The organism is Clostridium psychrophilum, assembly GCF_018861705.1.
GTDB classification, from domain to species: Bacteria; Bacillota; Clostridia; order Clostridiales; family Clostridiaceae; genus Clostridium_AD; species Clostridium_AD psychrophilum.
This window is the reverse complement of record NZ_JAHLEC010000005.1, coordinates 1-57,671: the sequence shown is the minus strand read 5'-3', so window position 1 is coordinate 57,671 and position 57,671 is coordinate 1. Positions and strand designations below refer to the sequence as shown.

The 57,671-nt window shown below is 28.9% G+C and carries 53 protein-coding genes and 3 pseudogenes (1 of these 56 running past the window's edge); 7 read left to right on the top strand and 49 right to left on the bottom strand.

The window, feature by feature from the left end; all coding sequences use genetic code 11:
* Positions 1 to 332, bottom strand: partial view of a hypothetical protein gene (locus KPL38_RS02625; RefSeq protein ID WP_216286563.1) — the 5' portion only. It extends 94 nt beyond the left edge of the window; 332 of the gene's 426 nt are visible here — the first part of the coding sequence; it begins with the start codon at positions 330 to 332; its stop codon lies off the left edge, out of view.
* A gap of 512 nt (positions 333 to 844) precedes the next feature.
* On the opposite strand from KPL38_RS02625, the gene KPL38_RS02620 reads away from it, so the two are divergent.
* Positions 845 to 997 (top strand): hypothetical protein, encoded by a 153-nt coding sequence (locus KPL38_RS02620; protein ID WP_216286561.1) that lies wholly within the window; start codon positions 845 to 847, stop codon positions 995 to 997.
* A 155-nt stretch (positions 998 to 1,152) separates the two neighbouring features.
* Here KPL38_RS02620 and KPL38_RS02615 read toward each other — a convergent pair whose 3' ends face one another.
* Positions 1,153 to 1,536 (bottom strand): NusG domain II-containing protein, encoded by a 384-nt coding sequence (locus KPL38_RS02615; RefSeq protein WP_216286559.1) that lies wholly within the window; start codon positions 1,534 to 1,536, stop codon positions 1,153 to 1,155.
* 549 nt (positions 1,537 to 2,085) lie between these two features.
* On the opposite strand from KPL38_RS02615, the gene KPL38_RS02610 reads away from it, so the two are divergent.
* Complete coding sequence (locus tag KPL38_RS02610; RefSeq protein WP_216286557.1) at positions 2,086 to 3,282, top strand: DUF445 domain-containing protein; 1,197 nt, start codon at positions 2,086 to 2,088, stop codon at positions 3,280 to 3,282.
* Positions 3,283 to 3,284: 2 nt separating this feature from the next.
* Positions 3,285 to 4,664 (top strand): DUF445 domain-containing protein, encoded by a 1,380-nt coding sequence (locus KPL38_RS02605; protein WP_216286555.1) that lies wholly within the window; start codon positions 3,285 to 3,287, stop codon positions 4,662 to 4,664.
* 206 nt (positions 4,665 to 4,870) lie between these two features.
* Here KPL38_RS02605 and KPL38_RS02600 read toward each other — a convergent pair whose 3' ends face one another.
* Positions 4,871 to 5,929 (bottom strand): FAD:protein FMN transferase, encoded by a 1,059-nt coding sequence (locus KPL38_RS02600; protein WP_216286553.1) that lies wholly within the window; start codon positions 5,927 to 5,929, stop codon positions 4,871 to 4,873.
* Between the two features lie 466 nt (positions 5,930 to 6,395).
* Here KPL38_RS02600 and KPL38_RS02595 point away from each other — a divergent pair, with 466 nt between their 5' ends.
* Positions 6,396 to 8,234, top strand: coding sequence for an APC family permease (locus KPL38_RS02595; RefSeq protein WP_216286550.1), 1,839 nt, complete (start codon positions 6,396 to 6,398; stop codon positions 8,232 to 8,234).
* Positions 8,235 to 8,352: 118 nt separating this feature from the next.
* Here KPL38_RS02595 and KPL38_RS02590 read toward each other — a convergent pair whose 3' ends face one another.
* The 13 genes from KPL38_RS02590 to hflX all read right to left on the bottom strand — a co-directional run bounded on the left by KPL38_RS02590 (position 8,353) and on the right by hflX (position 22,579).
* Positions 8,353 to 8,769: a hypothetical protein gene (locus KPL38_RS02590; protein WP_216286548.1), complete on the bottom strand. Its 417-nt coding sequence runs from the start codon at positions 8,767 to 8,769 to the stop codon at positions 8,353 to 8,355.
* 390 nt (positions 8,770 to 9,159) lie between these two features.
* Positions 9,160 to 9,321 carry a hypothetical protein gene (locus KPL38_RS02585; RefSeq protein ID WP_216286546.1) on the bottom strand — a complete coding sequence of 54 codons (162 nt, stop codon included), beginning with the start codon at positions 9,319 to 9,321 and terminating at the stop codon, positions 9,160 to 9,162.
* 272 nt (positions 9,322 to 9,593) lie between these two features.
* Positions 9,594 to 9,854 carry a hypothetical protein gene (locus KPL38_RS02580; RefSeq protein WP_216286544.1) on the bottom strand — a complete coding sequence of 87 codons (261 nt, stop codon included), beginning with the start codon at positions 9,852 to 9,854 and terminating at the stop codon, positions 9,594 to 9,596.
* 401 nt (positions 9,855 to 10,255) lie between these two features.
* Positions 10,256 to 10,759 carry a hypothetical protein gene (locus KPL38_RS02575; RefSeq protein ID WP_216286537.1) on the bottom strand — a complete coding sequence of 168 codons (504 nt, stop codon included), beginning with the start codon at positions 10,757 to 10,759 and terminating at the stop codon, positions 10,256 to 10,258.
* A gap of 372 nt (positions 10,760 to 11,131) precedes the next feature.
* Positions 11,132 to 12,247: a hypothetical protein gene (locus KPL38_RS02570; RefSeq protein WP_216286535.1), complete on the bottom strand. Its 1,116-nt coding sequence runs from the start codon at positions 12,245 to 12,247 to the stop codon at positions 11,132 to 11,134.
* A 304-nt stretch (positions 12,248 to 12,551) separates the two neighbouring features.
* Positions 12,552 to 13,793, bottom strand: coding sequence for a cell wall hydrolase (locus KPL38_RS02565; protein WP_246577783.1), 1,242 nt, complete (start codon positions 13,791 to 13,793; stop codon positions 12,552 to 12,554).
* Positions 13,794 to 15,010: 1,217 nt separating this feature from the next.
* Positions 15,011 to 15,751 carry a YebC/PmpR family DNA-binding transcriptional regulator gene (locus KPL38_RS02560; protein ID WP_216286533.1) on the bottom strand — a complete coding sequence of 247 codons (741 nt, stop codon included), beginning with the start codon at positions 15,749 to 15,751 and terminating at the stop codon, positions 15,011 to 15,013.
* 167 nt (positions 15,752 to 15,918) lie between these two features.
* Positions 15,919 to 16,581: a YigZ family protein gene (locus KPL38_RS02555; RefSeq protein WP_216286531.1), complete on the bottom strand. Its 663-nt coding sequence runs from the start codon at positions 16,579 to 16,581 to the stop codon at positions 15,919 to 15,921.
* Between the two features lie 54 nt (positions 16,582 to 16,635).
* Positions 16,636 to 17,295: a HEAT repeat domain-containing protein gene (locus KPL38_RS02550; RefSeq protein WP_216286523.1), complete on the bottom strand. Its 660-nt coding sequence runs from the start codon at positions 17,293 to 17,295 to the stop codon at positions 16,636 to 16,638.
* Between the two features lie 12 nt (positions 17,296 to 17,307).
* The gene (gene pdxR / locus KPL38_RS02545; RefSeq protein ID WP_216286521.1) at positions 17,308 to 18,732 is read right to left on the bottom strand and encodes a MocR-like pyridoxine biosynthesis transcription factor PdxR; all 1,425 of its coding nucleotides are present in this window, start codon (positions 18,730 to 18,732) and stop codon (positions 17,308 to 17,310) included.
* Between the two features lie 26 nt (positions 18,733 to 18,758).
* Complete coding sequence (locus KPL38_RS02540; protein ID WP_216286519.1) at positions 18,759 to 19,655, bottom strand: nucleotidyltransferase domain-containing protein; 897 nt, start codon at positions 19,653 to 19,655, stop codon at positions 18,759 to 18,761.
* 448 nt (positions 19,656 to 20,103) lie between these two features.
* Positions 20,104 to 20,631, bottom strand: a complete 528-nt coding sequence (locus tag KPL38_RS02535) for a hypothetical protein (protein ID WP_216286517.1) — start codon at positions 20,629 to 20,631, stop codon at positions 20,104 to 20,106.
* A 160-nt stretch (positions 20,632 to 20,791) separates the two neighbouring features.
* Entirely contained in the window at positions 20,792 to 22,579 is a 1,788-nt protein-coding gene (gene hflX, locus KPL38_RS02530) for a GTPase HflX (protein ID WP_216286515.1), read from the bottom strand.
* A gap of 122 nt (positions 22,580 to 22,701) precedes the next feature.
* On the opposite strand from hflX, the gene hpt reads away from it, so the two are divergent.
* A complete protein-coding gene (hpt, locus tag KPL38_RS02525) occupies positions 22,702 to 23,226 on the top strand; it encodes a hypoxanthine phosphoribosyltransferase (protein ID WP_216286513.1) in 525 nt (174 codons plus the stop codon).
* 68 nt (positions 23,227 to 23,294) lie between these two features.
* On the opposite strand, the gene yunB is transcribed toward hpt, so the two are convergent.
* Positions 23,295 to 23,957 carry a sporulation protein YunB gene (yunB, locus tag KPL38_RS02520; protein WP_216286625.1) on the bottom strand — a complete coding sequence of 221 codons (663 nt, stop codon included), beginning with the start codon at positions 23,955 to 23,957 and terminating at the stop codon, positions 23,295 to 23,297.
* Positions 23,958 to 24,189: 232 nt separating this feature from the next.
* Between yunB and KPL38_RS02515 the strand changes: the two genes are divergently transcribed.
* Positions 24,190 to 26,676: a transglycosylase domain-containing protein gene (locus KPL38_RS02515; protein WP_216286511.1), complete on the top strand. Its 2,487-nt coding sequence runs from the start codon at positions 24,190 to 24,192 to the stop codon at positions 26,674 to 26,676.
* A gap of 44 nt (positions 26,677 to 26,720) precedes the next feature.
* Here KPL38_RS02515 and spoVAE read toward each other — a convergent pair whose 3' ends face one another.
* The 27 genes and pseudogenes from spoVAE to hutH all read right to left on the bottom strand — a co-directional run bounded on the left by spoVAE (position 26,721) and on the right by hutH (position 52,722).
* Positions 26,721 to 27,080 carry a stage V sporulation protein AE gene (spoVAE, locus tag KPL38_RS02510; protein ID WP_216286503.1) on the bottom strand — a complete coding sequence of 120 codons (360 nt, stop codon included), beginning with the start codon at positions 27,078 to 27,080 and terminating at the stop codon, positions 26,721 to 26,723.
* Positions 27,077 to 28,096 (bottom strand): stage V sporulation protein AD, encoded by a 1,020-nt coding sequence (gene spoVAD / locus KPL38_RS02505; protein ID WP_216286501.1) that lies wholly within the window; start codon positions 28,094 to 28,096, stop codon positions 27,077 to 27,079. Before spoVAD ends, spoVAE begins: the two co-directional genes overlap by 4 nt.
* 6 nt (positions 28,097 to 28,102) lie before the next feature.
* Entirely contained in the window at positions 28,103 to 28,555 is a 453-nt protein-coding gene (gene spoVAC / locus KPL38_RS02500; RefSeq protein WP_216286499.1) for a stage V sporulation protein AC, read from the bottom strand.
* Positions 28,556 to 28,753: 198 nt separating this feature from the next.
* Positions 28,754 to 29,506 (bottom strand): RNA polymerase sporulation sigma factor SigF, encoded by a 753-nt coding sequence (sigF, locus tag KPL38_RS02495; protein WP_216286491.1) that lies wholly within the window; start codon positions 29,504 to 29,506, stop codon positions 28,754 to 28,756.
* 10 nt (positions 29,507 to 29,516) lie between these two features.
* Positions 29,517 to 29,945 (bottom strand): anti-sigma F factor, encoded by a 429-nt coding sequence (spoIIAB, locus tag KPL38_RS02490; RefSeq protein WP_216286484.1) that lies wholly within the window; start codon positions 29,943 to 29,945, stop codon positions 29,517 to 29,519.
* 13 nt (positions 29,946 to 29,958) lie between these two features.
* A complete protein-coding gene (gene spoIIAA / locus KPL38_RS02485; protein ID WP_216286482.1) occupies positions 29,959 to 30,294 on the bottom strand; it encodes an anti-sigma F factor antagonist in 336 nt (111 codons plus the stop codon).
* Between the two features lie 261 nt (positions 30,295 to 30,555).
* On the bottom strand, positions 30,556 to 31,857 hold the full coding sequence (locus KPL38_RS02480; RefSeq protein WP_216286480.1) for an acetyl-CoA hydrolase/transferase family protein: 1,302 nt from the start codon (positions 31,855 to 31,857) through the stop codon (positions 30,556 to 30,558).
* Between the two features lie 726 nt (positions 31,858 to 32,583).
* Positions 32,584 to 33,954 (bottom strand): aldehyde dehydrogenase family protein, encoded by a 1,371-nt coding sequence (locus KPL38_RS02475; RefSeq protein ID WP_216286478.1) that lies wholly within the window; start codon positions 33,952 to 33,954, stop codon positions 32,584 to 32,586.
* Positions 33,955 to 34,393: 439 nt separating this feature from the next.
* Entirely contained in the window at positions 34,394 to 34,522 is a 129-nt protein-coding gene (locus KPL38_RS19940; RefSeq protein ID WP_281419316.1) for a hypothetical protein, read from the bottom strand.
* A gap of 65 nt (positions 34,523 to 34,587) precedes the next feature.
* Positions 34,588 to 34,917 (bottom strand): hypothetical protein, encoded by a 330-nt coding sequence (locus KPL38_RS19530; RefSeq protein WP_246577781.1) that lies wholly within the window; start codon positions 34,915 to 34,917, stop codon positions 34,588 to 34,590.
* The gene (locus tag KPL38_RS19525; RefSeq protein WP_246577780.1) at positions 34,914 to 35,432 is read right to left on the bottom strand and encodes a hypothetical protein; all 519 of its coding nucleotides are present in this window, start codon (positions 35,430 to 35,432) and stop codon (positions 34,914 to 34,916) included. Before KPL38_RS19525 ends, KPL38_RS19530 begins: the two co-directional genes overlap by 4 nt.
* Before the next feature lie 159 nt (positions 35,433 to 35,591).
* A pseudogene (locus KPL38_RS02465) lies at positions 35,592 to 36,890 on the bottom strand (acetyl-CoA hydrolase/transferase family protein).
* Positions 36,891 to 36,980: 90 nt separating this feature from the next.
* A pseudogene (locus KPL38_RS20495) lies at positions 36,981 to 37,181 on the bottom strand (hypothetical protein); the annotation flags it as partial.
* Complete coding sequence (locus KPL38_RS02460; RefSeq protein WP_216286476.1) at positions 37,165 to 37,503, bottom strand: NifU family protein; 339 nt, start codon at positions 37,501 to 37,503, stop codon at positions 37,165 to 37,167. The gene KPL38_RS02460 and the pseudogene KPL38_RS20495, both read right to left, overlap by 17 nt.
* 91 nt (positions 37,504 to 37,594) lie before the next feature.
* The gene (locus KPL38_RS02455; protein WP_216286474.1) at positions 37,595 to 39,049 is read right to left on the bottom strand and encodes a 4-hydroxyphenylacetate 3-hydroxylase family protein; all 1,455 of its coding nucleotides are present in this window, start codon (positions 39,047 to 39,049) and stop codon (positions 37,595 to 37,597) included.
* 315 nt (positions 39,050 to 39,364) lie between these two features.
* Positions 39,365 to 41,164, bottom strand: coding sequence for a sigma 54-interacting transcriptional regulator (locus KPL38_RS02450; RefSeq protein WP_246577779.1), 1,800 nt, complete (start codon positions 41,162 to 41,164; stop codon positions 39,365 to 39,367).
* Positions 41,165 to 41,286: 122 nt separating this feature from the next.
* Positions 41,287 to 41,697 (bottom strand): MaoC family dehydratase, encoded by a 411-nt coding sequence (locus KPL38_RS02445; RefSeq protein WP_216286472.1) that lies wholly within the window; start codon positions 41,695 to 41,697, stop codon positions 41,287 to 41,289.
* Between the two features lie 141 nt (positions 41,698 to 41,838).
* On the bottom strand, positions 41,839 to 43,143 hold the full coding sequence (locus tag KPL38_RS02440) for an acyl-CoA reductase (RefSeq protein ID WP_216286470.1): 1,305 nt from the start codon (positions 43,141 to 43,143) through the stop codon (positions 41,839 to 41,841).
* Positions 43,140 to 44,261 carry a LuxE/PaaK family acyltransferase gene (locus KPL38_RS02435; protein ID WP_312884137.1) on the bottom strand — a complete coding sequence of 374 codons (1,122 nt, stop codon included), beginning with the start codon at positions 44,259 to 44,261 and terminating at the stop codon, positions 43,140 to 43,142. Before KPL38_RS02435 ends, KPL38_RS02440 begins: the two co-directional genes overlap by 4 nt.
* A gap of 7 nt (positions 44,262 to 44,268) precedes the next feature.
* Complete coding sequence (locus KPL38_RS02430; protein ID WP_312884138.1) at positions 44,269 to 45,618, bottom strand: AMP-binding protein; 1,350 nt, start codon at positions 45,616 to 45,618, stop codon at positions 44,269 to 44,271.
* Positions 45,619 to 45,736: 118 nt separating this feature from the next.
* Complete coding sequence (locus KPL38_RS02425) at positions 45,737 to 45,979, bottom strand: acyl carrier protein (protein ID WP_216286460.1); 243 nt, start codon at positions 45,977 to 45,979, stop codon at positions 45,737 to 45,739.
* Between the two features lie 75 nt (positions 45,980 to 46,054).
* Positions 46,055 to 46,183, bottom strand: a complete 129-nt coding sequence (locus KPL38_RS19935) for a hypothetical protein (RefSeq protein WP_281419315.1) — start codon at positions 46,181 to 46,183, stop codon at positions 46,055 to 46,057.
* A 52-nt stretch (positions 46,184 to 46,235) separates the two neighbouring features.
* Positions 46,236 to 47,990, bottom strand: a complete 1,755-nt coding sequence (locus KPL38_RS02420) for an Eco57I restriction-modification methylase domain-containing protein (protein ID WP_216286451.1) — start codon at positions 47,988 to 47,990, stop codon at positions 46,236 to 46,238.
* A 176-nt stretch (positions 47,991 to 48,166) separates the two neighbouring features.
* The gene (locus KPL38_RS02415; protein WP_216286449.1) at positions 48,167 to 48,802 is read right to left on the bottom strand and encodes a cyclodeaminase/cyclohydrolase family protein; all 636 of its coding nucleotides are present in this window, start codon (positions 48,800 to 48,802) and stop codon (positions 48,167 to 48,169) included.
* Between the two features lie 147 nt (positions 48,803 to 48,949).
* On the bottom strand, positions 48,950 to 50,194 hold the full coding sequence (gene hutI, locus KPL38_RS02410; protein ID WP_246577778.1) for an imidazolonepropionase: 1,245 nt from the start codon (positions 50,192 to 50,194) through the stop codon (positions 48,950 to 48,952).
* A 27-nt stretch (positions 50,195 to 50,221) separates the two neighbouring features.
* The gene (gene ftcD, locus KPL38_RS02405) at positions 50,222 to 51,118 is read right to left on the bottom strand and encodes a glutamate formimidoyltransferase (RefSeq protein WP_216286447.1); all 897 of its coding nucleotides are present in this window, start codon (positions 51,116 to 51,118) and stop codon (positions 50,222 to 50,224) included.
* 80 nt (positions 51,119 to 51,198) lie between these two features.
* Entirely contained in the window at positions 51,199 to 52,722 is a 1,524-nt protein-coding gene (hutH, locus tag KPL38_RS02400) for a histidine ammonia-lyase (protein ID WP_216286438.1), read from the bottom strand.
* 222 nt (positions 52,723 to 52,944) lie between these two features.
* Between hutH and KPL38_RS02390 the strand changes: the two genes are divergently transcribed.
* Entirely contained in the window at positions 52,945 to 53,313 is a 369-nt protein-coding gene (locus KPL38_RS02390) for a catalase-related domain-containing protein (RefSeq protein WP_246577777.1), read from the top strand.
* Positions 53,314 to 53,532: 219 nt separating this feature from the next.
* Here the strand turns inward: KPL38_RS02390 and KPL38_RS02385 are convergent, their stop codons facing one another.
* The 5 genes and pseudogenes from KPL38_RS02385 to KPL38_RS02365 all read right to left on the bottom strand — a co-directional run.
* On the bottom strand, positions 53,533 to 54,393 hold the full coding sequence (locus tag KPL38_RS02385; RefSeq protein ID WP_216286426.1) for a DMT family transporter: 861 nt from the start codon (positions 54,391 to 54,393) through the stop codon (positions 53,533 to 53,535).
* A 181-nt stretch (positions 54,394 to 54,574) separates the two neighbouring features.
* Positions 54,575 to 55,126 (bottom strand): nitroreductase family protein, encoded by a 552-nt coding sequence (locus KPL38_RS02380; RefSeq protein ID WP_216286424.1) that lies wholly within the window; start codon positions 55,124 to 55,126, stop codon positions 54,575 to 54,577.
* A 124-nt stretch (positions 55,127 to 55,250) separates the two neighbouring features.
* Complete coding sequence (locus KPL38_RS02375) at positions 55,251 to 56,225, bottom strand: glycosyltransferase family 4 protein (protein ID WP_216286422.1); 975 nt, start codon at positions 56,223 to 56,225, stop codon at positions 55,251 to 55,253.
* 181 nt (positions 56,226 to 56,406) lie between these two features.
* Complete coding sequence (locus tag KPL38_RS02370; protein WP_216286420.1) at positions 56,407 to 57,126, bottom strand: WecB/TagA/CpsF family glycosyltransferase; 720 nt, start codon at positions 57,124 to 57,126, stop codon at positions 56,407 to 56,409.
* A gap of 355 nt (positions 57,127 to 57,481) precedes the next feature.
* A pseudogene (locus KPL38_RS02365) lies at positions 57,482 to 57,671 on the bottom strand (IS30 family transposase); the annotation flags it as partial.

Below are 57,671 nucleotides of genomic sequence, written 5' to 3'. Positions count from 1 at the left end.
TTTGGATTACGTTCTTCTGTATTAATATACTGAAGAAAGTATCCCCCCACTTTTTTAGCAATACTTAACTTAATCGATATATTTTGTTTAACCCCCTCTTTATTATATAAAATAAAAGTAACATTACTGTCTGAATATTTAATTTCTACTTTTTTATAATTCTTTATGTCTATATATTCATTTGAATCAGTTGATGCTCTAATATTTTTTATATTATATTTATCTAGATTATTATTAAATACATCAACAAAATTTTGAATTGAATTGCTAATAATATTTCTATCAATAGTCATATTCCTGAATTGTAGCACCAATTCTTCTTTCCAATTCATCACATTCACCCCCCATATAAACCTTTGTTCTATTCAATAAAAACAATTGCTTGTACATTATTAATGCTTTTGTTATATCTATGCCTTAAATATATATACAACGCTTGCATTATATATTCTTCTATTAGACTATTCATACAAAATAAAAAAGACACCTTTTTCTACTCTCGATATTATTATATGTAAATATTCTTTAACTTTTTACATATAATAACATAAAAACATGATAGTATTTATACTATAAAGATACAATTCGGTAATGAAAACATATATATATAAATAAAAGATTGCACATTTATAATATAATTGCATATACTATAAATGTAGCACTGTACTATAACCGGACGGTAGCTAAAATATATTAAAGAAGTTCAATCTTTTGATTGGACTTCTTTTTATGCAAAAGCCTTTATTATGGATTATCCTTAATAAAGGCTATAAATCATGTTTTGTAAAGGTTATCTTCTTTATAAATTACAGATTTTGTGTTATAATAAATATATTGAGTTGAGGTGATTAATATTATAACAGGAGCACTGAAAGATATATCCACTAAAAAATTAGCTGATGGAATTATACCTTATGCTAAGAAAGAATCAAAACCAACAAACACATTAATATATGATTCGTTTGAAGAGTATCTTAATAACTATAAATCCAATTAAAAACAGAGTATTAGATTTATCTAATACTCTGTTTTTAATTGGATTTTATTATGTTCTAGATATTCAGTGTGCTTTTTTATTTTACGACATTTCACAAGGAAAGTCTCCCACTTCTATAAGTGAGAGGATAACTACCCTAGTTTAGCCCATAGTTTCTAACGAACCACACTATCAACTGTATTGTTTTTCCCTTGAATATTAATTATTAATTTATGTGGGAGGCATACTAACATCTGTCCAGACTGCGAGACCCAACCCTCTTTTACACATATTTTACCCGTACAATCAGCATCTTTAACTCGTATTTTACCTGGAAGTATTTCAATTAAATTATAATTTCCTGTTTTATCGTAAACCTTCCATTCCTTTTGCGTTTTAACAGCATTAAGATCTATAGTTTGAATTATTTTTCCATCAAGTTTAATAATAGCAAAATTATGATTACTTTTAACATATTGTTTGAAAAAAAATGTACCAATGCTACTTATTAAAACTAAACTAATTACCAATATTGCTACAATTTTATCTCCTTTTTTCATATATACACTCCTTTGATAATTATATATGTTTAACCAGTTATGACATAACTTATTTATTATAACTTATAAATATATAAATTAATATCTTTTGTTATTTTCAGTAAAAATCTCTTCTAAACTACTATAACACCATATTAGTTATATAAGTACATAATCAGATTAGCTACCAATACTATAAACGAACACAATAATATTAACACTGCAAAATAAACATGTATTAATTAAACTTAATTTGGGATAATAAGTCTGTTTAATATTATTTTGAATGATATAATAATTCATTAGTTTATATAAACTAAATATAATAAATAAACTTTTACTGCTTTTTATAACTAACGTATCAATTCTATATTGTATTAATTCTTATTTGATTGTTATAATATTATAAATATTATTATTACTTTGCGATTTGATTAAAAATTTGCTTTGACATTTGAAACCAAATGTTGCTATTCTTAAATTTAACAAAATGATATAATATAAATTGAAGATAAAAATACAATAAATCATGTTTAATATAAATCATGTAAAGAAAGTGGGTTTAATAAAGTGAATCATTATAAAGCAACATTAATATTAATATTAGCCTCAGTTATTTATGTCATTAGTTACCCGTTTCACAATACTTTCATAGGAGGTCTTATTTATAGTGGAAGTTGTGCATCTATGATTGGTGGCTTTGCGGATTGGTGGGGCATTAACAAATTACTAAAAAGAACAATTCCTAAAAATAAGCAAAAGATTTTTGACGGATTATCTAACATGGTAAGTGAAGAATTATTAACTAAAGAAACTTTAAAAAAATTACTTAATAGGTATAATACTTCAAAACTAGTTGTTGAAGTATTAAATAATAATACTGAATTAGAAAAGATAAAATCATCACTTAAATTAATGATTGAAAATAATTTAGATAAAATAAGTAGCAAAGATATAAAAGCAGATTTTTCTGCTTTTATTATAAGTATTCTAAAAAAGTTAGATATACATAAATATATTGTTTCTATTATAGATATTTCTTTAAAAACTGAATATGAAGATAAAGTTTTTAATTTTATCTTAGATGAATTAATATTGTATTCTCAAACAAATGATTTTAAAAATATACTTATTAACTTTATAGATAAAACACGCTCCTCTTATGAGCACGGAAACTTAAGGAAAAAAATTATTGATAGATTTAAAGGCAATAATAAAGATTTAGCAATTGATGCAAATGATAATATTGGAAAATATTTAATTAATATGAAAAATAATGATGATGAAAACCGATTAATACTAAAAAAGTGGATAAATGCTAATCTAAATGATTATAAAAATAATTCCAATTTTAAAATTAAAATTGAAAAGTGGAAAATGGAATTGTTACAAAATGTTAAAGTTGAAGAATTTATAAATAAAATGTTAAAAAATTCAATTATAGGTCTAATGAAAGATAATAATTTATATGATACAATTTTTCTTATTATTAAAAATAAACTTATTAATTTAGATGAAAATTCAAATATTTTAAAAAAATTAGATGTTTTTCTTAAAGATATAATAAATAAAATAATAGATAAAGAACATCAAAATATAAGTAAAACGGTTAAACAAAATCTCGTTAATTATACCGATGGTATGCTAATTGAATTAATTGAATCAAACGTAGGAAATGATTTACAGCTAATTAGAATTAATGGTTCTCTTGTTGGCGGCATAGTAGGTATTTTAATGTTCATTATTAAATTTAGTATAGGAGTATAGATATGAGAAATAAAAAAATAGCAGATTTATCGGTTGTTGTTTTAATATTATTAGTCATTATGACTGTTCTTATTAAAATAAATCTTAGAAACAATGAGCTTCTAGAAATGCTAAGTTTTGTTATTGAAGCAGCGTTAGTAGGTTCTATAGCAGATTGGTTTGCTATAACTGCATTGTTTGAAAAACCATTTTTAGTTGGAAAACTTCCCATTATAGCATCACATACTGCTATAATATCTAAGAATAGAGATAGCATAGTAAATGCAGTAAGCAATATGGTTGAAAATAAGTTGCTAAGCAAAAAAGCATTAAAAAACAAAATTGAAGAAATCAATATAATAGATAGCTTAATTAACTTTATCAATAGAAACATAGATACAAAAAGTGAATTATATCAAGTTTTAATAGATTACTTTAAAGAAAAGATAAATAATATCGATACTTTAAAACTTGCTAAATTTTTAGAAACACATTTGAAAGAAAAAATAGAGGTATTCGATTTTTCAGTATATTTAGATAAATATACTGAATATGGGATAAATAATAGTGAATTCAAAGAAATGTTTAATAAACTCATAGATAGTCTAATAATTTATGTTAATGACGATGCTAGAAAAAACATATTAAAAAAATTTGCAAATGATTTTTTAAAAAAAGAATCTAACAGTCTTGTTATGGAAAAATTTATTAATATTTTAAAATCTGTAAATGCAATAAATACTTTAGATGTTGTAAACGCAATTTTAAATCAAATTAATAAAATTCTCTTAAATTTAAAAGATGAAAATGATTTATTGCGTTGTCAATTGATTAAAAATATAGAAAAATCATTTGATAAAATGCTTACAGATAATAAAATAAGAAATAATATTGAAAAATGGAAGACAACAACTTTAAAAGAAATCTCATTGCAGGATGATTTAAATACAATAATTAAAAATGTCATAAAAGTAATTACTTCAAAAGAAATGTTTTTATACAATTATGCTTTACCAAAAACAAATAATTTAAAAAACGATTTATCTGGGAATGAAAATATTGTATCTTTTATTGCAGTGGCAAAAACTAATTTAGGAAAATATTGGAATGTTTTTAAAAATAGTTATATTAATAAGAAAATTATAGATCAATATATTAAACAGTATTTATTTGAATTTATGGGATCAAAATATAAAAATGTAGGTAAGATAGTAAAACAAGTGTTAAATAACATGGATGATAAATCCTTAAATAATTTTGTAAAACAAAAAGCAGGAAATGAACTTCATGGGATTCGTCTTAATGGTTGTATAATAGGTGCATTATTTGGTGGAGTTGTTTTTGTTGTAACTCATTTAATATACGATTTAATATTACCAAACATATTCAATTTTAAGTTTTAACGACATTTCACAAGGAAAGTCTCCCACTTCTATAAGTGGGAGGAAAACTACCTTAGCAGAAATAAAACTTAAGTGAGGGGTAAATCTCCTTCTTAAGTCGCTGCAACGACCTAAAGGAGATGATTTATCTCTTTCAGAGATGATGCATCTTCTTCGAAGCTGCTATAGCTCCACAAGAGATGATTTAATACTAATTTTTGTTACTTCTAATTTGCAAATTTAAAATTACTATTTAAATCTAATATCTTATCTTTAAAACCTGATGATGCATAAATTTTAAAATTTGTTGTAGTAACTATACATGAAGCTTTTGGAATACTATTAATAAACTTAATTCCCTTTTCTGGTCCTAAACCAAAAACTGTTAATGATAAAATGTCTGCTATCATTCCATTATTAGGAACACTCTCATCAACAACTACAGTAACACTCATAACACCATTATCCACTGGGTAACCTGTGGCTCCATTAAGTATGTGATGATATCTTTTACCATCTTGAATAAAAAATCTCTGATAATCACCAGATGTAGATATTCCTTGATTAGAAATTTTAATAATACCAAGGTAATTAGAACTATCATAACTTCTAGGGTGTTTGATACCAACCGACCACGAATTGCCTTTTCCATTTTTACCAATACCATAAATAGAACTTGAGCCCAAATTTATTAGACCATTTTTAATATTATAGGTTTGGTATATCTTATCTACTTCATCAATAGCAAACCCCTTTGCAATACCTCCTAAATCTATAGCCATTCCTGTTTGTGTAAGCATCACACTATTACTTTTCTCATTTATTTTAATTTTATTATAACCAATAAGTGGTAACCTCTCCTTAATCTTAGCATCCGAAGGTTTTTTAGAAGTTCCCGTACCTATACCCCATAACTTTACAAGAGGACCAATACTGATATCCCATACTCCATTACTTTTTTTTGAGTACTTCTGTGATGCCACTAACATTTTAATTATCTCTGGATGAACTTTCACATATTTTTTCCCTGCAGCATTATTAATTTTGCTAACATCACTGGTAGCTATTGTAGAACTTGCCATATCATTAAGTTCTTTTACCTTTTTTTCACTTTCACCAACTGCTTTTTTTGCGTTGGATCCATCGGCACTTAATTGCATAGATGTATCCATTGATATAAAGCTCTTCTCATATATCTGTTTATTTACTCTGCTATTAACCCACCAAAATCCAATAGGTAAAATAAATAATACACAGACTGCTATTATATAAACATTTTTTTTCATTAGTAATCCTCCATTTTTCATTCAATATATATCTCTACGTATTTTAACATAACCATTTTAATATAAACATTACTTTTTTATAATATTGTATATAATTGATATCATATCAAATTATAATATGCCTTAATTTGAGTAAATCTAAAAATACAAATAAGTGCTGGAACTTTAATTACTCCATCACCTACATCAAATAATCCACTTAATATTTATGCTATTATTTAAAATAAAAATATCATGCTATTATAGTACAAAATAATTATACTCTTATTATCATACATTTGATATTTAAATAGTATATTTCATCAAGAATTGTATATTAAGCATAAAAAAATTTTATTTTAATCATAAAATGACGAATTTGCTCATACTGTAGTTTAAATTGTTTTAGACAAGATTGAATTTTTTAAATAGTTGCTTTATAATAGAAAAATATTGTAATAATAGATTTTATTATGGAGGCGGATTTATGTTATCAAAATTAAGAGAACTACTAATAGGTAAAACTCTAAAAACAGAAGAGTTAGCAGGAGAAAAATTAAATGTTTTTTGGGGGTTACCTATATTAGCTAGTGATGCTGTTTCTTCAGTTGCATATGCAGGAGAAGAAATTTTATATGTATTAATAGGTGTTTTAGGTCTTATGTCATATAAATATATGTTTTATGCTGCATTATGCATTGTTATATTATTATTTATACTTGTATTCTCTTATAGGCAGACTATTGATAGTTACCCAAATGGTGGTGGTTCATACATAGTTGCAAAAGATAACCTTGGTACAATACCTGGGCTTACTGCCGGTGCATCTCTTACTATAGATTATATACTGACAGTTGCTGTTAGTATATGTGCTGGAACTGCAGCAATTACGTCAGCAATGCCATCTTTGCTTCAACATAAAGTAGCCGTAGCTATTACAATGTTAGTAATCTTAACAATAGGTAATTTGCGAGGGACAAAGGAATCCTCTAAACTTTTTGGTGTTCCAACATATTTATTTATTTTTTCTTGCGGAGTACTTATTGTCACTGGTATTGTAAGACATTTTATTTTCGGATACTCGCCAGCACCTTTATATCCAATTCCTAAAGCAATAGGTGATATTACATTATTTCTATTCCTTAGGGCGTTTGCTTCAGGTTGCACTGCATTATCAGGGGTTGAAGCAGTAAGTAATGGAATACCTAATTTTAAAGAACCATCACAAAAAACTGCAAAATCTGTTTTGGGTTTACTAGCTTGTTTAGTTCTTTTTATTTTTGGTGGACTTTCTTTCCTAGCAACAATTTATCATCCAGTACCTGTTACAAATGTGACAGTATTTGCTCAAATTGCTCAGCAAGTTTTCGGAAAAAATATTATGTATTATATTATGCAAATTACTACTGCGGTAATTTTAGTAATGGCTGCAAATACAGCCTATGCCGGTCTACCGTTGTTGCTTTCTTTAATGGCACAAGATGGATTTGCCCCAAGGCAGTTTTCACAAAGAGGAAAGAGACTAAGTTTTTCAAATGGAATAATAGTACTCGCAGTAGCAGCTGGTGTGTTAATTATTCTGTTTAAAGGGGATACTCATTTGCTTTTGCCTTTATATGCAGTAGGTGTATTTTTATCTTTCACACTTTCACAGTTTGGAATGTTCTTAAAATGGCACAGAAGTAAAGCACTTGGATGGAAACATAAGTCATTTATCAATGGGCTAGGTGCTACTGTAACCTTGATTACAGTAACACTAATAGGTATAACAAAATTTCTACATGGAGCTTGGATAGTTTTTATTGTAATACCTTTACTTGTCTATTTTATGTTGAAGATTAAAAATCATTATAATAAGGTTGTAGAACAGATTAAATTGTCTAACAATCAAAGACCTAATATTGGCATGAAAACAAATAATGATCAACATGTAATAATCCTTTTGGGCACATTAAATAAATCATTCTTAAAATCATTAAATTGTGCTAATAGTTTATCACAGAATGTGGTAGCATTTCATGTATCTACTGATACAGAAACTACAGAGAAATTAAAAAAGAAATGGAAAGAATATAATGCTGGGATTCCATTAATAATAGAACATTCTGCGTATAGAGATGTGGTTGGACCTCTAATGAATTTTATAGAATCTGAAGATCGAGCTTCAAAACATGGAGAAACTGTAACGGTTGTCTTATCACAGTTTGTTATAACTAAGTGGTGGCACAACTTACTTCATAATCAAACCGGATATTTTATAAAAAGTATGCTATATAAAAACAGAAATGTTGCAGTACTTACAATTCCATACATAATAAAAGAATAACAAATCAAAAATCCTTGGCTTAAGCTAAGGATTTTTAATTATAGACAAGTAATAAATTCTTCTATTTTAAAATTTAATATATATTCCTTTTTAAGTACAGGTTCTTATTATATATTAATTATTTTTTGTATTTTTGTATATATTCTAAAAGTGCCATACTAACTAAATCCATGCTTTTGTGCTCCTCGTATGCTTCAGTGAACTCCTTAAATTGTTCCCAAACATATGTATATAATCTAATAGTATTAGTCGTCTTAAACTCATCATTAAGCATATCTTCATCAATTGTTAACTCTTGTAATTGTGACACATCAATTACAAGTTTGCAATCTTCTTTTTGATTTTCTAACATACACTTATCTGCTAATTTCTTTTGTTTTATTACAAAGTCATAAGCCGAATCAATTGCTTCCTCTATGCTATCCTCATTAAAGTTCATGCAAGAAATTAAGTCATCTAAAATCAAACAAAATTTAGAACTTGATTGGATTCTAACCTTAAATCCTTCATCTATTAATTTTTCTAGTTTATTCATTTTTCACACACCTTACTTTTATATATATTTTAAAATATCACTTTACTCTAATGAATGGTAATGTTTTTATATTTATCTATATATATCATGCCTTGATTTAATGTATATTATGCCTTACTTTAATAATATTTGTTTAATGATTCCATTAATATCAAGTTTTTATTTAAAATCAAATATAGATTTTTTTATTATATCTAGTATAAACAAAAAAACTTATGTAATTAACAAATCACATAAGTTTTTTTGTTTACATCACCAACTAAAATTCATTTCAATATATGCCCTAAACAACCACCAAAACAATTTAAAAATTAATGCTTTAAACTATTATATTAATATAAAGTAACCTTTTCAACAAAAAAATTGATATTGTTTTTGGCTTTTTTAACTTTATGGTTTTAAAAACCTTGTGATTAAGTTATCACCAATGTACAATATTATGAAAGCTCCCACTAAAAATCCCCATCCGTAAGTTCGCCAATATGTTAATGCTATAAAACTAATTAATACATACCAAATAAGCTGTATACCATAGTAATAAATTTTTTTCATGTTTTATTCCTCCAAATTTAGTTATTTGATACAATTTTCCTAAAGTTACACAATATATGAACGAATATATTTTGTAGCTTATTAGTACAAGTTTTCTCTAAGTCTTTAGCAAAGCAGACCCAAATGCAACTGTATCAACATTCATTTTTAACAATAGAAAGCTACCAATTAAGGTAGCCTGTCATATATAAGTAATTGCTTATTTCTGCATATCATTTACCATATATCAATTGTTTAATTTTCCCATCAATTTACTTACTCATTTTATGATTTTATTTAAGCATCTTCAACATAGATTCTAGTATACCAATACCTTCTTCTTTATATACTACTGACAACATATACAGCTTTCTTACGCCTTCCATTGCCTTCTGTATGCTCTCTTTACTTTTAGTATTAACATAATACCAGTAGTTACCATCAGTGCTTCTTAACTCTTTCATATCCTTACTAGGATGCTCATTTAAATTCCAATAGCTTTTACTAGGTTCCTTTGTTAAATCATTAAGATGTTTTCTGCCTGTTAATGCCATTTTAATTCCCCCTTTTATTTTATAAAACATATACTTTATTAATTAGTAAACGTCATATAATCCATAAGTTTAGAAAACTGCCTCTACACCTTTCTAAATTTTAAACCAACTTTCCCTGCATTATTAAAAAATAAATCACTGTTTGTAGTGCATACACTAAATTTGAGTGTTTTTTTATTATTACATAAGTAATAATTTATATATCCATATATGTAGATTATATCATTGTTTACTGCCCATTAGAGTTATGAATTATAATTTATCTAATCACCCTAATAAAAGTGTTAATTATTACAAACATAAAACAATAACTATTGTTTTCATAAACATTATATCGGTTTTGCTTTATTCCTTTTACAAAAAATAAAAAAGCCCTTTTAAAAGCCTCTTTAGTTGTTCCTTTATAAAATAACTGCATTCTCTATATACTGAGCAAATAGTTCACCATTGTTTTTAAACTCATCTTCATTAACTATTTTACAATCTTCCCTTATTGTTATCTCAGGATTTCTTAATATTAACTCTATGTTTCTTCCATGTTTATTGGTTAGTTGATTATAATTATTTTTAACATATTCTAATGAACTCCACATATCATTAATGCCAGATTGACCATTTAAAACTTTTTTTCTCAATTTCATTACAAATTCATCTTCAATGCACAAATTACTTGCAAAATAATCCATATTTTCTTTACTCCAGTTAGACTCATCATTCAAATCAACATCAAATTTTAAAACGTTAATTGGTATTTCCAATAATAATCTTACTTCGCCCGAAGTAAGTTCTCCTAATGAAAATCTTATTTCATCAATTATTACTGCTACTGTACTTAAATTAAAATCACCTGTTCTAAATTTATTACTAATTTTTAAAAATCTTCTCTTTAAAGCTGATTCATTCATAAGTTTCCACCCCCTTTATTTTATATTCAAAGCAAAGGTATTATATGTATAAAAAAGCATAATATTATTAAATAACTAAAAAGAACCGATTATATTAACCAGTTCTCTAAGTATTTATATTTAATTAAAGTGGGGCGTCTAATTAATAAAAATCAATTACTTTCTATGTCCTTATATTAGCTTATTTTTATGTCAGTATAGTGACAAAAATAAAAATGAATTGTTAATAATAACTATTATTAACAATCTTAGTTGTATAAATATAGAATATTTTAGTGCCCCATATATCAGCTTAGAAACACCTTAGTATATCAATAATTATTGATACATTAAGGTGTTTAACTATAATAATTAATTACTTTATTCGTATACCTAATGTACAAATTTATTATCCCTTATTATATTTGTGATTCTTTTTATATATTTTGTTTCTTCTTCATCTTCAATTAGTTTTTCTTTTTTATTATTCAATACAATTCCATTTTTCTTATTATTACGGATTTTATCCCTTATACTGTTTTGTAAATTACATAAGTATGACCAGTCTTCTTGATTTATGTTTTTTGGTATAGTCATCTGTAATTCATTGCATCTTAAAATTTCATTGATTAATTGTAATTTTTCCTTATATTCTTCTCTCTTTTCATCAATCTCAATTTTACCCTTTATATCTAATACTATTATTTTAAAATCAATATCTTTTATCCAAGAAGGTTTTTTCTTTTTAATTAATTCTTTGGGATTATTAGCATAACAAAATATTTTAAAGGCTAGTAATTGTAATCTATATGCTTCACGCTTTAATTCATATATTTTTTCAACTTCTAGATAATCTAATGGAAGATTATTTATAAATTCAATTGGTGACTTTACGGAATATAATTTGTTTAATAAATTTTGCAAATATAATTTTTTTAAAAAATCATAATAATCTGACCATTTATCTTCTGCCATTCCAGCTTGTTTTTTTTCTTTTAGTAGATCTATTATTTTATCTGTATTAAAACAATATTGACTAGCATTGTGTTTTTTTAATAATATAAATAAATCAGAAATTTTATTTTGCATTATATCCCATATATTTTGTTTAATATTTTTAGGCCTAACTAAACCTAAAAGCACCGTAAAATCGTTGTAATAATTTATCTCCAAAATTATTTTTTTAATTTGTTCTTCTAATACTTCAGTAGACTTTTTCAATATATAATTCCATTCATTGTGTTTAATATAAGAGGGCTTATTATTATTCAAAAATTTATAACATGTACTAGCTTCGAGTTCTCTAACATTTTTACAATTTCGATTTTCTCCTAGGAATTCATTTATAGCAACTTTACGAATATCTAACCATTTTTGTGTTGATACATAAATAGGTTTTCCTTTTTCTAATATTTTCTTACTTTCATAATATGCCTTTCGTTCTAAATCATTAATTAACATATTTTTTAAGAAATTACTAATACCCTTCACCTTATTCACCTCGTACATAATTATTTTATCAGCTTTTATATATCCATATTATATCATAATCAAAATAATATTTTACAATTATTACAAAATTTTGTTAGAATATCTTTTAGCTTTTAATAAAATTCATATATGTCAAACTAAAAAAAGCAGGATTTCTCCTACTTTTTTAGTGTTAAAACTCAACGATGGAAAATACGCCTAAGATATTCTAGTTGAATAAAAAAAAGAGCAAGATTTCTCCTGCTCAAGTATTAATTTTGAAATTAGAATATAATTAAGAAATTTTATGTATAAAAATGGTAAAAGTATACTATATTCAGCTTTATGACATATTAATAAATGTCATATTATCTATTTTTATAGAAAATGGTTGTGGTGAAGTCAATCCCGTAGGAGCATTACCACTATAGAAAAACAGTGCATTACTTGTTGGATCATTTCCACTAAGTGATTCGTTTGCAGCCTTAACAGCATTTGCCTGTGCCGTTCTATTAATGTTGCCATTTAGTACCGGCGTAAACTCGTAATTTCCACTTGTCTTTTGATTAATAACAGCACTTATTGTGTTTGGAAAACTGCTACTCTTAACCCTATTTACAACTACTGCACCTACCGCTACCTGTGCATTATAAGATTCTCCACCGGCTTCAGCAGTTATCAATCTAGCCAACAAGTTCAAATCGCTTGCTGTATATTGAATTGCAGCATTTTTACTTACTATAGGTCTCGTCTGTACTGTAGTAGACCTAGTTGGTTCAGTTGTTTTTATAACTTGTTTTTGAGATTTTTCCTGTTTATTACTAACTTTTTTTGAATTAACTAACAATTGTTTTGATGCAGCATTTTGTTTGTCTACAGACGATTGTCTTGCTATGTTAGCTTGCCTATCTACAATAGCTTGTCTATCTAATATGGCTTGTCTTTTTGCAGTTGCTTCATCTATTACCAGTTGCGCACCGTATTGTTTTTCTTGAGCATCTAATTTTGATACCAATACCTTTTGAGCTAATTTTTGTTTCGTTAAATCAGCTAAATTCTTTTTATTATCAACTCTCAAGGATAACAACTTTTTATTTCCTGTATCTAATTCTACCTTCTTTAAATTAATAGCCGTCTCTTTTCTTTTCAAATCATCAATAACTTTTTGATCAAAGTTTACTATTTTTTTAATGTTCTCTAATCTAGATATAAAATCATCTATGCCATTTGAGTCTAACATAATGTTTATATAACTTGACGACCCATTCATATACATAACTCTCATTCTTTTATCAAAAATAACCTGTGCTTGTTTAATATTAGCCTCTGATTTTTTAATATCTATTTTAGTTTTTTTAATATTTTTTTGTGTTAAAGTTATATTCTTTTCATTGCTATTGGTTTTAGACATAATTGTTTCAATATGATTATTCATCATCTCGACTTTATTTTCAAGGTCATTTCTTTGAGTTTGAACCTGCTGAATTTTTGCCTTATCAGACACAGAATCTGCATATACGCTATTAAAACTAAAGCTCATAGTTACAACAATTGCCATTATGGCTGAAAATAATTTTTTGTTCAATTTTCCATCCCCCTCACATAATAACATTTTTTCTTTAAATATATTATGTTAAAATTTGATCATTTGAACATGATAACATAAACAAATATGTTTAGCAAATATTGGGTTTATAACCTGTGCACTTAAAAAACTAATTATGCACATCATTTATTTACAATAAAATAACATCTTTAACGGTGTATATATAATTACATTTAAAGATATTATTTAGCGTAATTAATCAATAAAACAATCACATCAGTGCAAATTTAACCGTAGTTGAAAACATTTATCTCAATGTTACGATCTATACTTCAAATATCTCAATATACTCTGTATTGTGATACATTTCTTGAACATTTTCATTATCTTAATACATTAATTGTATATCATTATTAAATCAAAATAAATTATCATAAGAAAGAATTTTTACATAATTCAATATATATTAGATTATGATAATATTAAAATAGAACTAAGATGTGGAGTAGAAATGAGACAACAAATTAGAATATTATTATCAATAATAGTAATATGTGTAAGCATGCTTATTCTACTGTTCATATTTAAGGTATTAGGTTAAGCCTTAACTCAAATGAATTTAACTATCAGATAAATTCAACACTTCACGGTGAAAGTAAGGAAACTTAGATTAAACTTTCATCATAATTATAATATTCTTACTACATATAAATAATTTTGATACTCAAATTAAACTAAGGGTAATTAAATCCGGATTAATATTAGCACCTACAGTGGTAATCAAGCTTCTCTATGTTCGTTCTTAGCCACTTTGGATATACTTAGGTAATTTTGTAAAGCAAAAGATATAACATCTTACAGCTCATAATTAAATTTAATAATACTAATCACATTATAATCATATAGCTTACTATAAGTATTATGATTTTCTCACTTAATAACCGTTAAGGTTATTAGAATATATTTTTATGAATTGGTTTTTTATATTTTAATTGCATAAATTTCACATATGCTTTAACATTAAATTATGATGATTTACTTCTTCTAGTTCTATAATTTTGTGTTTATTTTTTAAATATATCTGTTAATAACAAAACAATCACCCCTTGTGTAATTTGTGATTACATAAAGAATGATTGTATATTTATCGTTAGCAACTAAAATCAATTTTCAGCATATATCATCAAGGAAAACTTTAATTACAATTACAATGGTTTTTCTAAACGTTTACCATCATATTATGCCATTTAAAGACTTTATCCTTCAAATTCCTCTGGATACTCAGCATTGTTATATACATCTTGCACATCTTCATTATCTTCAAGCATATCTATAAGTTCTTGTACCTTAGCTGCACCTTCCATACTAGTTGGTATCATATTATCTGGTATCATTGTGATTTGAGCTGAAGCAAATTCAAAGCCCTTTTTCTCCAAACTTTCTCTTACTTCTCCAAAACTTTCTACAGATGTTATAATTTCAAACATTTCTTCTTCAACATTGAAATCTTCAGCTCCAGCATCTAGAGCTATCATCATTACTTCATCTTCATCCATATCATCAGTTCTTTCTATGATAATTTGTCCCTTTTTAGCAAACATCCAGCTTACACATCCAGCTGATCCCATATTTCCATGATGTCTATCAAAAGCATGTCTTACTGTTGCAACGCTTCTATTTTTTTTATCTGTTAATGTTACTACTACTATTGCAACACCTTCTGCTCCGTATCCCTCATAAACTATTTCTTCATAGTTTACACCTTCGAGTTCTCCTGCACCTTTTTTAATTGCTCTATTTATTGTTTCTAGTGGCATATTGTTTGATTTAGCTTTTGCGACTACATCTCTAAGATGTGCATTAGCATCTAGTTTTGAGCCACCATTCTTTGCTGCCACTATTATTTCTTTACCTAGCTTTGTAAACACTTTACCTCTTATAACATCAATTTTACCCTTTTTCTGTTGTATGTTGTGCCATTTTGAATGTCCTGACATTTTAAATCCCCTCCAACTAATTATTTTGTATGTGAAATATTTCCAACCTGTTTTAATAAATAGCAATACCTCTATGAATTAGTTATAAGCACATAACTAATTCATTATATCATAGAAATAAAGTACTATTCAAATAAAGGAAACTATATATTACTTTTCCTGTAAAACTAAAGCAAATGATTTGAAATACTATTGTACAACCTATTTTCTAACTTAAAGTATACTTTGATCTCTTCTACGTTAAACAAAGCCTTGCCAGACGTAACCTCTGTTATTTCTGTTTTTAATTTTTCTAATCTACTAAATTGGCAAAGTATTTCAATTAGAACTTTATCAGTATACTCTATATGCTCTATAAAGAAGTTCTCTCTGCTACAAACATGTTGTAGCTTTCCAAGTAAATCATACTCAATTATAATTTTTATTAAAATTCCTTTAACTTTTTCTACAACGCCGCCTTCTTTAATAGCTAATGAAGTGCCTTTTGAATATGCTCTTGCAAGACCTCCTGTACCTAAAAGAATTCCTCCAAAATACCTAGCAACTACAACTGCTACATCAGTTAAATCACTCTTTTTTAGGACTTCAAGCATTGGAATACCTCCTGTGCCTTTAGGTTCACCATCATCACTATATCTTTGAACTTCTTTATTTTCGCCGATGATATAGGCATAAACATTGTGCCTTGCTTGTTTATGTTCTCTCTTAACACTTTCAATAAATTTTTTAGCCTCGTCTTCACTTTGAACTCTTTTACCGTGTCCAATAAATATAGATTTTTTTTCTTTAAATTCTGCAATTGATTCATCTTTTATTGTAAAATAGCTCATTTCTTTCTCCCATCGATATTAAATGTTATAGATAAAATTAACTTCTAATTTTATCTATAACTTTTGCATTAGCAGTAAAAAACTCTGAGCAGCTTCAATTATGTATTTTTTATCTGTATTTTTATATATACTCTTTATTATTACAATCGCTTTTTCACTTTTTATCTTTCCGAGTGATTTTATAGCATAACTGATTACTTGTGGATTATCATCTTTAAGTGCTCTAATAAGAGCTCCTTCCGCTCTTATATCTCCAATTTTACCCATAGCAGAAACTGCCATTCTACGTACATTTATGTATTTATAAACAGAAGCCTTAATTAAAATACTCAGAGAAGATTTTTCTTTTAATTCCCCTAAAATCCAAACCGCAACCTCTTTATCTTTAGGATGCATTTCTACATAATTTGTTTTTATTACCTCTACTAATTTTTCTTTATTTTCTTCACTCATTGAATTCAAAAAAAATATTTTATCTTCCTTACCTGCTTTGGCAATGCTTTTGAAAACATCATCAATATCATTGCTATGCACTAAAAATCTATATTTTATTTTACCATCTATTATGTGTTTTTGAACAATGGCATTTTCTAAATTTCTAATCTTACATATGGCCTCCGTAGTTTTGCCCTCTAAAAACAAGAAATAAGATATTTCTTCATCGGAATATTTACTAATGCATAACCAATCAATATCTACTAATCCTTTCTTCAAAAGCTTCTCTCCCTATATTCTAGATATTTTTGACCTATCATCTAATATCTCTGAAATTATTTTGATTCCTTCTTCTATTTTTGATTTTCTTATTTCTGAAAAACTCAATCTAAAATAATCATTACCTTCCTGAGCGTTCTTATAAAACAATACTCCTGGCGTAATAAGAACTTTTCTAATCTTGCACATATAAAATAGTTCCATGGAGTTAATTTTTAAGTAAGTTGCTACCTTAAAATAAAAATGAATTCCACCTCCTGGATTATAATAACTAACCTTATCACCTAAATATCTTTGAATACAATTTATCATAAAATTATATTTTTCTTTATAAGCCATATTAAGGCGACTTATGTGCTCTTTCCAAAGGTCTTTATTAATATATAAATCTAGAGCACGTTGCATAAGACTTGAAGTTGATATGTCTGTGTTTATTTTTGAATTTTGAATTAGCTCTTTATGTTTCTCTGGTGATATCATATATCCTAACCTTATTCCGGGAAGAAATATTTTCGAAAAGCTCTTTATATATATTACTCTATCATTTGAATCTAGGCTTTTAAAACTCCTATATAACTTACTATCATATATTAATTCAGATAAATAATCATCCTCTACAATATAAAAATCATACAACTCAGCGAGTTCTAATATTCTTAGTTTTTTGCTCAAACTATAGGTTGCTCCTGTAGGATTTTGAAAATAACTCATGGCATAGAAACACTTTATTTTATCCTTTTTAAGTATCTCTTCAAATTGGAGTAAATTTATACCATCTTCTAACATATCAACTTCAAATATGTTAGCCCTTCTCCATTTAAAGACAGTTAACGCTCCTCCATAGGTTGGCTTCTCTACAACAACATTATCATGAACATTTATTATTGATTTTGCTACTATATCAATACCCTGTTGTGCACCAGAAAGAATCAATATATCTTCGCTGCTCACCTTATTGTTCCAAAAAAAACTACTTATACTATTTCTAAGCCCTTCGTACCCCAATGATTCCTTATAAGCAAAAGCCTCCGTACCATCTCTATCTAAAACCTCGTTTAATACGTTTTTAAATACTGTTACTGGGAAAAATTCACTACTATTAATCTCTCCAGTAAAATCCACATAATTATTTAAATCATGTCCAGATATTTTTCTTAAAGTATTAGAATATTCCTTTTTAAACTTAATGTTAGTATCTCTTCTTTTAGCATAAGTACCACTACCCATTTTTTGATATGCATAACCCTCAGCTTCAAGCTTTTTATAGGCACTAACAACAGTGACCTCATTAACCATTAATATTTTTGATAATTTTCTTATTGATGGTAGCTTCTCACCATCATCAATAATGTTTTCATCAATCATCTTTTTTATATGTTTTGATATTTCTACATACTTAATGCTTTCACAATCAAAATTAATCTCATATTTATTCATATTTTCACCTATTTGTTTCAATAATATTAAACGAAATAAACATTTTGGTTAAATAGGATTTTATCCTTGTCTATTTTAAAATCTCTACTTTCTTTTTTTATAATGTTTCTTTCCCATAATTTATTAAGTACTTCTTCCATATCTATATCAAAATTCTTAAACAAATCATCATTCACAATTTCCTCAGAACTCAAGAATGTATCTTTTTCCCTCATATAATTTAAAAGCAAATCACAATTACTTTTAATACTTGAGTTTATACTTTTCTCTAAAAATGTCATAGTTTCTTTAATTGTTTCTATAGTATTAGATTTTTCAAAAAATAATTTATCAGTACATTGTTTTAGATTATCATTTAAATCTATAGCCATTGCCATAACATCCTTACTAATCATATATCCTGATGAATTAACAAATAATCTTGAATACTTTTCTGTACATCGTATAGCTGTACTATACGCTGTATAAATACCGTTGCTTGATAAATATTTTTTACATACTCCAATATCTTTTAGGAGTTTTCCTAAAAAATACAATCCCCAACGTTCCCTATCAATATCTGGGAAAAACCTACCACCATCGTATCTAATTGTTATGTCCATATCTTTTGAAAATACTAATCTTGAAGCAGAAAAAATTCTATGCCAATATCCTCCTTTTAAACTATCGGAGAAAGTTTGTATGAATTTTTCTTTGCCCATAAGTTTAATATGAACAGGAATATTCTTTTCCTCTGTATATATATCTCTAATTTTCTCGAAATTTTTATTAACAATTACAATAAAATCAATATCTGACTCTTCCCATAAATCGCCTGTTACCATACTTCCAAAAATCATTACTGATAAAACAGTTTCATCAATTTTTATTCTATCTAGTACACTATTAAAAGCATCTTGATATTGCAAAATGGTTTTTGTCATTCCTTCCACTCCCCCAATTTTCATATTTTACCAAATTAAAATATGATTTATTGTATTAAGATATCAATTTTCTTACAAATGTTTAATTGATTTTAATTCTTTTATAAAAATAATAGATTAAATACTATTATATAATCTTTTGTCATCATTTATACCCATATTATCAGTTCAATTGTCAAAAGACTCATAATATATTCTTATCATTAATTATAGCACTATATTTTTCAAAATTACAAATATTACTTTGTAGTTTATTGCAAACTAAACATATTTTTAGCATAATATTGCATGCAAAGTTTTTATACTATTTACCTTTACCATTTTTCGATATACTAGTCATCATAAAAAAATTTATGATTTTCTATTTAAAAATAAAGAGAATCAAGTTTAGTATAAATCAACTCATCCTCTTTATTATTATTATTATTATTATTATTATTATGAAAAATCATTTACAATCATATTTGGCAAGTTTGAGCATATTATCAACTTTACATCTTAATACCTTAATTAGGTCATCCGAAATTTCATTAACTCCATGAACTAAATCTATTGCGTCTTTTATTTTAGAACTGCTTCCAAAGTTTGTATTAGCTAAACTTGCTGCCGTAGCTGAAAAATCAAGAGATGCAAGACCTAATGTATATAAAGTATCTGTTAATGGTTTTACATCATTTTCAAAATAAGCTCTTGCTTTAAAATCTAATGGCAATCTGTCCAACTCAAATCTTAAGATATTTATATTTGTAACCTTATCAGTCAATGATTGAACATAGTTATCACATGTGTTGGTGGTAGTTGATGTCCCCGTGGTACCAGAAAGTAACTGTTCCATTTCACCACCTTCATCTGTATTCTTATATTGCTCATTCATTTCACCAATAACTTTTTTCACATAATTGCTAACTATCTCTTGTTGACTTAATTTTCTGTTTTGTTTTTCTCCATTATCTGAATTTGATTTTCCCTCTCCCATATCTACTCCTAATCCTATGATAATGATATTTACTTAATATCTAATTATATAAATCGACAAGGGATTTTATTACACTTTTGATGAATTTTATCATAAATACTAAAAAAGTCACTTTTATTCATTAAACATTAAACATTAAGATTATCAATAACCATTTAAGTTATACTAAAATGTATTTTTTACATTTGTTATAAACTTCGTCATCACCTTGTACTGACATAAACGTTCCTTCCTCATTGTACTTTTCTATATCGACCTTTGAACCTCTATGCAAATATGCCACCATTGCTTGATCAGAATATGGAATAAGCACACTAAATTTCTTTAACGTGTATGGAAGAGAGTTACATGCTTCTTTTAATAACTCATCCAAATTTGTACCATATTTTGCTGATATCTCAATTGTTTTTAAATCTTTATATTTTTCTTTTATTTTTACTATATTTACTTGTGATGCTGCATCAATTTTATTTAGAACCAATATTGTTGGCTTATCGGCAGCATTTAATTCTTTAAGAACCTCGTCTACAGCCTCTATTTGTAACTCTGCAGTGTCAGATGATGCGTCTACTACATGTAACAACAGATCTGAATATGCTACCTCTTCAAGTGTCGATTTAAATGCTTCAACCAAATCATGTGGAAGTTTTCTAATAAAACCTACGGTATCAGTTACAGCTGCAACTCTATTATCAGATAGTAATAATGCCCTTGTTGTTACATCAAGTGTTGCAAAAAGCATGTCCGCTTCAAAAACCTTGTCCTTTTGAGCAACACTTTTTAATGCCGCAATATCACATAATGCATTTCTTAGTGTCGATTTACCTGAATTAGTATACCCAACTAAAGACACTTTTGAGACGCTATCACGGCTTCTCTTTTCTCTTTGTATATTTCTTGTAGTTCTTATTTTTGCTAATTCTTTATTTAAATCAAAAATACCTTCCCTTATTCTTCTTTTATCAATTTCTAACTTTTTCTCTCCAGGTCCTCTAGTTCCTATTCCTGCGCCTGTCCTCGAAAGCATTGTTCCAAGCCCTGCTAATCGTGGTAATCTATATTTTAATTGCGCAAGTTCAACTTGAATTTTAGCTTCTCTAGTTCTTGCTCTTCGTGCAAATATTTCAAGAATTAGTGTAGTTCTGTCTATTACCTTGCAACCAAGAACTTCTTCCAAATTTCTAACTTGAGAACCTGATAATTCATCATCGAATATAACTAAATTTGCTCTTAATTCTTGCCTTACGCTTGCAATTTCTTCTGCTTTACCTCTGCCTATATATAAAGCCGGGTCTATTTTATGCCTGTTTTGTAGAGTTGTATCTATTGTTTCTACATTACATGCCCTTGCAAGCTCCACAAGTTCTGCTAAATCCTCTTTGCTTCCTATACCAACTAAAATAGCCCGTTCTCCATCATCCTCAACTATCACATTTGTCTTCATTAATCTTTCAATGTATCTAACTTTATCTACAATATCATATTTTACAACTTCAGTTATCTTTAAAGGTCCTATTTCTTCTTCTACTAAAATACTATTTTTTATTCCACAAAACCCTATATTAAACTTAAAATCTTCCTTATCTGATATTCCTATAGCTACTATACAATCTAACTTTAATTTTATTAAAGCTGACATATCTAGAACAGACAATCTAGAATTACCATTTGGATGAGTGTGTACTATTTTTACTGCAGATAATCGTCCTTCTCTTATGTCTATTATTGGCAGTTCTACTTTACTACTGTCACCAATTGCCATACTGATTATATTACCTTTCCTATCTATTGAAGCACTTACTTCTCGATCCAACTCTTTTGTTACCTGCGCTAATATATCAACCAATTCTTGAGATAGAATACAATCTTTGGGTACTTTTATTTCACAAGCTTCTTCTAATTTATTTAAAATTGAATTTTTAACTCCATCAATATTTCCATATATCATCGTAAATCACTCCATTCTCTTAGTATTTTAACAAATTTCCTTATTCTTATACTTGACAACTTTCATATAATTTTATACCATTATAACGATATTGTAAATATATATAGATGGAGGGCTTTACATTGGATAATAAAAAAAGAAATATTCTTATATCTAAAGAGCAAATTGATGAAAGGATTGTACAACTTGGTGCTGAAATTTCAGTAGACTACAACAATAAAAAATTATATGTTCTTTCTTTATTGAGAGGCAGTTTCATATTTACTGCAGATCTTGTACGACATATTACTATACCTACAAAAATAGGATTTATGACTACATCAAGCTATGGCGATAAATTAGAATCAAAAGGCTCGGTTAATATTATAAATGATATTCCTGACAATGTTTCTGGATTTGATGTATTAATAGTAGATGATATTGCTGATACTGGACTAACTATGGATTTTATTATATCACATGTTATCTCCTTAGGTGCGTCTAGCGTTAAATCATGTGTTCTTTTGGATAAAATTGATAGAAGAAAAGTTGATATAACACCTGATTATTGTTGTTTTGAAATTCCTGATCTTTTTGTGGTTGGATATGGTTTAAATTACGGAGACTACTATAGAAATGTACCCTATGTATTTAATTGGGAAGATTAATATTTTGAAAAATAATATACATATTTATCATTAAAATAAAGTACGGTATAACGCACTTTATTTTTTTATCATTTTTTAATACCATTACCTAGTTTATTACTTGTGCCATTTAAATCTAATTGAACTGCATTGTTGGGTATTTTTCCTACAATAATGGTTTCAGCAATAGGAACTTCATTATCTATTTCGATATTGTTATTTTTTAAAGGAATCATTACTCTGACAGTAGTTTTCACTTTAACATAGATTTTATGTCTTGTTTGATTCATACCTGCACTTTCAAACTCAGATGAATATTTTGTTTCTACATATCCTATAGGATTCATTTTTATGGTTATACATGGTCCATAATAAGATAAAATATTATTATTTGTAATGTACCCTATTGGAACCTTGATACCTAACTTTCCCAACTTCATCAATTCTTTCTGAGATTGTAGTGCAACATCACAAGCTATTTTATTCATTTTTAGAGTATCTGCCTTAAGCATTACAATATTTCCTTGCGAATCTTTGTCTACTTTTATAACCTGATCATAGTTAAATTGCTTTGAATATTCATTTATAATTGCAGTATTAACAATTTGTGTAGCCTTCGCCCTCATCTCTGCATCTGCTACTGCCATTATTGTTGGCATTGTATTTTTATCAAACATGTACATTAATATTGTAAACATTATCAGTATTATAGTTATAATTATTAATATTCTAGCTTTAATATTATTTTTTATATTATTACCTCCATTAAAAGCTATATTTTATTATATGTTTCTGTCTCAATGTAAAGAATTTAAATCAATACAAAAATTCAATATTTCACAATAATTTAGTCTTTAATATTATATTGAAATTATATGGTATACTATTAAAAGTTAATTATAGTTTAGTAACTTGAATCTGGGCAATAATATAATAGTTAATAATTATTATCTGTTCCCTATAAATATATAAGGAGGTAACTTTATGGGAAAAGAAAAAACTACTCAGAAAAAGGAAAAAAGAACAAAAATTCATATTTTTAAAAACATAGTTTTTACTGCACTAATTATAGGTTTAATAACATGTGTAGCCCTTGGAGGAGTAATCCTCGCCATGATTAAGACAGCTCCTGTCTTAGACATAAATCAATTTTTAAAATTAGATGAAATTACAACGTTATTAGATAGTTCAGAAAATGTTATGGATGAATATGTTATCTCACAAAGAAGAATTAACGTACCAATAAGTAAAGTACCAATTAAACTGCAAGATGCATTTATAAGTATAGAAGATTCTAGATTTGAAACTCACCCAGGTGTTGATTTCAAAAGATTAGCAGGTGCTATACTTAATGATATAAAAATCAAAGTGTTAGATCGTGGTCAAAGTCTCCAAGGAGCTTCGACAATAACTCAACAATTAGTAAAATACAGAATATTTTTAGAAGATTCTTTGCAAAATAGAACTTCTTTAAAAAGAAAAGTTCAAGAACTGTATTTATCATTGCAAGTAGAGAAAGTTTTAACAAAATCTCAAATCCTAGAAACATATATGAATACTATTTTTCTAGGAGGAGATGCTCATGGTGTAGAAGCAGCTTCAGAACAGTACTTTGGAAAGTCTATTCAACATTTAACCTTAAAACAAACAGCATTTATTGCTAGTGCCGCTCAAAATCCAAGTGTTTCATATAATATGGCATATAAATCATTTAATGCAAAGAAAGCTTTCAATTCTAATAGAACTAAAGCTGTTCTTTATAATATGTATAAATATAATAAAATTAGCAAAGTACAATTGGATTCAGCTATGGCTGAAGATTTAACATTTAATATTCCTAAAAAACAGATCAAGATGAATTATGAATCTTTTTCAAAACCTGTACTACTTCAGGTAGCTAAAGATTTAATGAAACATTATAATATTAACCAAAAAGAAGCATACTCGATGCTTATGTATGATGGAGTGAAAATTTATACAACAATGGATAAAAGTATGCAAGATGCATCACAAAAATTGATTAATGAACCTATGAAATCACCACAAGCTAGTCTTCAAGCTTCCTGTGTTATTATAGATTACCATACAGGTGAAGTTAAAACCATTATTGGCGGTCGTGATGCTGAAGGTCAAAAACCTCAAGGTCCTGGTTCTTATAACAGAGCCGCGTCTCTTGATTACTTAAAAGCACCCGGATCAAGTATTAAACCATTAACAGTATACAGTCCAGCTATTGATTCGAAGACAGCTACGGCTTCTACTATTATCGAGGATTCACCTATAACTTCTGGATATAATCCTCAAAATTCGCCCAATATTTATCGAGGATATTTAACTTTAAGAGATTGTTTGAAATATTCTGTTAATATTGCTGCCGTTAAAATTGAGACAATGATTGATATTAAGACCGGTGTTTCTTATGGAGAAAAATTCGGATTGCAACTAGATAATACAGATAAAGATAAACTGTCTGCTATGGCCCTCGGCCAATTAGATGGTGGTGATTACATTGGAACTAATCCACTCACTATGGCAGATGCCTATGGTGTTTTTGGTAATAGTGGAGGACGTTCTACCATAAGGTTGTACACTAAAGTAATTGATAGAACTGGCAAAGTATTGCTAGAAACAAAAATTGAAACAACACCCGTTTTGTCTCCTCAAAGTGCTTATATAATGTATGATTTATTGAAAGGACCAGTAAGCAAAGGTGGTACTGGACCAAATGCTGTGTTTAGTGACATGCCAGTTAGCGGTAAAACTGGTACATCATCTGATTCAAAGAACTTATGGTTTGTTGGCTTAACGCCATATTATTCTGCAGCTATTTGGATTGGAACCGATAAAGGAAAGGATTCAATCCAACAAATGGGCAGTAATGATGCCGCACTATTATGGGGAAAAATTATGAAAAAAGCGCATACAAATCTACTTGTGAAAGATATTGAAATGCCTTCAGGTATATCACCCTATTCTGTGTCAAAAGATTCTGGTGATATACCTACTGATTTAACTTATGCTGACCCTAGAGGTGGTAGAGTCTATTCCGAACTGTTTATTAATGGGACTCAACCTACAACCCTTGATAGCATTCATGTTTCAGCTAAAGTTATTAAGGACCCAAGTGGTAAATATGTTCTTGCATCAAAATTATCTCCACCTGGTAGAGTTGAAACAAAAGTTTATATAAAAAGGAATTATACACCTAACGTATTTTTACAAGACTCAGTATTTGTATTACCAAAGGCTATTGATACTTTCTCAAAAGGTATTACAAATACTCCACTTATTCCGCCAATTATACCTCAAATTATTGCTCCACCAGTTACAACACCCACTATTCCTCCAGTTACTACTCCACCAGTTACTACTCCACCAGTTACAATACCCACTACTCCTCCTGTTACTACCCCACCAGTTACCACACCTGATACTGGTAATAACGTTTCCCCTACTACAAATACTCAATAACAAAAAATCACTATTAAATACAATATATTTAATAGTGATTTTTATTATTTCTTTGTTTTAGGGTTAAATATTAACGCCATAATATATCCAAAGAAAACCGCAGCAGTAATCCCTCCTGCAGTGCCCTTTATTCCTCCAGTAAATGCTCCTATAAAACCAACCTCATCTACTTCTTTCATTACACTCTTAGCTAAGCTATATCCAAAACCAGGAAGTGGTATAGTTCCGCCTGCCTTTCCGTATTTTATCACCACATCATATATATTAAATCCACCTAATATAACACCGCCAGTTACAAAAACAACTAATATTCTAGCTGGAGTCAGTTTAGTAGTATCCATAAGGATTTGACCTATTACACAAATTATCCCACCAACTATAAATGCCATAATGTAATTATTCATTTATTCACCCCAAACTCAATAGCCACAGCATGAGCAATTCCTGGTATAGTTTCACCTTGCAAAGATGAAGTAGGACTTAAAAGTGCTCCAGTTGAAACTAGCAATATTCTTTTAAATTTTCCCCTCAGCATGTTTTTAAGTAAATACCCTGTTGCAACTACTGCAGAGCAGCCACAACCACTACCTCCCGAATTAGTTCCTTGTTTCTGCGCATCAAAGATTTTCTCGCCGCAATCGATGTAATGACCTTTCATATCATATTTATATTCTAAAAGCAGCTTCTCAGTAAATTCTCTTCCGATAATGCCTAGGTCTCCCGTAGCAATAACATCATAATCTGAAGGCTTTCTACCAGTATCTATAAAGTGTTGCTTAATAGTGTCTACAGCTGCTGGTGCCATTGCTACTCCCATGTTGTTAACATCATTTATTCCGTAATCTTTAACCTTTCCAGTTGTAACATGTGTAACATATGGGAAGTTACCATTTCTGCCCAGAACCATTGATCCAGCACCTGTAACTGTCCATTGCGCTGTTGGCGCTCTCTGACTTCCCATTTCGAGTGGTAATCTGAATTGCCGCTCAGCAGCGGAAAAATGTGATGAGGTAGCTGCTACAACATAATTAGCCATGCCTCCCTCCATTATCATTGAACCCACGCTTAAAGACTCTGCCATAGTTGAACACGCTCCATAAAGTCCTATGAAAGGTATATTCAAATTTCTAGCTGCAAAAGTTGAAGAGTATAGCTGATTTAGTAAATCTCCTGCGAGTAAATAGTTTATATCAATTTCTTTTAGCTTCGCTTTTTTTATGCTCTCTGATATAGCTGTATATAAAAGACTTGTCTCAGCCTTTTCAAAGCTTTCGGTTCCATTAAGATCATCTTCTATGATTTTATCAAAATACTCTCTTAATGGTCCTTGTCCCTCCTTAGGACCAACTATATTGTAAGTTCCAATAATTCTAGGTTTACTTTCAATTTCTACTGTTTGAAGACCAATTCTTCTACCCATTTTGCATCACCACCTTATAAAATAATATAAAATTCCTACAATTACTGATGAGCCAATTCCATATACCAAAACAGGTCCTGCAATAGTAAACATTTTAGCTGCTACTCCAAATACAAAGCCCTCTTTTTTAAATTCCATTGCTGGCGATACAATTGAATTTGCAAACCCAGTAATTGGTACAACAGAACCCGCTCCTGCGAAATCTCCTAACTTATCGTACACACCTATGCCAGTGAGTACAGCTCCTAAGAACACCATAACAATAGAAACATATGTACCCAGTTCATCCTGAGGAATACCCATTTTGGAGAAAATGTCATTGATTAACTGCCCAATTACGCATATTAACCCACCAACCCAAAAAGCATTAAAACAATGTAACAACAAATTAGGCTTTGGGATATTATCTGCATTAAGTTTATCAAATTTTTTCCTTATGGTTTTTTCTTCCACCTTCATAAATATCCTCCTTATTATTTTCTATAGTAAATACTAGCAATTTAGTATGATTTATTAAGAAAATAGAATATGCTGATTATTTATTTAGTATTTGCAATAACAAACTTTCTAGTCAAAAAAATAAGATGTAACTACAGATAAATTCTTCAAAATTTAATTTGAAATTATTTATCAATAATTCATCTTATTACTATTTTGCTAGATTAATTTTTCCTTCATTATTTTCAAAACTTTCTTCTCTATTCTTGATACCTGAACTTGACTAATTCCCATCATTTTCGCTACTTGAATTTGCGTATTATCCTTAAAATATCTAAGCATAATTATTTGCCTTGATTTTGCATCAAGTTTTCTAAGTGCTTCTTTGAGTGAAATTTTATCTAAAACTTGATTGTCCTCATCATATTTTTCACTTAATTTATCTATTAATAATACTGGTGCTCCATCATCTTGATGTATTGTATCAAATAAATATAACATATTGCTTGCAGATTCTAATGCATATACAATATCTTCTTTTTCTATATTACAAAAAGCCGATAGTTCATCTATTGTAGGATCTCTGCCAAGTTGCTTTGTTAAAGTATCTTTATCATAATGTAACTGCCTCGCAGTATTTTTAACGCTTCTGCTTACTTTAATAATCCCATCATCCCTAAGAAATCTTTTAATTTCCCCCATTATCATAGGCACGGCATATGTAGAAAATTTTACATTATATTTGGTATCAAAATTGTTAATTGCTTTTACTAGCCCAATACATCCTATCTGAAAGATATCATCATACTCATATCCTCTATTAAGAAATTTTTTACTTATAGATGAAACTAACGGCAAATTCATTTCTACCAAAACATCTAATGCGCCAGGTTCTCCATTTCTAGCCATTTGAATAAGTTTCATATTATCTTCATAACTATAATTGTTTTTTCTTACATTTTTTTGATCCATAATATTCCACCTAACTTAAAGGATTAAATATTTTTTTCATTATTATACTTGTTCCCCTACCTTTGTCAGACTTTACTTCTAAGCTGTCCATAAAAGTTTCCATGACCGTAAATCCCATTCCAGACCTTTCAAGGTCTGGACGGGAAGTGTATAATGGTTGCATAGCTAGCTCTAGATTATCAATTCCTTTTCCTGAATCATTAACTATCACCGTCAACTCAGTTCCATTAATCATAGCTTCAATAGTAATCATTTTCTCTTCACTTTCATATCCATGAATAATGGCATTCGTAACTGCTTCGGATACAGCTGTTTTGACATCTGAAATTTCTTCAATTGTAGGATCTAATTGTGAAGCAAATGCTGCTACTGCTACTCTTGCAAAACTTTCATTCTGCGATTTACTTAAAAATTCTATTTTAATTTTATTGTAACACATACTAATCCCCCCACTAAATGTTGTTTACAGCTTGTTCAACGTCATCATATAACATAATAATCTTAAACATTCCAGACAGTTCAAATACTCTTTTTACTGAAGATGTAATGTTAGTTACACAAACTTTTCCATTTCTCATATGTAACTTTTTATACCTCCCAATGACTACTCCAATACCTGAACTATCCATAAATGTCACATCTCCAAAATCCAAAATTAATTTGTTATAACTATCTCGTTCTAACCTATCGTCTATAATATTTCTTACCTCTTCAGCACTATGATGATCTAATTCTCCAGACATGTAAACTATTAATTTATCTTCAATATTATCAAAATTTAAATGCATTATCTTCCCTCCAAATCATTTGGTATTTAAATATTTTTAAATATGTCTAAATAATGTACCTTGTTCTATATTCGATAATTAATATGTTAATCCTTCTTTTTTTTGTAATATTTTTTCATTTTTTTATATTTTATCCATTTTATGGCTTGTTGAAATATATTATGACTTAATCTTTTGGGAATGAATGCTAAAACAATAAAAAACCATATCTAATTAAATTAGATATGGTTTTTTATTGTTTGTTGTTTATTAAATATAGTACTAAAATTCACATTTAAATCTTTTCTTAAATTCAATAATTAATTCATTTCTAAAATCCGGATGAGCAATATTTATTAATGCTCTAGCCCTTTGTTTTAAAGTTTTACCTTTAAGTTGTGCTATACCATATTCTGTAATTACATAATTTACATCATTTCTACCAGTCGTAACAGCTGAGCCTTCATCTAATATAGGTACAATTTTTGAAATTTTACCTTTACATGCTGTAGAAGGCATTGCCATAATAGCTATACCATCTTTGCTCTTGTTTGCACCTCGTACAAAATCAACCTGACCACCAACACCACTAATCTGAGTTTGTCCAATACACTCAGCATTAACTTGTCCCATAAAGTCTATTTGAACAGCAGAATTTATACAAACCATTTTATTATTTTGTGCAATTATATCAGGATTATTTACATAATCTACAGAATACATTTCAACCATTGGATTATTATCAACAAAATCATAAAGTCTCTTTGATCCCATTAAGAATGTAACAACAATCTTTCCGTTATGAAGAGTTTTATTCTTACCTGTAATTACTCCTGCTTCAACTAAATCAACAACTCCATCTGAAATCATTTCAGAATGAATACCAAGATCTTTTTTATCCTTTAAGAATAATAAAACTGCATCTGGAATAGCTCCTATTCCAAGTTGAAGTGTAGATCCATCCTCAACTAAAGAAGCACAATTTTCTCCAATTGCTTTCTCTATTTCTGATATTTTAGGTTGCTTAAGCTCTATTATTGGATGATTAACTTCTACAATATAATCAATTTCTGAAATATTGATAAAAGAATCGCCCATAGTTTTTGGCATTTTCTCATTTATTTCTGCAATTACTATTTTTGCAAATTTTGCTGCAGGTTTTGTATAATCATTTGAAACACCAAAACTACAATTTCCGTTTTTATCTGGTGGGCTTAATTGAACAATTGCTACGTCCACAGGCAAATAACCTTTTTTAAATAATTCAGGAACCTCAGAAAAATAACATGGTGTAAAATCAGCTCTTCCTTCAACAATTGCTTCTCTTGTAGGGCCACCAGCAAAAATGGCATTATGAGTAAAATGTTTTTCCATTCCTTTGTTAGCGAATTCAGCTTTTCCCATAGGAACCATATGTACAATTTCAACATTTGTATATTCTTCACAATTAGCTACCATTGCAGCTATAACATCTGTTGGTTCTCCACAGGCATGCCCTGTAACTACTCTATTTCCAGATTTTATTTTTTTTACAGCTTGTTCTGCAGTAACAACCTTTGATTCATAAATTTCTTGTAAATTCATTACTATCACTCTCCAAATTATTTTTTAATGTTATGTATAGTATTTAATATCATTATGAGTTATTTATTTAAAACAATTATATTTAACACAAATACTTTGTTAAATATAATTTGATGATTCTTTGTCCTAGTAAAGACAATGCCATTAACCCTTCTTTCAAATACTCGAAATATAAATGCCCTTTTTGTTTTATTAACTATAACCTTCTAATTCGTTATTTTATATTCATAGTTAAAGACATCTATTTTAGCATATTTTCCAATATGTGAGATAGTTTTTATTCTAAAACTATATGTTTAGAGCTTTGGATCAAAATTATAACCATATAATATTTTCTAGATACAGTGTGATTTAAGTGTATATTAATATAATATTGTGATTTTTTTCACAAATAATAATAAAAAAATTAATATAAGCATATAAACTATAACACAATAAATAAGTTATTGTGATTATTTTCACAATTGTTTATAAAATTTTTTACAGATTTATATTGCTTTTACACATTAAATATATTTACAACTATTTAATTTAAATAAAAAATGACTATAAATCAATCTCTTTCTACTTCATCTTATTATTATACACCAAGTAACTTAACTTGTACATCTAATTGATATATATAACTATGTAATTAAATTAATACTCTATAATATAAGACGTTACATAATTCTCGCTTTGCCTCCAATTTTTAAACTCAATTAATTAAAACCTGCTAAATTTATATTACTCTCCCCAAATTTCTTCTGTAGTTGGAACCTTAGCATCTTTGTTAAAATATCCTATTCTAGATATATTTATTAAATGGGTATATGTAAAATTCTCAGATATAGAATTGTTTCCCCAAGATCCACAACCAAGCGTTGTAGACGGATTAAAACCATTATTAAAACTTCCACCGGTTCCTATGGCTGATACTTGATTAACAATTAATCTACTTATTGGCAAATTTATTCCTGCATATTCAATGTTTGCTTTATTGTATGAATGAATAGATACTGTATGTCCTATACCATCAACTAAAAGGTTCTTCCTCGCAATTTCTACTGCTTCTTCAAATTTATCATAAGTAAATGCAATCATAATTGGGCACATTTTTTCCTTACAAAGTACATCTAATACTCCTGCTCCTGTAGGTTTTAATATGACTACTTTAGTATTAGTTGGAATTACAACCCCAGCTAAATCAGCAATAAATTTAACTGATTTGCCAACAATTTTACCATTTATTTTTCCATCTATAAACATAGTACTTCTAAACTTTTCAACTGTTTCGTCATCTTGAATATAGTATGCATCATTATTCACAAATGCCTCAATTATTTCATCATGTTTTTCAACAGGTAAAATAATAGATTGTTCTCCCGAACATATAATACCATTATCAAATTTTCTTCCTGCAATAATATGTTTAGCCGCTTCATCATAATCATAATCTCTGTCAATAATAGCCTGTACATTTCCAACTCCAACTCCATAAGCTGGTTTCCCACTCGAATAAGCAGCGACTACCCTTCCCATTCCACCAGTGGCTACTACTACATCTACAGCTGACATTAATTCTGCTACTATATTTTTATCTGATTCTTCTACTATTTGGATCAAATTATCTGGTGCCCCTAATTTTTTTAATTCCTTATTCATTAGATTAACAGCATGTGTTGCAGAATTTTTTGATCTAGGATGAGGTGCTACGATAATTGTATTTCTTCCTTTCAACGCAAACATAGCATTACACATAGGTGTAACTATCGGATTTGTAGTTGGGGTAATTGCACCTATAACTCCCTTTGGCTTTGCTATTAATAGTATTCCTTCTTTTCCTTCTTCTGGCCCAAGTATATCTACAGAATTCTTCCCTTTTAGGCTATTCCATATGACCATTGCCTTGCCCCTATTCTTAGTTACCTTATCTTTGTAGTTACCCATTTGGGTTTCAGCTACTGCTTCTTTTGCAAGTATCTTAGCATTGTCATATATAGCTTTACCAACTACCTTGACTAAAGCATCTACCTGTTCTTGGTTATAGGTTGCAATAGCTATTTGAGCTTTCCTTGCCTTAACCATCAATTCATTTATATACGCCTTGTTATTCATCTATATTTCCCTCCCCTTTGCAATATTTACTGTTTTCTATATTGAATGTTTATCTAGAATTATCTATTGGTTTGCTATCAACGTTTTTTCATCAAACGAACACTTAGATTTAAGTGTAATATAACAATTTACTCCATATCACCAAATTTGCCTCAAAAATTTTCAAATATTATTTCAACAAGAATAGCAGATAAAACTTTAATATTTTTATTACTAAAGTTTCTAATATTATAACACCAATCATGAATATTAGTTTGTTGTATTTTAGTAAGTATAAAAAGTATATTTAACTCCTACAACTATATTTTTTGCTAGTTTTACTATTTCATAAAAATGCCTTACTATGTTTTACTTACATAAATTTGTCTGCTAAAATAATCTACAGATAAATTTATCTACAGCCTATTTTTAATTAAATCTATGCTCAATAATTGTTTTTTTACATGGATTTTTGTTCGAACATATTTATATCGTATTCTTTTTTGTTACCAAGCTGTATTACTAAGCATAATATAATGCCTACACCGATTCCCCAAGCTGCAGCTTTTGCTACTATTACTGCTGCCATAACTACAGCAATCCCATCATTAAAAGTATGAGATTTTAATATTCCTATTCTAACTGAAACATATCCTACATTGTTGAGACTAGTGCGATACCTAGAATAGGAGTAACAAGAGTAACTATTGGCAATAGAAAATATCCTGTTAAAGTACCAAAACGGAATGAACCCGTTCCTCCATTTATTGAATCCATTGATTTTCTACCATGTTTATATCTATCACATACAACAACTTGCATTGCTGCCCAAAGAGGTCCACACATTGTTAAATCTGGTCCTATAATTGACATTATTATGTTACGAAGTCCGAAAATCATGTGGGATCTATTCGGATTGTAATCTATTATCTCATCTGGCCTGGATGGAGCTGCATCCTCTAATAATGCTTGTGCTTGAATCATCTCACCAAATAGTATAATATAAGCTGAAAAACCATTGGAAGAGCTTTTACAAACATCATAGCGGGTGGGAAACCTATTGACCAAAATGTCCATTTACTCCAAAGTTCTGCAAATGCTGGATGTGAAAAACCCCACTGAATATGTGACCATAAAGTTTCGCCTACGAGAGGACCAACAACAATAGCAAGCAACATTATTGGTAAGATTTCTAAATTTGAAATTGTTTTAGTTACCTTATTTTTGTTTCGTATATTTTTAAAATGATTTGAAAATAGCAAATAAAATCCTAAACCTATGCATATTGCAATAGAATATGGAAATAACTCAATACGTCCGCCTTTACCAAATACTACAGTTACTGCTGCAAGACCTGCGCCCATAATGATACCGGCCTGCATTGCACTTGGAACTAACAAAATTATTTTTTTACCAAGTCCAGTCGCTCCAAGAACAAATGCCAATATTCCTAAACTCATTTCAAAAGCTATTAGAGCCTGAACTCTTTCTGGTCCCATAGGAAGCCCATTTACATATAGTATTAAAAGTCATATAGCTGGTGTAACCCACCCTGGTATAACGGGGTCACCTAATAATACGTGTGCGCAATAAAATATACCATTAAGACAAACAATTGCTAAAGAAACATTGAATGACATTTCCCACTTTAATTTGATTTAGAATTCAGCATTAAATCTTTTTTCCCATTCTTGAATAAGTGCTAGTCTAAAGTCTGGGTGAGCAATATTTATTAATGTTCTCCCCCTATCCCTTAAATTTTTTCCCTTAAGCTTTGCTATCCCATATTCTGTAATTACATAATTCACATCATTTCTACCAGTTGTAACTGCAGAACCTTCGTCTAATAATGGTACAATTTTAGATATTTTACCTCTAGCTGCTGTGGATCACATTGCCATAATAGATTTGCCATCAGGACACATATTTGAACCTCGTACAAAATCCACCTGACCACCAACCCCGCTTATCTGTTTTAAACCAATACTCTCTGAAGCTACTTGACCCATTAGATCCACTTGTACACAAGAATTTATTGATATCATCTTTGCATTTTTCATAATAACAATTGGGTTATTTACATAATCTACAGGATACATTTCAACCATTGGATTATTGTTAACAAAATCGTATAGTCTTTGAGTTCCCATCAAAAATGTAACAACAATTTTTCCATTATGAATAGTTTTAGATTTACCAGTAATTACTCCTGCTTCAACTAGTTCCACAACTCCATCAGAAATCATTTCTGAATGAATTCCAAGATTCTTCTTGTCTTTTAAAAATAGTAATACTGCATCTGGTATGGCTCCTATTCCAAGTTGAAGTGTTGAACCATCATCTACTAAAGATGCACAATGTTCACCAATAGCTTTCTCAATATTCCCTATTTTAGGAGGGTTTAGCTCAATTACTTGATGATTAAATTCTACAATGTAGTCGATTTCAGAAACATGTATAAAACAATCCCCCATAGTTCTTGGCATTCTATTGTTCACTTCTGCAATTACAAGTTTCGCACATTCTGCTGCTGGCTTTGTATAGTCATTGGATACACCATAACTACAAAAACCGTGTTCATCAGGTGATGATACTTGAATAAGTGCTACATCTACTGGTAACTCTTCTTTAAAAAGGCTAGGAACTTCACAGAAATAGCAAGGTGTAAAATCTGCTCTTCCTGAGCTAACTGCATCCCTTGTACTTCCTCCTACAGATAGTGAGTTATGCCTAAAATGTTTTTCCATACCTGGTTGTGCGTATTCGCTTTTGCTCATTGCCACCATATGTACGATTTCAACATTCTCATACGCTTCACAATTAGCTACCATTGCATCTATAACTGCTGTTGGTTCTCCTACTGCATTACCCATGACCACCCTGTTACCAGACTTTATTATTAATGCTGCTTGCTCAGCAGTAATAACCTTTGATTTATATATTTCTTCAAAGTTTATATCTACCACTCTCCCCAAGGATAAGATATTTATTTTATCTATAATATTCAGTAGTTTATTTTCTTCATTACCACTAGTTATACATACTTTTTCGTATTTGGCTTCAATATTTTTATGACTCACACAAGCACAACTACATCCACATAAAATAATAACTATATCATAAACAATATCTTGTTTTATCATTTCAATATTATGGTCTTTACTAATATGTTTCTTTAAACTTAACACTACATTTGTTCTATCATAAGTTGGATTACATCCTCCACAATATTTAATTCCAATTTTCATTGGTTTTTCTAGTACTTTCATTTAAAAATTTTCTAGCTTGCTTTAATAAATCTTCACTTACTTCATTTTTCAGAATTACCTTTTTAATACCAGGTATTGCTCCTTTAAGTGTAGCTTCTACTAAGTCCTCAACAGTATACTTTGCTGAAAGGCAACCTTTACATTGTCCCATAAGCTTAACTTCAACTATTCCATCATAACAACTAATAATTTCAATATTTCCGTAGTGATTTGCTAGCTTGGGTCTTACTTCCAACTCAAGAATTTTTTCGATTTCTGCATACATATCTCCTTTATCAAACACTTCGTCTTTAGATAACATTTCGTCACTCCATTCTTTGAAATATATGGGAGATTTAATCCCCCACATATGTTTGTAATTTTATAATATGAAATAAGTATTTATTTAAATTTTATTCTTTTATCCTTGCAATAACTTTTGCTAGAGCCTTTTTACGAGGTAAATTGCCTTGTCTTGCTATCATTATTCTTTGAGCCTGTGGTGAACCAGCGCCATGCATTGATTCTGTTCTATAACCAACTGCGGCTGTTCCAAGTGACATATTTTCTATTAATCTTAATATTCTCATTCTGTTTTCTGTTGTTACAGATGCAACTCCTTGTAAATATTTTTTACAATAAGGTCCAACTATTGGATCTTTAAAATCTTTATCTGATGGCATAGTTACCATTAGACCACCCGCAATATCTTCAGCAAGTCTTACTATTTCATATGGAAATCTTGTAACATTCTGCTTACACACATTTGCAAGTAATAAATCTATTATAAAGTTACCTGATTCAGTTTTATGACCTTCTGCAGAGCATGCAATTCCGCAGGCATATAGTGTTTCATTTAGATGAGTCATTTCTATTAATTTATCTTTGATATGGGATACTTTGGCCGTTCCATTATACTCTGCAGCTACAGCAGCAGCCCCAATAAGCACATCACCTACACCAACTTTACATCCACCATAACTTTGTCTATGATATCCTGCAAATCTTTCAACAATCATTCCTGCAAATTCAGTTTCTCCATTTAAAAATATTCGCTCATTTGGTACAAAAACATTATCAAATATCGTTAAAGCTTCTACTCCACCATAGTTGTAATTACCAACATCAATATCTGCCCCTTCTTCGCTCTTTCTTGTATCACAAGATTGACGTCCAAGAATCATAATTATACCTTTTGTGTCTGTTGGAATTGCAAATGACACGGCATAATCCTTATCCTCTGGTCTCATAGCCTGAGTTGGCATAACTAAAACTTCATGTGAATTGCATATGCCAGTTTGATGAGCCTTTGCACCACGAACAACAATGCCATCAGGTCTTCTTTCAACTACTCTAAGATACATATCTGGATCTTCTTGTTTTGAGGGTGATAAGCCTCTATCACCCTTAGGGTCTGTCATTGCTCCATCTACTACTAAGTCATTATCTTGAACATATTTTAAAAACTTTTTGAAATTTTCATGATACTTTGTTCCATGAGCTTTATCTAGCTCAAATGTAGTACTATATTCAGAGTTAAAAGCGTCCATTCCAACACATCTTTGGAAACATGAAGCTGTTTTTTGTCCACATAATCTTTGCATTTTAACTTTCTTAATTAAATCATCAGTGCTTTGATGAAGAGTAGAAAATCTATTAATCTTTTTTCCTGTAAGACTAGAAGTCGTAGTCATCAAATCCTCATATTCAGGCATTTGAGCTAAATCATAGGTCATTTTAACTGAGTTCATTGAAGGACGAATTATTGGGTTTTCTACAACATTATCTACTTTCTCCCCAAACATATAAACTTTCAAATCCAATTTTCTAAGACTTTCTACGTATTGTTCTCCTGTCATTAATCCCATTAAAAATCATTCCTTTCATAGATATATTTTATGTAGCTTTACAATTACATATATAGCAATACCTATGCCAAAATCATAATTATAGGGTATTTTTTTATAAATGCTATGATTTAACAATATTTTAATAATTTCATCTAGTATTTTAACAATTTATTATAGATATTCTTATGAATATATCTATAAAAAAAATAAAATGTGTCTCATAAATGAAACACATTTTAAAAATTAAAATTAGATTATTTTGTAACCGCTTGTAGGGTGTAAGTACTTAACATAATATTCATTCCTGTTTCATTTTTGATACATGTTTCATTTTTAAAACATATATTTTTCTAAATATCTTTTACGTTTTCTAAAAAAAGTAGAAGAATTAATTCCAAGCATTTTTGCAGCATCACGAACATTACCTGCATTATTAAACGCATTATTAATAAGTTTAGCTTCTAGCTTTTCTACTGCTTCTTTTAAATTGCATATATCCTCACCATTAATATTGACTCTCGTGAAATTAAAAGAACTTTTGATTGACAAATCGTTTTTAAATATTTTATCATTACTGCTCATTACTACAACTCTTTCTACAATATTTTTGAGTTCCCGAACATTACCTGGAAAGTTGTAATTATAGAGTGTATTCAACGCCTCAATAGTGAATGTTTTCTCAAAACTATATTTCTTATTTAATTTAGATAAAAAATATTGGACTAAAGGAACAATATCTCCTCGCCTTTCTCTTAGCGGTGGTACAATAAGCGGGACAACATTTAATCGATAATATAAATCTGCTCTAAACGTCTTGTCTTTGGTCATTTCTTCTAAATCTCTATTTGTAGCAGCCAATACTCTTATATCAATCTTAATTGGTGTCACGGCTCCAATTCTTGCCACTTCTCCTTCTTCAAGAACACTAAGTAACTTAACTTGTGTATCTAAAGGAAGTTCTCCAATTTCGTCTAAAAAAATTGTACCTCCATCTGCAACTTCGAAAAGTCCCATCTTACCTTGTTTATTAGCTCCTGTAAATGCCCCTTTAACATACCCAAAAAGCTCAGATTCTATAAGATTTTTAGGAATTGCTCCACAATTAATTCTTATAAAATTTTTATCCTTTCTCTTACTATTCTTGTGTATGTATTTCGCAATTTCTTCCTTTCCTACTCCTGTCTCACCTAATATTAAAACAGTAGTCTCCACATTAGCTACTCTCTTAGCAACCTCCAGTAAATTTATCATTATTTTATCCTTTGCTATAATATCTGATAGATTTAAATATTGGATTCTCATAACTTCTATCTCTGAATAATATTTTTCTGTAAGCTTCATATTTTTAGCTAACTGTTCTTCAAGTTCATATAATTCCGTTATATCACGTACATTTGTAACCACCATATTTAAATTACCCTTTTCATCAAATATAGGATTACTAGAAACTAACACCTTTTTACCGGTATTAAATTCTTGCTCAATTGTATTAGATTTTCTTGTTTTTAATACCATAAGAGTAGAAGACTTAGATATATATCCCTCTTTTTCTAATTCATACATATTTCTATTTATCATATTTTTTCTTTGTAAACCCGTTATGTTTTCGTAAGATTTATTAATCCTTAATGTGTTAGCTTTGCCATCGGTTATATATATACCATCAAATGATGCTTCAATGATTGCATCCAATTCTATGCAATTAAGCTTAACCTCATCACATTCATAAAAGCAGTCTATTCTTTTTTTTAGCTCACTTATTTTTTCCTTTGCATTTACAAAATGTTGTTTAAATATGTCCTTGGTACTATATATACCAACAAATTTACCTTCTGCATTTTCAACTGCCATATACCTTTCTGTCGCATTCATGTAATCCATTACTTTAGAATCTTGATTAATAATATTTATTTTGCCACATAAAATGTGTTTTACATATGTATCTGGACTGATTCCTTTAATAAAATTTTTAATTATATCATTTTTAGTTACTACACCAATTAATTTTTCGTCTTTATCCAATATAGGTATAATTTCGACTTCATTATTACTAAATAACTTTGAAGCCTCATAAAAAGTATTATTTTTTTTCAGTGTGAAATCACTTTTCGTCATAACTTCTCTTACTTTCAAAAAAACGCCTCTCAATCTATAATAGAATTAAACTATACATTATTTATAAATTACATAGTTTGATTTTATTATATCAGAAAAGATGAAATTATATCCTAGTTTAATAAAAAATATCCTTATTTTTATCTTAGCACCAAGACCTTGGCTTCTCCTTTTATAACAACTTTATCCTGTCCATTTATACAAAATGTTTCAAGTACTAACACTTTCTTTTTTAAATTTATTTCAGTTATAATCACCTTTGCTTTGATTGTATCACCAATTCTTACTGGTTTTAAAAACTCTAAATTTTGCTGTAAATATATATTACCTCCACCAGGTAATTTCATTCCGAGCAATGCTGAAATCATTCCGGCCACTAATTGTCCATGTACAATTCTGCCCTTAAAAAAGGATTTTTTAGCTTTTTCTTCATCCATATGTATATAATTATAATCTCCTGTAATTCTCGCATAACATTCCACATCATCCTCAGTAAATTTCTTAATATACTCCTCACTTTGACTTATATAGAAACTATTAATGTCTGACATTTTCTTTCCTCCAATGCACATTTAAAATTAAAACTTATATAATAACTTGGTCAAATCATCATCTTCGATGCTGTTAAATCATCATCTTCGATGCTGTCAAATCATCACCAAAGTTGCTATCAATCATCATTAAAGTTGTTGTTAAATCATACCTTTTATACTAATTGAGCACCATCTAACTAATTCACTCATTATTAAACAACCATCCCAAGGAGAATCATAAAAATTCATATATCCAATTTTTACTACTCTATCTACTCCAACTGTAGTTACCCTATCTGCAAATTCTAATATCCTCTTTCTATCTTTAGAAGCAACCCCGATAGTCTGTATGTTTTTAGTAATCAATGGACATACCTCTAATATATCATTAACCTCTTTTATAAATATAGTTCGTCCTGTAATAGCTTCCTCAAGCTTCAATTCTTTATCAATTAATATTGTATAGTGAAGTCCCTTACTTATATAAGCTAGCTTATCCAGGCTTAATAAATACTCACCTCTTTTGTTAAGTATTTTAGCAGCTATAGCCTCATCTAAATCTAAATTAGTATATCTTTTAATAATCTTCTCAAATTTTAGACTTAACATTTTAGCTATATTTTTTATGTTTAGTTTGCTTTTCTCTATAAATAACACTTGAGGTGAAGAACATCCCTTTTGATCAAATGCAATTATATCTGTAACCAGATTTTCTAAGTATTCCTCAAAATCATGGCTTTCGATAGCTGATTTATCAAAAACAGCAAACGAATACTTAGGACCAAAAATCAAATCTTTACAAGTCGTTTTCTTTGGTAATAGGCAAATAGCATCTACCGCTATTTTGCTACCCCAAACTATCCTTACATCAGCTTTTAATGACATCAAAGAATTAAGATTTTCATCAAAACTATCAAAATAAATAAGGGCAATATTCTTTAATAAAGTTTTAGATGAGTAGGTATTTCCCATGTACTCAACAAGAATGTTATCAAGCAGCTTTAATAAATTATATATTGCATTAACAGTTCCCTTTGACACACGTAAAATATTTCCGTTTTTGCACAGTATACTTTGTATCACTGAATAAATTCCTAGAGTAGGCACATTTCCAGCCATCCAATGACATACGATACCCTTTGGTTGTGCTTTAATGTATTTTTCATCCTCTATCTGCACAAATTTATTTAAGTATTCAATATTTTTTAAGTTAAGCTTTAACTGCTTTTCCATATTTATCTTTTTTAAATAGAAACATAAGAATGAAGCGCCCTCCATTCTTAATATTTCTCTGTTTTTTGATATCTTCTTGCTATATTCGTTAATGATAAGTATTATAGCTTCAACTGGGATGTTATGAATTTCTGCAAGATTGTTATTCAAACAGGTTTCTATTTTATTAAATTCTTCAAAATTTATACCCTTTTCATTAAATTCACCATTTAGTTCATAACAATTTATCATCTTCCTACCTCCCTTTCCGCAAAGGTATCTCCACAGCCCCTAGTTTCAGCTTTATCTATTCGAGCCTTAAATCTAAAATACTTACCGTGTCTGCCGCAAGGACAATCATCTACACCTATATACTCACCAATATCTTCAGTTAAGATAGCCTGTGATGGATAACTAGTGCCTAAAATACTCATAACCTCAATAAGACCACTTTCTCCAAATTTCACTTCTTCAAGAGTCTGTATATCTCTTATAATAATTTCTGCAAAATTGGAGACGTGTTTATGCCCATATTCACAATCAATAAAAACTACTCCTAACTGCTCTACCATTCCATAAAAATCTATCACATTAGAAGCTTTTGTGTTAAACAGCTCTGCAGCAGTCTCTGAAAACACTTTCTTTTCTACCTTTTCAGAAATTAGTTTTTTCCAACCACCACTATGAAGAAGCTTTAAATTAGGCATATTTAATTGTATTTCTTCATGCTTTAATACTTTTAAAAATTTAGACCATACTATATAAGTAAATCCATAAATTATAATTTTATCATCATTATACTTTCGCTCAAACGCGCGGAGTCTATCTATATTCACTTTAAGTTCACCTTCATCTTTATCCATTACATAAAAAATATTGCTTGCAAAAGTGCTTACTCCTCTTATAGCTGCACCACGTGCAGTCATACTAGATCCTTTTTTATTACTATCAACATCATCTATAATAAGCATTGGTCTTCTTTTGGATCCTAGAAAATTTGATAATGTACTTATTAACCCTTGTGTTTGTCTTATCGAAGTCTTTTTATCTAAATATATTTTACTAGGAATTCCTGTTGTAGTAGCACTAGATTGCAGTACTCTTACCACCTGATCAACCTTGCATATTCTAAGATCAAAACATTTAAACATATTGACAGGTATATACGGGACCTGTTCTAATGTTTTAATACCCTTAATATCTACACCTATTTTGTCATACATAGATTTTATATTTGGATTTTTCTTGTTACTATCTAACTGAGACAATATAGTTTTTAAAAGTAACTTTTCTTTATTGTTTTGATTCAAATTAAACTGTTTACCTAGCACTAATTCATCTATAATCTCTGCAATCTCCAACTCATTCACCCTCTTATTATTGCTTTATTTTTGTCATTAATATTTTACCTGAAGAATTTTTGGGAAGAGTGCTTAAAAATTCTATATATCTCGGGATTTTATATGAAGGCAACTGCTTTTTGCAAAAATCTAATATATATTTAAAATCTATTGAATGTTTATTATCTATAAGTACTACAAATGCCTTTACTGCTTCTCCTAAAATGTCATCTAAGACTCCAATAATAGCGCATTCTACAACCTCTGGAATTTGTAATATTACATTCTCTATTTCCTTAGGACTTATTCTAATTCCACCACTTTTAATAATATTTTTTTCTCTTGCTACTATATATATATACCCCTCATCATCTACCTTAGCTACATCGCCCGTATATAAACAACCTTTTCTTAGTACTTTATTAGTTGACTGCTTATCATTAAAATATCCCTTCATTATATTGTCGCCTTGAGCTACAACCTCACCTGTTTCTCCAACTTTCACTTTGTTTCCTTCGCTACTTAAAACTTGTAGCTCTGTTCCTTTAATGCCTCTTCCTATTGAATTCATCTTTTCATTAATTAAATTTGGTGGTAAATAAGATAACCTTGCTGTGGCCTCAGTCTGACCATACATTATAAATATATCTACGCCTTTTAAAATATCTATAAGCTGTTTTATGAAAATTTCTGGTAGCTTTCCTCCTGCTTGAGTTATATACCTTAATGTTGGTAACTTAGTGTCTTTCAGATTTGTCATCCTAAGAAGTATTTGATATGTACTTGGGACGCCTGAAAACCCTGTACAATTATACTTGTTTATGTCCTCAACAACTGTTTGTGGAAACATAAATTTATTGTTAATTACAAGACTTCCTCCTACTCTAAAATGGGTATGCAAAATAGAAGTACCATAACAATAATAAAAAGGAAGTACCGTTTCCACTCTATCCCCCTTTGTAAGCTTCAAGTATTCTAGTATAGAATTTGTATTGTAGATGAGATTATAATGGGTAAGCATTACTCCTTTAGGCTTTCCTGTAGACCCAGACGTAAACAGTATTACAGCCACATCTTCTTTTAAGTTTATAGCTCCCTTATTGTTGTTTTCCTCATAACAACTTGAATTTAGCTCACTTTTATCTGTATAAATTTCAACATCTTTATAATTAAGTGCCTTTATTTTTTCATTGGATTTATTTTGAGTAAAAATTAACTTAATATTTAAAGAATCAATAATATACTTAATCTCATTACTACTTAAAGCTGGATTAATAGGAACACATATAGCTCTACTTTTAATTATCCCAAAGTAGTTTTCAATAAAGAAATTAGAATTTTCAGAAACTAAAAGTACAGCATCCCTTTTAGATAAATTTTTACTTATTAAAAAAGAAGCTTTTTTTTTACATTTTCATATGTTTCCTTATAACTAATTTCTTCTTTAAAAATAACAGATGTTTTATCCAGTTTTGATGAATTCTCAAAAATATAGTCTGTGAATGTCATATCTCAACGCCATACTTTCCAACTATTTTTTTAATGCCGCCTATTGTATACATTCTAGAAATATCCACTACATCTAAAGATATATCAAAAACTTCTTCCAAATTTGTTACAAGTTCTACATGTCCTATAGAATCCCAACCTTCTATTTCATCTGGTCCCATTTCATCATTTATATCCTCAACTTTTTTTATATCGAGTGTGTCACATAACACCTTGTTTAATTTTTCTAAATTGCTCATAATAATTCCTCCCAATATTTATTTTGTTATATTTTATATGTAGCAAAACGTATGCCAACTTTCAATTTTAATTAATTAAATCTTTTTAATCATTCCACCACAACATCCATCACTCGTGTCATTTTCTATTGTGTAAATTATAAAAGAATTTGCGTTGTTTTTATTTAGGTATTTTAATGCATCATCACTAATTGTAATTTCCACATAATCGCCTCCTATACAATATATGAAGCAATTTTTATGCCAAAGAAAAGAATTATACTTCACTAAGTATAATTCTTTTCTCCTCTTCACTTAAATTAAAATATTCATACAAATAATTTTCGTCGCTGTTCTTAACATCTATCATATCAGGAATGCATAATTTCATTAAATTATTTGGATAATACTCATAAGCATCTTCCCCTAATTTTTTAGCAAATGTCTTAAAATAGAATTCATAAATTTTACTATTTAACAAATATAATAAAAATTCATAAGTAAAAGGAACATTTTCTTTTAATGTCAATGCATAAACATCTGCACTAAAATAACTTCCTTTATCAATAGCAAACCTGTTACTACTTGCCTTATATGGGAAAATTATTTTTTCACCCTCAAATATGTTTTGATTCCTTCCCCATTGAAGTTCATACCATTTTCTAATACCACTTTGACATTCTCTTCTACTTAATAGCTTATTTTTGTGTAAACCAATATGAGCTATAGCATTATTATATTCTTGTATATTTTTTATTGAATCTGAATATATTATATAACTGTCCCTTCTTAAAACTTCATTTTTTTCTATATAGCTACTTTTAATCCATGGTTTTATTATATTTTTCTCAATATTCTCTCTTAAAACAACATCATTACTCACAACGAACGCTTTGTCACACCCTGTTATTATTCCCTGATAACTATTGCAAATATTACTTAACGTTGTCATTTTTTTTTGTTCTATTTTATTTATTATATTTTTCTCTTTTTCGTCAATTAAAATCCAGCCATCATCATTTATTTGTTGTTTATTAAGAAAAAAGCTATTAAATTTATTACCATTTTTTAGGAACACGCTATTGTAAAACTCTTTTTTGTTTTTTCCTTTTGCTTTTATTGGTTTTATAATTTCAATTTCATTATCTTCATTTTTATAATTCGTTATAAACATAATTAAAGGGTCTATTCCAACATTTTTAAATGGCCTTATGCCATAAAAGTCAATAATTTTATCTATACTGCAATCTTTTTTTAAAACCTTCCTCAAAAATTTCCCACTAGGAGATTCCAGAAAATATCTTGAGGTAATAAAAGTAAGCCTTCCCATCTCATTTAAATCTTCTAATGCCTTTTTAAAAAAGCAATAAGATAAATCGCCTTTATCTCTATATACTTCTTTGTATCTTACTTTTAAATAAGATGCATACTCATTATCTATAGATTTTTTACCTACATAGGGTGGATTACCAATAACTATATCAAATTTTACCTCATTTTCATATAATAAAAAATCCGTATTAAAAATATTGCTTGACACATTACCCTGACTTAAATCATATAAATCGATAATAAGAATTTTTACAGCTATGTCGTCAATATCAAACCCATATAAATTATATGTTATTATGTGATTATCAATGTTTTTAGCATTTAAGTTCAATCCGTTATTTTCATTTATTTTTTCTAAATTATCTTTATATAAATCTTTAAGATACTTGAAACAACAAATTAGTATATTGCCTGTTCCACAAGAAGGATCCACAATTTTAATAAAAGGATTTTCAATCAACTGCTTAGCTTTTATTGTATTTTCTATCATATAAATAGTAATAGGTTCTGGAGTATATACTGTTCCTTTTTCTTTGTTATTTTTTATAAACTCATAATAAACTTCACCAAAGCTTTTTTTCTGTGATCCCTCTATATCTCTTTTATAATTTTTCAATGCGATTTTCTTAAAAACATCATCTATTGGGCCTAAAATAATATTGTATAATTCAAATATTTTCTGTTTTAACATTTCAAGCATTTATTATCTCCTACCTATGTGACTACAACTAAAATCTTATAAGTTATATTTATATAACCATATAATTCTTGTGTTAATACACATTGTTTTTATTTAAAAGTCTTTTAAAGTATATCATAAATGCTTATTATGGTGAACTATGTACTTCTTAATATGTTCTGTTTTTCTACTACAACTTACAAATTTTCATTAACAACAAATAAAATTTGATCTCGGTTTAATCTGCCTTGTTTTATTAATTTTTCGCATTTTACATTGATTTTTTCTTTGTAATTTTCATCCTTAATACTTAAGAGATTTATTTTAACATTTAATATTGCACTTTCAATAGATGCTTGTAGCATTAATGCCGACACACCTGCATCAGAAATTGCATTCTTATTGCCCAATTTTACTGCTACATTAATATAATCATATATTTTGTATGCTTCCTCTGCGACACGTAATGGAATCTGTAATGCTCCTAGATATCCTCCTTGGATTTTAATGCTTCGAACTTCCTTTTCTTCATTACTTTCCTTTGGAAGTTTAAAAGCTGACATAAGACTTAAAAAAAATTCAGTATCTTTGTTCATTAGTTTCAAAAATTCATCCTGATTTTGAAGACATAACTCTAAGTTTTTATTAACAATAGTTTTGTCTTCATCGCTATATTCATTATAAGCCTTCTTGCCAACAGTTAAATTGAATACCATAGAGGCTAATGCAGTAGCTAAAGATGCTCCAAGTGCTGCCACACTTCCACCTCCTGGTGCCGGCGAGTTGGAACCTAACTCAGTAATAAATGCTCTAACAGTTTTTTGATCTAACATATGTTGTGTACTCCTTTCAATATATAATGTATTTTTTATAATCAATATACATTGTTTATATTATAAAAATTTCTAGTTCGTACTCTACGTTCAACACTTATTATATTATTAAACTTAACTTACCCATTGTCAATGCTACAACAATAATTAATTTTGCACTACAATTTTTCCGCTTTTTATTACTACTTCCACCGCATTTGCTCCAAAGTGATATATTAAGTAATTTAAATTTCTACTATCAAAAATAACTATATCAGCTTTTTTCCCTATCTCAATGCTACCTATTTCTTTCTCTCTTCCTATTGCGCAAGCAGCGTTTATTGTCATTGCATTAATAATTTCTTCGGGGAACATTTTCATACCAAAACAAGCAAATGTCATCACCGTTTGTAATGACTCTGTTGGGGAAGTGCCTGGATTGCAGTCAGTAGCAAGAGCTACAGTAACTCCTTGTTCTATCATTTTTCTTGCATTTGCAAAATTGTTTAGCATTAGATAAAAAGATGTTGATGGTAATAAGACTGCAACCACATCATTTTGTGCTAAAGATGCTATTCCCTCATCTGTTATTGCAACCAAATGTTCTGCAGATATTGCTTTTAACTCCCCTGCAAGTTCAGCACCATTAATTGTTTCCACTTCGTCCGCATGGATTTTTATTTTTAGTCCCAACTTTTCTCCAGCCATTAAAATGCGTCTACACTCATCTACAGAAAAAACACCTTTCTCACAAAAACAATCAATAAACTCCGCAAGTTTATTTTCACATATATATGGAATCATATTATTAATTATTTCTTCAATATAACCTTCACGATCCATTTTATATTCCTTTGGCACTGCATGTGCTCCCATAAATGTTGATACAACATCTATGGGATGCGTTTCATTAAGGATCTTATTTACCTCAAGAATTTTAACCTCTGTTTGTAAGTTAAGCCCATATCCTGATTTACTTTCAACCGTAGTAGTTCCATGTTTAAGCATTATGTTCAATCTTTTTCCGCTTTCTTCTACTAGTTGCTTAATTTTGATTGTTCTAGTGTCATTAACTGTACTCAGTATTCCACCACCACTATTCAATATTTCAATATAGCCTGCCTTGTTAAGCTTTAGTGGCAATTCGTTTTCTCTTGACCCAGCATATACAACGTGCGTATGAGGATCAATTAACCCTGGTGTAACTGTTTTAAAATGTCCATCAATAATCGTACTGTCACAAGTTATATATTTTTTATAACCATCTCCTTCACCTAAGGCTTTTATTTTATCATTTTCAATTACTACATATGCATCGCCTTTGATTTTAGCATCCATCATTTCTTGACCTTTTTTCCTATAACTTCCTTTACAAGTAACTAGACACTCAATGTTTTTTATTACTATATCCAACTTACTTTCCTCCACTCTAAATTAGTTTTATTCCCAGATTCTCTTTTCTAAAATCTGTTTCGTTGAAAAGTCCTCTATTTGCAAATAATATTGTGCACTTTGTATTAATGCATCCATTGGTAATAATCCAATAACTTCACTTCCAATTACGGGAACCCCATAACGTTTTGCCTCCATTTTTACCATTTCAAAAGCTTTATATATTCCTGTCTTTTCGTAATCAACTAAGTTCATAGATACCTGGGATATATTTCTGTCTTCAAGTTTTACCCCCATGGCCTTTACAAATCTTAATCCTCCTCCAATACTCCTAACACTTCTAGCAATTTTATCAGCAATATCAAGATTGTCAGTACCCAAATTCACATTAAATGCCACTAATGGTACCCTTGCGCCAATTGCAATGCAACCACCTATAGCATTTACTTTAGCATTGCCATAATCCGGTACCCATTTGTCTTCTTTTATTTTTTCAAAGAAACCTTCATATTGTCCCTTCCTTATTGCAGCTAAGTTTTCCCTATGCGCTACAGTAGCTGCTTTTTCATATAAGTAAACAGGCACATCAAATTTACTTGCTATTAAACTCCCTACCCTATTTGCTAAATCAACACATTCGTCCATAGTTACACCACTAATTGGCACAAAAGGTACTACATCTAAAGCTCCCATTCTAGGGTGTGCACCTTTTTGACATCTCATATCGATATTTTCATAAACTCTTCTCGCCATTGATATAATAGCATCTTCTACTTTCTCTGGTGTGCCAAGAAAAGTAACGACAGTTCTATTATGGTCACCGTCCGATGCATAATCTAATAATCTTATTCCTTCAGTGCCTCTAATAGCATCAACTATTTTCTCAATTACTTCTTTATTGATTCCCTCGCTAAAATTAGGAATACATTCAACTATTCTTGCCATTTCTTATACCTCCATAATATTTTTTACACTATATAAAATAAATACTATATAAAATAAATACTATAAAATATGGTAATTATTCAAACTATTACTTTGACCTTTTTTTCTACACTTTCTAATATTGTTCCATTCTTAATTAAATTAGTGACTTTATCTAATTCAATATACATAATTTTATCCTTTTCAATAAACTCTACATTCTTGCGTACAACTTTATAAGCCTCTTTTGTACCTATACCTAGAGTATAACCATCCCTAAAATCTATAGCCTGACAAGCTGCCATAATCTCAGTTGCAAGTACTCTTTGAACATTTTCAATAATATCTCTACCTTTTCTAGCAGCAATTGTACCCATGCTTACATGGTCTTCCTGATTTGCTGAGGATGGAATAGAATCAACTGAAGCAGGATGTGCTAAAATTTTATTTTCAGACACCAATGCTGCGGCGGCATATTGAGTTATCATAAAACCTGAATTTAAGCCTCCTTCTTTTACTAAAAATGCTGGTAAATCATTTAGTTGATAATTAATAAGTCTCTCCAATCTTCTTTCTGAGATACTTGCGATTTCAGCCATTGCTATCCCTAAGAAGTCAAAACTTAATGCCATAGGCTGACCATGAAAATTACCTCCAGAAATAACGTCCCCTTCTTCTGTAACTATCGGATTATCAGTCACAGAATTAATTTCAATTTCAACTTTGCTTTTAACATATGCCACTGCATCTTTGCTTGCACCATGAACTTGAGGTATACATCTTAATGAGTAGGCATCTTGAACTCTTATTTCTCCTTGAGATGTTATAAAAGAACTACCCTGCGTAAGATTTAATATATTCTTAGCAGTTTGAATTTGACCTTTATGTGGCCTTATAGAATGTGTTCTAGGATCAAAGGCATCTCGTACGCCTCGTAATGCTTCTAGACTTAATGCTGCTGCAATGTCACTTATCTTTAATAGATTTATACTATCATATACAGCTAATGCACCAACTGCAGTCATAACCTGAGTCCCATTTATAAGTGCCAACCCTTCTTTTGCTGTAAGCTCTACAATTTTTATTTCTGCCTTATTCATAGCATCTATACCTTTTAAAATTTCACCATTATATTCGGCTTCACCTTCACCAATCATTACAAGAACCATGTGCGACAATGGTGCTAAATCGCCTGATGCTCCAAGAGAACCCTTTTCAGGAATTATTGGATTAACGTCTTTATTAATCATTTCAATTAAAGTTTTTAATGTACTAAGCCTTATCCCGGAATAACCTTTTGAGAGAGCATTCGCCCTTAATAGCATTATAGTTTTTATAATTTCATTTGAAAAACTCTTTCCAGTTCCACAAGCATGAGAAATTATAAGATTTCGTTGCAATTTCTTACAGTCATCCCCTGATATTGTTACATCACTAAATTTACCAAAACCAGTTGTAATACCATATATCACCTTATTGTTATCGACTATATCATCAACAATAGCTCTAGATTTTATAACTCTTTCCTGAGCATCTTTAGTTAGTTCAACCTTATATCCTTTTCTTGCAACCATCACTATTTCCTCTAAAGTTAGATTATTTCCATTTATTTTTATCACGCTCATTAGTTTTCCCCTTTTCTTGATAAATGTTTAATATTATTAATATTCTTTATTCTACCCTAATAATCCTTTTTAAAAATTGATATTGAATATTATGAATATTTTTACTTCGTTAATACATTACCATGATAAACTATTATTAATTTGTTTTAAATTCTATAAAATCAACTAATATGCTCACTTACTTGTTTACAGACATAGGCACAATTAAGAGCTACACACATATTGAAGGATTCAGCGCTAATACCTATAAATGGATTAATGCAGGTAATGCCAAACCACGGGAGTACAAATTACTATCCTAATTCACTTGGATGTGTTCTTCCAAAACAGGCACCAGAAACAGGTATTTCTGAAAAGCCTTTTGTTAAAGGTAATGTAATAAGGAAAGCATCAACATACAAAAACAATGACTATGCCCAAGCAGGAGAAAGATACTGTTCAATGAATAGCCTTGAACAAGATAATTTAGTTTCGAATATAGTTGAATCACTAAGTACTGCTATAAAACCTATTCAAGAGAAAATGTTAGTACATTTTTTGAAAGCAAATAAAGATTTTGGAAACAGGATTGCAAGAGGTTTAAAAATCTAGTTATTATTTATAATATCCAATCTAAATTACAATTTTTATCTTAATATTATTGCTCCTATAACTAATATTCCCCCTAAAACCTGAATATTAATTAAAATTGAGGGTTTAGAGGGGTATATTATTGGGACTTTTTAAATAAATTAGCGATTGATAATAATACTTGATTTACTTCTAAAAGGAAAATTTACATACAAAATTTATGAATGACTAAAAGTTTAATTATTCTTTAGTTAGTATAATAACTGACATTACAATCATAATACTTCCAACTATAATCCTAGATGAAATAGGCTCACCTAAAACCAACGTTCCCATCATCAAACCAACTATAGGTTCAATTGTGCTAAATATTGAAGCTTTAGAGGGACCTATTATTCTAACGCCTTCTAAAAATGTCATTAATGCCACAACTGTAGATATAAATGCTATTAACAATATTGCCACAAGTGCATAAAAAGAAATATTAATATTAAAATTTCTTGTAGTGCTAGCAGCTAAAAACATTACAACTGCAGATGCACAAGATATATAAAAAGTTAACACATAGCTGTTGATATTTCTAAATTCTTTATGAGATGCTCCTATAACATATAATGAATAAAGTATTGCAGCTATACCTGCAAGTATTACTCCTTTTAAATTAAAAGTAGCACTTCTAATGTCTATTAATATATAAATACCAATTAAGGAAATAACCAAAGAGATTATTTTTCTTGAATATATTTTTTCTTTATAAATTACATAAGACAATAAAGTAACAATAGATGGATATGTATAAAAAATCATACTTGCCATTCCTATGCTTATATAATTGTATGACATAAATAAGCTAGAAGTTGTAAATGTAAATCCAAATACTCCAATAATTAATACTAAAATCAATTGTTTTTTAGCTAGTTTCAAAGATATGCCTTTCGATTTCAAATAATACAAAAGCATAATAGCTGCAAAAAAAAACCTAAGGAATAATGTGGTATAAGTATTTGCCCCCCCCCGATATGACAATTTTGCAAGTATCGGCATTATACCAAAAGCACAAGCAGACAGAATAATATATAAAATTCCTTTTGTTTTTTCCATAGTATTCCTCCTTGTTTCAATATAAAACACCTTAAAATAAATAACATTTTATTGACTACTAAAATTGTACCATCTTTATGTTAAATTTTCATCATTTAAATATAACTTTTTACTTAAATAAAGACTCCATGTCTGCATATGCAGTCACAGAGTCTTTATTTAGAAACAAACTTAATAATGTCTACTTTGTATTTTCAGTAAAAGCATTATTCCAAGTATTTGAAAATACAAAATCTTTTACATTTTTTTTATCATAATGATTTTTACTTTCTGCAATTTCTCCAAGTGGAGTTATAGCAACTACCTTATAATTTTGTGGAATTGACAGTGTTTTCTTAATCATATCTTCATTAACTGCCGCAATCCAACAAGTTCCATAGCCCTCATTAGTAGCCGATAAAATAAAATGTTCCATAGCTATTGCACTATCAACTAAATAATATTCTTTGGTTTCTACTTCTCCGGACGCATTAGGATCTGCTACTATAACGGCAGTCATTGGCGCATCAAGTATAGATTGTGCTGCAGAATTATCCTTATTGTTTATAGATTTAGAAATTTGTTCTATTTCTTTTTTTTCATCCACTAAAATAAATTTATACGAAGTATTATTTTTCCATGAGGGTGACATCATCGCTGCATCAATCATTCTAGCTAATTTATCTGCATTTACTGGGGTATTTTTAAATTTCTTAATACTCTTTCTACCTTTAACTACATCATAAAATTCCATATAACACACTCCTTTAAACTTAGTATGTGTAATTATTGTCTAAATAATGTAGTTATCTTTAGATAAATTTTAAAAACTGTTTTCATAAATATATTTACACATTCTTCAATCATTAATTAAAATATCAATTATTTCCATTTAATTCAAATTTATTTATTACATCTTTAAAAATTTTAAAATAATTTGACCAAAATATTTCTATAGTAAAATTATTAATAACAATATTATATAAATTTTCACCTTTTACATCTATATTACTTTTATCTAAATAAGCATATTTCATCGCCTTGTAAATATTTTCATTATTATATTGAGATATTTTATAACCACTATCTTCACTTAGTATACTTTCTAAATCCCCTACCTGTGTATAAATCAAAGATTTTTTCACCGTTCCCGATTCTAAAACTGTTAAAGGTGGCGCTCCTCCCTCACTTAAAGATGCTAACACACTAACATTCCCAGCATTAATGTAATCTATTGGATTTGGAACATCTCCTACCATAATAATTCTATCAGCTATCTTTAACTCTAATATTAATTTTTCTAATTCACTTTTCATGTCTCCATCACCAACAATTAACAATTTTACATCACGAAATTCAGAAACTAGTTTTTTAAAAGCCAGTATTACCTCCTTATGATTTTTTATAGGGTGAAGCCTTGCAACCATTACATATATAAATTCTTTTTCCTTTAAATTCAAATTATTTCGTATATGCTCCGAAGATATTCCAATACTAACTTCTTTTAAATCTATACCGTTGTTTATAACAGCCTTATTACCCATGATTTTTTTCTCTACTAATAGATTTTTCAAATTATTTGATACACAAATATAACTTTTAAAGCTCTTTAGACCCAAAATACTCAGAGGAGTGAAAATAAAATATTTAAATTTACTATTAAGAAAATCATATCTATAATCACTGTGAACGACAGCCACCGTAGGTAAATTTAATTTATTTTTTAAAATCAAGTGTATTAAAAATGGTTTTGCACCATGAAAACTGACGATATCTATTGAATTGTGGTTTACAAAATGCACTAACTCTATGTTATTAAGCTTCTTACTAAAGAGTTTATAACTAATATCCATAACTTTTGCTTTTTGGTAAAGTGGACCTTCTCCTATGCACCCTAGTATATTTTCAAAATTTTTATTACCTTTGTTGCATATATTTAGTACGTGTTTCCCACCTCCACCATTGTCATTGCCAGATATTATATGTAAAACTTTAATAGAACTCTCCTCCTTTATTTATCTTTAAACCTAGTAACTATTTGCTTTTATGCTTGTCTTTTATTACTAACAAAATGAATTTAAATATATTTGATAATCTAGTAATTCTAAATGGTTGTTTTACCACTCTAAATAGCCATTCAATTCCTAACTTTATCATCCATCTAGGTGCACGTTTGACATTACCAGCTATAATATCAAAACTTCCACCAACGCCCATAAATACCTTACAAGGAAGTCTGTCCATATATTTTGATATAAAAATTTCTTGCCTTGGACAACCCATCGCTACAAATAGTATTTCTGGTTTAACTTTTTCTATATCTTTTAATATTTTTTCGCAATCATCGATTTCAAAATATCCATCATGACTTCCTAAAATATTTAATTTTCGGTACTTCGTTCTTAAATTAATGTTGCACATATCAACTGTTTTTTTTGTAGAACCTAATAAATATATTCCTTTGTTTTCTTTTTCACATTTTTTTACTATATTATCCATGACTTCTACACCAGCAATTTTTTCCTTCACTGGTTGTTTTACAATTTTGGAACATATTACAGTACCAACTCCATCTGGTATAATAACAGACATTTTGCTAGTAAAATTATCTAGCAATACACTGTTTTGTAATCCGTTAAAAAGTACTTCTGGATTTCCAGAAACAATATGTACTTTATCTAAATTACTTATATTTTCAAGTAATTCTTTCATGCTGTCATTAAAAATCTCATATTCTAAAATTCTTGTTGTCATAAAACCTCCCCAAAAATTTACATTCTATAGATGCAATAATTAAGACAAACGCTTAACTTTTCTTGTAATTATTATTTAACAATGCCTCTGTTGTAGCTAATAAAACACAAAAGTAACCTTATCTGGTTTTAAATCTGTTGCCACTTCATTAATCCTTCTACATCATTTTTAAAATTACTAAATATATTTTTTAAACTTCTATTCTGTGAAATTACAACATATGTTATTATATCCTAAATCATTGTGTTTGTATAATTTAAATGGATTTATTAACTATTCATTAATATTAAAATATGATCAATTGCAATAACAAGTTGAACCAATTTGTATTTATGACTTAAATCGTTGAATTTACTTATGCTGCATAAATTATATCTAATTGTGCTTCGAATAGATCTTCAGGAGTTTTATATTGGAGTATACGCCTAGGAAGCGTATTCATCCATTCCTCGATGAATGAAATATCAGAGACACTATAATCTGACATACGGTTTCCTTTAGGAATGAAGCGACGAATTAGTCCATTGTGACGTTCGTTAGTTCCT

Bases quoted from the DNA above. Each gene is read 5' to 3' on its own strand.
- KPL38_RS02615 (WP_216286559.1), bottom strand. From the start codon at position 1,536: ATGAAAAAAGGAGATAAAATTGTAGCAATATTGGTAATTAGTTTAGTT.
- KPL38_RS02605 (WP_216286555.1), top strand. From the start codon at position 3,285: ATGAGAAATAAAAAAATAGCAGATTTATCGGTTGTTGTTTTAATATTA.
- KPL38_RS02600 (WP_216286553.1), bottom strand. From the start codon at position 5,929: ATGAAAAAAAATGTTTATATAATAGCAGTCTGTGTATTATTTATTTTA.
- KPL38_RS02595 (WP_216286550.1), top strand. From the start codon at position 6,396: ATGTTATCAAAATTAAGAGAACTACTAATAGGTAAAACTCTAAAAACA.
- KPL38_RS02590 (WP_216286548.1), bottom strand. From the start codon at position 8,769: ATGAATAAACTAGAAAAATTAATAGATGAAGGATTTAAGGTTAGAATC.
- KPL38_RS02585 (WP_216286546.1), bottom strand. From the start codon at position 9,321: ATGAAAAAAATTTATTACTATGGTATACAGCTTATTTGGTATGTATTA.
- KPL38_RS02580 (WP_216286544.1), bottom strand. From the start codon at position 9,854: ATGGCATTAACAGGCAGAAAACATCTTAATGATTTAACAAAGGAACCT.
- KPL38_RS02575 (WP_216286537.1), bottom strand. From the start codon at position 10,759: ATGAATGAATCAGCTTTAAAGAGAAGATTTTTAAAAATTAGTAATAAA.
- KPL38_RS02570 (WP_216286535.1), bottom strand. From the start codon at position 12,247: ATGTACGAGGTGAATAAGGTGAAGGGTATTAGTAATTTCTTAAAAAAT.
- KPL38_RS02560 (WP_216286533.1), bottom strand. From the start codon at position 15,751: ATGTCAGGACATTCAAAATGGCACAACATACAACAGAAAAAGGGTAAA.
- KPL38_RS02555 (WP_216286531.1), bottom strand. From the start codon at position 16,581: ATGAGCTATTTTACAATAAAAGATGAATCAATTGCAGAATTTAAAGAA.
- pdxR (WP_216286521.1), bottom strand. From the start codon at position 18,732: ATGAATAAATATGAGATTAATTTTGATTGTGAAAGCATTAAGTATGTA.
- KPL38_RS02540 (WP_216286519.1), bottom strand. From the start codon at position 19,655: ATGACAAAAACCATTTTGCAATATCAAGATGCTTTTAATAGTGTACTA.
- KPL38_RS02535 (WP_216286517.1), bottom strand. From the start codon at position 20,631: ATGGGAGAGGGAAAATCAAATTCAGATAATGGAGAAAAACAAAACAGA.
- hflX (WP_216286515.1), bottom strand. From the start codon at position 22,579: ATGATATATGGAAATATTGATGGAGTTAAAAATTCAATTTTAAATAAA.
- KPL38_RS02515 (WP_216286511.1), top strand. From the start codon at position 24,190: ATGGGAAAAGAAAAAACTACTCAGAAAAAGGAAAAAAGAACAAAAATT.
- spoVAE (WP_216286503.1), bottom strand. From the start codon at position 27,080: ATGAATAATTACATTATGGCATTTATAGTTGGTGGGATAATTTGTGTA.
- spoVAD (WP_216286501.1), bottom strand. From the start codon at position 28,096: ATGGGTAGAAGAATTGGTCTTCAAACAGTAGAAATTGAAAGTAAACCT.
- spoVAC (WP_216286499.1), bottom strand. From the start codon at position 28,555: ATGAAGGTGGAAGAAAAAACCATAAGGAAAAAATTTGATAAACTTAAT.
- sigF (WP_216286491.1), bottom strand. From the start codon at position 29,506: ATGGATCAAAAAAATGTAAGAAAAAACAATTATAGTTATGAAGATAAT.
- spoIIAB (WP_216286484.1), bottom strand. From the start codon at position 29,945: ATGTGTTACAATAAAATTAAAATAGAATTTTTAAGTAAATCGCAGAAT.
- spoIIAA (WP_216286482.1), bottom strand. From the start codon at position 30,294: ATGCATTTAAATTTTGATAATATTGAAGATAAATTAATAGTTTACATG.
- KPL38_RS02480 (WP_216286480.1), bottom strand. From the start codon at position 31,857: ATGAATTTACAAGAAATTTATGAATCAAAGGTTGTTACTGCAGAACAA.
- KPL38_RS02475 (WP_216286478.1), bottom strand. From the start codon at position 33,954: ATGAATAACAAGGCGTATATAAATGAATTGATGGTTAAGGCAAGGAAA.
- KPL38_RS19940 (WP_281419316.1), bottom strand. From the start codon at position 34,522: ATGGCAGCAGTAATAGTAGCAAAAGCTGCAGCTTGGGGAATCGGTGTA.
- KPL38_RS19530 (WP_246577781.1), bottom strand. From the start codon at position 34,917: ATGATTCAAGCACAAGCATTATTAGAGGATGCAGCTCCATCCAGGCCA.
- KPL38_RS19525 (WP_246577780.1), bottom strand. From the start codon at position 35,432: ATGGGACCAGAAAGAGTTCAGGCTCTAATAGCTTTTGAAATGAGTTTA.
- KPL38_RS02460 (WP_216286476.1), bottom strand. From the start codon at position 37,503: ATGTTATCTAAAGACGAAGTGTTTGATAAAGGAGATATGTATGCAGAA.
- KPL38_RS02455 (WP_216286474.1), bottom strand. From the start codon at position 39,049: ATGGGATTAATGACAGGAGAACAATACGTAGAAAGTCTTAGAAAATTG.
- KPL38_RS02445 (WP_216286472.1), bottom strand. From the start codon at position 41,697: ATGTCAGACATTAATAGTTTCTATATAAGTCAAAGTGAGGAGTATATT.
- KPL38_RS02440 (WP_216286470.1), bottom strand. From the start codon at position 43,143: ATGATAAATTGTTATGAACTAAATGGTGAATTTAATGAAAAGGGTATA.
- KPL38_RS02425 (WP_216286460.1), bottom strand. From the start codon at position 45,979: ATGAGCAATTTAGAAAAATTAAACAAGGTGTTATGTGACACACTCGAT.
- KPL38_RS02420 (WP_216286451.1), bottom strand. From the start codon at position 47,990: ATGCTTGAAATGTTAAAACAGAAAATATTTGAATTATACAATATTATT.
- KPL38_RS02415 (WP_216286449.1), bottom strand. From the start codon at position 48,802: ATGTTAGATCAAAAAACTGTTAGAGCATTTATTACTGAGTTAGGTTCC.
- ftcD (WP_216286447.1), bottom strand. From the start codon at position 51,118: ATGGCAAGAATAGTTGAATGTATTCCTAATTTTAGCGAGGGAATCAAT.
- hutH (WP_216286438.1), bottom strand. From the start codon at position 52,722: ATGAGCGTGATAAAAATAAATGGAAATAATCTAACTTTAGAGGAAATA.
- KPL38_RS02385 (WP_216286426.1), bottom strand. From the start codon at position 54,393: ATGGAAAAAACAAAAGGAATTTTATATATTATTCTGTCTGCTTGTGCT.
- KPL38_RS02380 (WP_216286424.1), bottom strand. From the start codon at position 55,126: ATGGAATTTTATGATGTAGTTAAAGGTAGAAAGAGTATTAAGAAATTT.
- KPL38_RS02375 (WP_216286422.1), bottom strand. From the start codon at position 56,225: ATGGATATTAGTTATAAACTCTTTAGTAAGAAGCTTAATAACATAGAG.
- KPL38_RS02370 (WP_216286420.1), bottom strand. From the start codon at position 57,126: ATGACAACAAGAATTTTAGAATATGAGATTTTTAATGACAGCATGAAA.